Annotated in this window: 51 protein-coding genes (2 of these 51 running past the window's edge); 10 read left to right on the top strand and 41 right to left on the bottom strand. The window is 72.9% G+C overall.

Going from position 1 to position 56,477, the window contains the following annotated elements; genetic code table 11:
• From ABD234_RS05965 to ABD234_RS05910, 12 genes are all read right to left on the bottom strand, one after another.
• Positions 1–74, bottom strand: partial view of a peptidoglycan glycosyltransferase FtsW gene (locus ABD234_RS05965; RefSeq protein ID WP_084148459.1) — the 5' end (the start) only. 1,420 nt of this gene lie to the left of the window's left edge; the window shows 74 of its 1,494 coding nt (coding positions 1–74); its start codon is at positions 72–74; its stop codon lies beyond the left edge, outside the window.
• Between the two features lie 33 nt (positions 75–107).
• Positions 108–1,628 (bottom strand): UDP-N-acetylmuramoyl-L-alanine--D-glutamate ligase, encoded by a 1,521-nt coding sequence (murD, locus tag ABD234_RS05960; protein WP_038372619.1) that lies wholly within the window; start codon positions 1,626–1,628, stop codon positions 108–110.
• A gap of 20 nt (positions 1,629–1,648) precedes the next feature.
• On the bottom strand, positions 1,649–2,752 hold the full coding sequence (mraY, locus tag ABD234_RS05955) for a phospho-N-acetylmuramoyl-pentapeptide-transferase (protein WP_038372517.1): 1,104 nt from the start codon (positions 2,750–2,752) through the stop codon (positions 1,649–1,651).
• Entirely contained in the window at positions 2,749–4,242 is a 1,494-nt protein-coding gene (locus tag ABD234_RS05950; RefSeq protein ID WP_038372516.1) for a UDP-N-acetylmuramoyl-tripeptide--D-alanyl-D-alanine ligase, read from the bottom strand. Before ABD234_RS05950 ends, mraY begins: the two co-directional genes overlap by 4 nt.
• Entirely contained in the window at positions 4,236–5,807 is a 1,572-nt protein-coding gene (locus ABD234_RS05945) for a UDP-N-acetylmuramoyl-L-alanyl-D-glutamate--2,6-diaminopimelate ligase (protein ID WP_051486835.1), read from the bottom strand. Before ABD234_RS05945 ends, ABD234_RS05950 begins: the two co-directional genes overlap by 7 nt.
• Positions 5,808–5,814: 7 nt before the next feature.
• Positions 5,815–7,689, bottom strand: a complete 1,875-nt coding sequence (locus ABD234_RS05940) for a peptidoglycan D,D-transpeptidase FtsI family protein (RefSeq protein ID WP_344354598.1) — start codon at positions 7,687–7,689, stop codon at positions 5,815–5,817.
• A 1-nt stretch (position 7,690) separates the two neighbouring features.
• On the bottom strand, positions 7,691–8,200 hold the full coding sequence (ftsL, locus tag ABD234_RS05935) for a cell division protein FtsL (protein WP_038372515.1): 510 nt from the start codon (positions 8,198–8,200) through the stop codon (positions 7,691–7,693).
• 50 nt (positions 8,201–8,250) lie between these two features.
• On the bottom strand, positions 8,251–9,231 hold the full coding sequence (gene rsmH, locus ABD234_RS05930) for a 16S rRNA (cytosine(1402)-N(4))-methyltransferase RsmH (protein ID WP_038372514.1): 981 nt from the start codon (positions 9,229–9,231) through the stop codon (positions 8,251–8,253).
• Between the two features lie 180 nt (positions 9,232–9,411).
• Positions 9,412–9,843 carry a division/cell wall cluster transcriptional repressor MraZ gene (gene mraZ, locus ABD234_RS05925; RefSeq protein ID WP_038372513.1) on the bottom strand — a complete coding sequence of 144 codons (432 nt, stop codon included), beginning with the start codon at positions 9,841–9,843 and terminating at the stop codon, positions 9,412–9,414.
• A gap of 748 nt (positions 9,844–10,591) precedes the next feature.
• Positions 10,592–10,981, bottom strand: coding sequence for a DUF3040 domain-containing protein (locus tag ABD234_RS05920; RefSeq protein ID WP_038372511.1), 390 nt, complete (start codon positions 10,979–10,981; stop codon positions 10,592–10,594).
• 182 nt (positions 10,982–11,163) lie between these two features.
• Positions 11,164–12,408: a DNA polymerase IV gene (dinB, locus tag ABD234_RS05915; protein WP_232226324.1), complete on the bottom strand. Its 1,245-nt coding sequence runs from the start codon at positions 12,406–12,408 to the stop codon at positions 11,164–11,166.
• 153 nt (positions 12,409–12,561) lie between these two features.
• A complete protein-coding gene (locus ABD234_RS05910; RefSeq protein WP_051486833.1) occupies positions 12,562–13,056 on the bottom strand; it encodes an SAV_6107 family HEPN domain-containing protein in 495 nt (164 codons plus the stop codon).
• 212 nt (positions 13,057–13,268) lie between these two features.
• Here ABD234_RS05910 and ABD234_RS05905 point away from each other — a divergent pair, with 212 nt between their 5' ends.
• Positions 13,269–14,165, top strand: a complete 897-nt coding sequence (locus tag ABD234_RS05905; RefSeq protein WP_051486832.1) for a spermidine synthase — start codon at positions 13,269–13,271, stop codon at positions 14,163–14,165.
• A 117-nt stretch (positions 14,166–14,282) separates the two neighbouring features.
• On the opposite strand, the gene ABD234_RS05900 is transcribed toward ABD234_RS05905, so the two are convergent.
• Positions 14,283–14,486, bottom strand: coding sequence for a cold-shock protein (locus ABD234_RS05900; protein WP_038372508.1), 204 nt, complete (start codon positions 14,484–14,486; stop codon positions 14,283–14,285).
• A gap of 262 nt (positions 14,487–14,748) precedes the next feature.
• Entirely contained in the window at positions 14,749–15,687 is a 939-nt protein-coding gene (locus ABD234_RS05895) for a proteasome assembly chaperone family protein (RefSeq protein ID WP_038372506.1), read from the bottom strand.
• 148 nt (positions 15,688–15,835) lie between these two features.
• On the opposite strand from ABD234_RS05895, the gene ABD234_RS05890 reads away from it, so the two are divergent.
• A complete protein-coding gene (locus ABD234_RS05890; protein WP_038372505.1) occupies positions 15,836–18,073 on the top strand; it encodes a HelD family protein in 2,238 nt (745 codons plus the stop codon).
• Positions 18,074–18,230: 157 nt separating this feature from the next.
• On the opposite strand, the gene nrdR is transcribed toward ABD234_RS05890, so the two are convergent.
• Positions 18,231–18,698, bottom strand: a complete 468-nt coding sequence (gene nrdR / locus ABD234_RS05885) for a transcriptional regulator NrdR (protein WP_038372504.1) — start codon at positions 18,696–18,698, stop codon at positions 18,231–18,233.
• 34 nt (positions 18,699–18,732) lie between these two features.
• Positions 18,733–19,113, bottom strand: coding sequence for a LysM peptidoglycan-binding domain-containing protein (locus tag ABD234_RS05880; RefSeq protein ID WP_038372503.1), 381 nt, complete (start codon positions 19,111–19,113; stop codon positions 18,733–18,735).
• 180 nt (positions 19,114–19,293) lie between these two features.
• Here ABD234_RS05880 and lexA point away from each other — a divergent pair, with 180 nt between their 5' ends.
• On the top strand, positions 19,294–19,980 hold the full coding sequence (lexA, locus tag ABD234_RS05875; RefSeq protein WP_038372501.1) for a transcriptional repressor LexA: 687 nt from the start codon (positions 19,294–19,296) through the stop codon (positions 19,978–19,980).
• Between the two features lie 106 nt (positions 19,981–20,086).
• Here lexA and ABD234_RS05870 read toward each other — a convergent pair whose 3' ends face one another.
• Complete coding sequence (locus tag ABD234_RS05870; RefSeq protein ID WP_038372498.1) at positions 20,087–22,105, bottom strand: ATP-dependent DNA helicase; 2,019 nt, start codon at positions 22,103–22,105, stop codon at positions 20,087–20,089.
• 153 nt (positions 22,106–22,258) lie between these two features.
• Positions 22,259–23,809 carry a GTPase HflX gene (hflX, locus tag ABD234_RS05865; protein ID WP_038372496.1) on the bottom strand — a complete coding sequence of 517 codons (1,551 nt, stop codon included), beginning with the start codon at positions 23,807–23,809 and terminating at the stop codon, positions 22,259–22,261.
• A gap of 126 nt (positions 23,810–23,935) precedes the next feature.
• Here hflX and ABD234_RS05860 point away from each other — a divergent pair, with 126 nt between their 5' ends.
• A complete protein-coding gene (locus ABD234_RS05860) occupies positions 23,936–24,553 on the top strand; it encodes a class I SAM-dependent methyltransferase (protein ID WP_038372494.1) in 618 nt (205 codons plus the stop codon).
• A 65-nt stretch (positions 24,554–24,618) separates the two neighbouring features.
• Here ABD234_RS05860 and dapF read toward each other — a convergent pair whose 3' ends face one another.
• Positions 24,619–25,512, bottom strand: coding sequence for a diaminopimelate epimerase (dapF, locus tag ABD234_RS05855; RefSeq protein WP_084148456.1), 894 nt, complete (start codon positions 25,510–25,512; stop codon positions 24,619–24,621).
• A 9-nt stretch (positions 25,513–25,521) separates the two neighbouring features.
• Positions 25,522–26,478: a tRNA (adenosine(37)-N6)-dimethylallyltransferase MiaA gene (gene miaA, locus ABD234_RS05850; protein ID WP_198025406.1), complete on the bottom strand. Its 957-nt coding sequence runs from the start codon at positions 26,476–26,478 to the stop codon at positions 25,522–25,524.
• A gap of 156 nt (positions 26,479–26,634) precedes the next feature.
• Between miaA and ABD234_RS05845 the strand changes: the two genes are divergently transcribed.
• Complete coding sequence (locus tag ABD234_RS05845) at positions 26,635–27,120, top strand: YbjN domain-containing protein (protein ID WP_051486831.1); 486 nt, start codon at positions 26,635–26,637, stop codon at positions 27,118–27,120.
• Positions 27,121–27,210: 90 nt separating this feature from the next.
• Here ABD234_RS05845 and miaB read toward each other — a convergent pair whose 3' ends face one another.
• Positions 27,211–28,806 carry a tRNA (N6-isopentenyl adenosine(37)-C2)-methylthiotransferase MiaB gene (miaB, locus tag ABD234_RS05840; RefSeq protein WP_038372491.1) on the bottom strand — a complete coding sequence of 532 codons (1,596 nt, stop codon included), beginning with the start codon at positions 28,804–28,806 and terminating at the stop codon, positions 27,211–27,213.
• A gap of 175 nt (positions 28,807–28,981) precedes the next feature.
• Here miaB and ABD234_RS05835 point away from each other — a divergent pair, with 175 nt between their 5' ends.
• From ABD234_RS05835 to ABD234_RS05820, 4 genes are all read left to right on the top strand, one after another.
• On the top strand, positions 28,982–29,764 hold the full coding sequence (locus ABD234_RS05835) for an amino acid ABC transporter ATP-binding protein (RefSeq protein WP_038372490.1): 783 nt from the start codon (positions 28,982–28,984) through the stop codon (positions 29,762–29,764).
• A 40-nt stretch (positions 29,765–29,804) separates the two neighbouring features.
• The gene (locus tag ABD234_RS05830) at positions 29,805–30,683 is read left to right on the top strand and encodes a glutamate ABC transporter substrate-binding protein (RefSeq protein WP_051486830.1); all 879 of its coding nucleotides are present in this window, start codon (positions 29,805–29,807) and stop codon (positions 30,681–30,683) included.
• A gap of 85 nt (positions 30,684–30,768) precedes the next feature.
• Complete coding sequence (locus tag ABD234_RS05825) at positions 30,769–31,416, top strand: amino acid ABC transporter permease (RefSeq protein WP_038372488.1); 648 nt, start codon at positions 30,769–30,771, stop codon at positions 31,414–31,416.
• Positions 31,413–32,282 (top strand): amino acid ABC transporter permease, encoded by an 870-nt coding sequence (locus tag ABD234_RS05820; RefSeq protein ID WP_038372486.1) that lies wholly within the window; start codon positions 31,413–31,415, stop codon positions 32,280–32,282. Before ABD234_RS05825 ends, ABD234_RS05820 begins: the two co-directional genes overlap by 4 nt.
• A gap of 79 nt (positions 32,283–32,361) precedes the next feature.
• On the opposite strand, the gene ABD234_RS05815 is transcribed toward ABD234_RS05820, so the two are convergent.
• From ABD234_RS05815 to ribF, 16 genes are all read right to left on the bottom strand, one after another.
• On the bottom strand, positions 32,362–33,018 hold the full coding sequence (locus ABD234_RS05815; protein ID WP_232226322.1) for a regulatory protein RecX: 657 nt from the start codon (positions 33,016–33,018) through the stop codon (positions 32,362–32,364).
• Positions 33,019–33,142: 124 nt separating this feature from the next.
• Entirely contained in the window at positions 33,143–34,231 is a 1,089-nt protein-coding gene (recA, locus tag ABD234_RS05810; RefSeq protein WP_038372485.1) for a recombinase RecA, read from the bottom strand.
• A 247-nt stretch (positions 34,232–34,478) separates the two neighbouring features.
• Positions 34,479–34,703 carry a DUF3046 domain-containing protein gene (locus ABD234_RS05805; RefSeq protein ID WP_038372484.1) on the bottom strand — a complete coding sequence of 75 codons (225 nt, stop codon included), beginning with the start codon at positions 34,701–34,703 and terminating at the stop codon, positions 34,479–34,481.
• Between the two features lies 1 nt (position 34,704).
• On the bottom strand, positions 34,705–35,010 hold the full coding sequence (locus tag ABD234_RS05800; RefSeq protein ID WP_038372481.1) for a helix-turn-helix domain-containing protein: 306 nt from the start codon (positions 35,008–35,010) through the stop codon (positions 34,705–34,707).
• Positions 35,011–35,400: 390 nt separating this feature from the next.
• Entirely contained in the window at positions 35,401–35,907 is a 507-nt protein-coding gene (locus ABD234_RS05795) for a CinA family protein (protein ID WP_051486829.1), read from the bottom strand.
• Positions 35,904–36,503 (bottom strand): CDP-diacylglycerol--glycerol-3-phosphate 3-phosphatidyltransferase, encoded by a 600-nt coding sequence (gene pgsA / locus ABD234_RS05790; RefSeq protein ID WP_038372479.1) that lies wholly within the window; start codon positions 36,501–36,503, stop codon positions 35,904–35,906. The genes ABD234_RS05795 and pgsA overlap by 4 nt, the downstream gene beginning before the upstream one ends.
• Positions 36,504–36,547: 44 nt before the next feature.
• Positions 36,548–39,337, bottom strand: a complete 2,790-nt coding sequence (locus tag ABD234_RS05785) for an FtsK/SpoIIIE family DNA translocase (protein WP_038372477.1) — start codon at positions 39,335–39,337, stop codon at positions 36,548–36,550.
• A gap of 279 nt (positions 39,338–39,616) precedes the next feature.
• Complete coding sequence (locus ABD234_RS05780; protein WP_051486846.1) at positions 39,617–41,254, bottom strand: ribonuclease J; 1,638 nt, start codon at positions 41,252–41,254, stop codon at positions 39,617–39,619.
• Positions 41,255–41,323: 69 nt separating this feature from the next.
• A complete protein-coding gene (dapA, locus tag ABD234_RS05775; RefSeq protein WP_038372475.1) occupies positions 41,324–42,253 on the bottom strand; it encodes a 4-hydroxy-tetrahydrodipicolinate synthase in 930 nt (309 codons plus the stop codon).
• 123 nt (positions 42,254–42,376) lie between these two features.
• The gene (locus tag ABD234_RS05770; RefSeq protein ID WP_038372473.1) at positions 42,377–43,132 is read right to left on the bottom strand and encodes an HAD family hydrolase; all 756 of its coding nucleotides are present in this window, start codon (positions 43,130–43,132) and stop codon (positions 42,377–42,379) included.
• A gap of 69 nt (positions 43,133–43,201) precedes the next feature.
• On the bottom strand, positions 43,202–43,657 hold the full coding sequence (locus tag ABD234_RS05765) for a hypothetical protein (protein WP_038372471.1): 456 nt from the start codon (positions 43,655–43,657) through the stop codon (positions 43,202–43,204).
• A gap of 7 nt (positions 43,658–43,664) precedes the next feature.
• A complete protein-coding gene (gene dapB / locus ABD234_RS05760; protein WP_038372469.1) occupies positions 43,665–44,423 on the bottom strand; it encodes a 4-hydroxy-tetrahydrodipicolinate reductase in 759 nt (252 codons plus the stop codon).
• Between the two features lie 100 nt (positions 44,424–44,523).
• Positions 44,524–45,852 carry a M16 family metallopeptidase gene (locus ABD234_RS05755; protein ID WP_344354586.1) on the bottom strand — a complete coding sequence of 443 codons (1,329 nt, stop codon included), beginning with the start codon at positions 45,850–45,852 and terminating at the stop codon, positions 44,524–44,526.
• A gap of 271 nt (positions 45,853–46,123) precedes the next feature.
• Complete coding sequence (locus tag ABD234_RS05750) at positions 46,124–48,376, bottom strand: polyribonucleotide nucleotidyltransferase (RefSeq protein WP_344354818.1); 2,253 nt, start codon at positions 48,374–48,376, stop codon at positions 46,124–46,126.
• A 196-nt stretch (positions 48,377–48,572) separates the two neighbouring features.
• Positions 48,573–48,842 carry a 30S ribosomal protein S15 gene (rpsO, locus tag ABD234_RS05745; protein WP_038372468.1) on the bottom strand — a complete coding sequence of 90 codons (270 nt, stop codon included), beginning with the start codon at positions 48,840–48,842 and terminating at the stop codon, positions 48,573–48,575.
• Positions 48,843–49,001: 159 nt separating this feature from the next.
• Entirely contained in the window at positions 49,002–50,084 is a 1,083-nt protein-coding gene (ribF, locus tag ABD234_RS05740) for a bifunctional riboflavin kinase/FMN adenylyltransferase (protein ID WP_344354583.1), read from the bottom strand.
• Between the two features lie 328 nt (positions 50,085–50,412).
• On the opposite strand from ribF, the gene ABD234_RS05735 reads away from it, so the two are divergent.
• The gene (locus ABD234_RS05735; protein WP_038372464.1) at positions 50,413–51,966 is read left to right on the top strand and encodes a L,D-transpeptidase family protein; all 1,554 of its coding nucleotides are present in this window, start codon (positions 50,413–50,415) and stop codon (positions 51,964–51,966) included.
• Positions 51,967–52,074: 108 nt separating this feature from the next.
• Here the strand turns inward: ABD234_RS05735 and truB are convergent, their stop codons facing one another.
• The 4 genes from truB to infB form a co-directional block, all read right to left on the bottom strand.
• Positions 52,075–53,055: a tRNA pseudouridine(55) synthase TruB gene (truB, locus tag ABD234_RS05730; RefSeq protein ID WP_344354581.1), complete on the bottom strand. Its 981-nt coding sequence runs from the start codon at positions 53,053–53,055 to the stop codon at positions 52,075–52,077.
• Entirely contained in the window at positions 53,052–53,576 is a 525-nt protein-coding gene (rbfA, locus tag ABD234_RS05725) for a 30S ribosome-binding factor RbfA (RefSeq protein WP_038372461.1), read from the bottom strand. Before rbfA ends, truB begins: the two co-directional genes overlap by 4 nt.
• Positions 53,569–54,693 carry a TRM11 family SAM-dependent methyltransferase gene (locus ABD234_RS05720; protein ID WP_344354580.1) on the bottom strand — a complete coding sequence of 375 codons (1,125 nt, stop codon included), beginning with the start codon at positions 54,691–54,693 and terminating at the stop codon, positions 53,569–53,571. The genes rbfA and ABD234_RS05720 overlap by 8 nt, the downstream gene beginning before the upstream one ends.
• Before the next feature lie 76 nt (positions 54,694–54,769).
• On the bottom strand, positions 54,770–56,477 hold the 3' portion of the coding sequence (gene infB, locus ABD234_RS05715; RefSeq protein WP_344354579.1) for a translation initiation factor IF-2. 1,247 nt of this gene lie beyond the right edge of the window; the window shows 1,708 of its 2,955 coding nt (coding positions 1,248–2,955); its start codon lies beyond the right edge, outside the window; its stop codon occupies positions 54,770–54,772.

Here is a 56,477-nt window from a genome sequence, read left to right as displayed (position 1 = left end):
ATGTCCCCGAGGGGGCGCTCCTCGTCCGGTCGCACGACCGCGGTGGAGCGCTTGCGGGTCTCCTGGGTCGTCACCGTGCCTCCTTGGCCGCAGCGGTCCGGGCGGACTCAGCCGTCCGCATGGGCGATCTCCCGCGCGGCGGCGGCGAACAGGTCGCCGCGCTCCGCGTAGTTCGCGAACTGGTCCATCGAGGCGGCGGCCGGCGCCAGCAGCACCACGTCCCCGTCCCCCGCGAGCGAGCGGGCGGCGCGGACGACGCGGCGCATGTACTCCGCGCGGCCCTCCGCGTCGCCAGTGTGCCCCGGATCGGGGCGCTCGAGCGGGAGGGCGGGGGCGTGTCGGGCCAGGGCGTCGCGGAAGGGCGCATCGTCCTCGCCGATCAGCACCACGCCGGTCAGACGCCCGGAGACGGCCTCCACCAGGGAGTCGACGTCGGCCCCCTTGGTCAGCCCGCCGGCGATCCAGACGATCCGCTCCGCGGAGACGAGGGAGGCGCGTGCGGCATCGGGGTTGGTGGCCTTGGAGTCGTCCACGTAGACCGTCCCGCCGCCGGTGGCCACGACCTCCGCGCGATGGGCGCCGGCGCGGTAGCTCCGCAGGCCGTCGCGGACGGCCTCCTGGGGGACGCCGTGGGCCCGGGCGAGCGCGGCGGCCGCGAGGGCGTCCAGCACGATGTGCGGCGGCGCGCCCTGCGGCCCCAGATGGGCGAGGTCCGCGAGAGTGCCGAGCTCCGCGGCGCGGGTGCGGCGGTCCTCGATGAAGGCGCGGTCCACGAGCATGCCCTCGACCACGCCGAGCTCCGAGAGGCCGGGGCTGCCCAGGCCGATGCCGACGGCGCGCGCGCCCTCCTGGACATCGGCCTCCTCGACGAGATCTCGGGTCGTCTCGTCCGCGGTCGCGTAGACGCAGGCGGTGCGCACGCCCTCGTAGATGCGGCCCTTCGCGGCCGCGTACGCGGCGAACGACCCGTGCCAGTCCAGGTGGTCCTCGCTGAGGTTCAGCACCACGGCGGATTCGCACTGCAGGTGCTGCGTCCAGTGCAGCTGGAAGCTGGACAGCTCGACGGCGAGGACGTCGAAGCCCTCGGGATCCAGGGCGGCCTCGATCACCGGCAGGCCCACGTTCCCGCAGGCGACCGCGCGCAGGCCGGCGGCCTGCAGGATCGACTCGAGCATGGTGACCGTGGTGGTCTTGCCGTTGGTGCCGGTCACGCCCAGCCAGGCGGGGCCGTCGGCGGGCTGCATGCGGCGGGCCAGCTCGACCTCGCTCCAGATCGGCACGCCGTCGGCCGCGGCCTGCGCCAGCAGGGGCTGGTCGGGGCGCCATCCGGGAGAGGTGACCACGAGGTCCACGGGGTCGCCCGCGGGCAGCGCCCGGGTGTGCTCGGGTCCGAGCAGGGCGCGCAGGCCGAACACCTCGAGGATGCGGGCCTGCTCGCGGGCGCGCTCGGTGTCCGCGGCGTCCACGACGGTGACGCGGGCGCCGCGCTGGAGGGTCTGGTCGGCCACGGCGTAGCCGGAGACGCCGAAGCCGGTGACGAGGATGTGCAGTCCGGACACGTCCATCCCCGGCCAGGGGCGGTCCTCCGCCCTGCGGGGGTCGTTCCCGGCGCGACGGGACGCGGCCATCTCGGGCTCGGGAGAGGCGGTCATGAGCTCAGCCTGGGGAGGGCCTCGAGGTAGAACAGGCCCAGCCCGACCGCGGCGAGCAGGCCCGCGACGATCCAGAAGCGCACGACGATGGTGACCTCGTTCCACCCCAGCAGCTCGAAGTGGTGCTGCAGCGGCGCCATGCGGAACACCCGCTTGCCGGTCGTCTTGAAGCTGACCACCTGGATGATCACGGAGAGGGAGATGGCCACGAACAGCCCGCCGATGATCGCGCCGACGATCTCCGTGCGCGAGACGATGGTCAGGCCCGCGAGGGCGCCGCCGAGGGCGAGGGAGCCGGTGTCGCCCATGAAGATCTTCGCGGGCGAGGTGTTCCACCACAGGAAGCCGACGCAGGCCCCGATGATCGCGGAGCAGACCACGGCGGTGTCCAGCGGGTCGCGGGCCGTGTAGCAGTGGGGGGCGCCGGCGGCCAGGTCCAGTCCCTCCGCGCAGCCCTGGCGCCACTGCCAGAAGGAGATCAGCAGGTAGGCGGCGGCGAACAGGATGGTCGCGCCGCTGGCCAGGCCGTCCAGGCCGTCGGTGAGGTTCACGCCGTTGGACCAGGCGGCCACGAGGAAGTTCGCCCAGATCGCGAACAGGATGAAGCCGACCACGGTGCCGCCGAAGGCGAGGTCGAGCCAGGGGATGTCGCGCACGAAGGAGATCTGCGTGGAGGCGGGCGTGTTCCCGTGGCTGTCGGGGAACAGCAGCGCCAGGACCGCGAAGACGGTCGCCACCAGGAACTGGCCGATGAGCTTGGCCCGGGGGCGCAGGCCCAGGCTGCGCTGCTTGGAGATCTTCAGGTAGTCGTCGAGGAAGCCGACGAAGCCCAGGCCGACCATGAGGAACAGCACCAGCAGCACCGAGACCGACGGCCAGGTCTGGGTGACCGCGTGGGAGATGAGGTACCCCAGCACCGTCGCGAGGATGATCGCGACGCCGCCCATGGTGGGGGTGCCGCGCTTCGTCGAGTGCGAGGTCGGGCCGTCGTCGCGGACGAACTGCCCGTAGCTGCGGCGCACCAGCAGCTTGATGTACTGCGGGGTGCCGAGGATGGAGAGCACGAAGCTTCCGATTCCCGCGATGATGATCGCGATCATGCCGGGGTGTCTCCTTGGTCGGGGCGTTCGCCGGTGGCTCGGGTCGCGCCGTCGGAGGCGACCTGGTGCAGATGGTCCAGCAGGCGCGGGCCGAGGGTCCGCAGGCCCGCGTCACGGGAGGACTTCAGCAGGACCACGTCGCCGTCGCGCACCTCTCGTTCTAGCACAGCCATGGCCTCGTCGAGCGTCGCGACATACTCCGACTCCCCGCCGAAGCTGCCCTCGAGGCAGGCCCCCTGGTGGATGGGTGCGGCGCCCGCGCCGACCACGATCAGGCGGGAGACGTTCAGCCGCACGGCCAGGCGCCCGATCTCGTCGTGCAGACGGATGGAGTCCGCGCCGAGCTCGCGCATCTCGCCGAGCACCGCGATGGTCCGATGGCCGCGGCCGAGATGCGCGAGGGTCTTCAGCGCGAGCCGCATGGAGTCGGGGTTGGCGTTGTACGCGTCGTTGACCACGAGCACTCCCCCGGCGCTGCCCGTCTCCATGCGCTGGCCGGAGAGCGGCTCGGCGGTGCTGAGCACCGCGGCGGCCCCGGCGAGATCGGCCCCGGCCATGAGCGCGGCCGCGGCGGCGGCCAGCGCGTTGAGGATCTGGTGCTCGCCGAGCATGCGCATGCTCACCGGTGCCGTCCCGGCGGGGACGATCGTGCCGTCGGCCCGCTCCAGGTCGCGCTGCAGCTCGAGGGTGAAGGCGGGGCGGGCCAGCTCGTCCAGGCGGATGTCGCGGGCGCGCAGATCGCCCAGGTCCAGTCCCCAGGTGATGACGGGGGCGCTGGTCCGCGAGGCCATCTCGGCCACGCGGGTGTCCTCCGCGGCGAGCACGGCGCGGCCGTGCGGGGGGAGCGCCTCGACGATCTCGCCCTTGGCCCGGGCGATCGCCTCGACCGACCCGAACTCGCCCAGGTGGGCGGTGCCCACGTTGAGCACGAGGGACACGTCCGGCGGGGCGATGCGCGTGAGGTGGGCGATGTGCCCGACCCCGCGCGCCCCCATCTCGAGCACCAGGAAGCGGGTCCGGGAGTCCAGGGAGAGCACGGTCAGCGGCAGGCCCAGCTCGTTGTTCGGGCTCCCGGCGGGGGCGACGGTGGGGCCCAGCGGCTCCAGGAGGCGGCCGATGAGGTCCTTGGTGCCCGTCTTCCCGGCGCTGCCGGTCACGGCGATCACGCGCAGCTCGGGGGCGAGCTCGCGGGCGCGCGCGAGCTGGACGCGGGCGAGCTCGCTCAGCGCCGCCTCGACGTCGTCGACGCGGACGGCGGGGACCGGGACGTCCTCGCTCACCAGGGCCAGCGCGGCGCCTGCCGCGTGCGCGGCCTCCGCGAAGCGGTGCCCGTCCACGTGCTCACCCGCGAAGGCGGCGAACAGGTCGCCGGCCTCGACGGCCCGGGAGTCGATGCGGGCGCGCCCGGTCACGGTCTCGGTACCGGCGGCCCCTCCGATCAGGGTCCCCCCGGTGATGCGGGCGATCTCCGCCGCGTCGGCAGTCAGCATCCCAGCGTCTCCGTCCCGGTCCTCGTGCTCCCGGTCAGGGATGCGCGCAGGACCTCACGATCATCGAACGGATGGACGATACCGCCGATGTCCTGACCGGTCTCCGCCCCCTTGCCCGCGACGAGGATGGTGTCCCCCACATCGGCGATGCCGACGGCCAGGGCGATGCCCTCGGCGCGCCCGGCCACCTCGTGGACCTGGGCCGATGCCGCATCGGGCACGCCGGCGAGCAGCGCGCGACGGATCTCCGCGGGATCCTCGCTGCGCGGGTTGTCGTCCGTGACGACGACCACGTCGGCGAGCCGCGCGGCGACCTCCCCCATCAGGGGGCGCTTGCTGCGGTCGCGGTCCCCGCCCGCACCGATCACGGCGATCACGCGCCCGGAGCCGGCGACGGATCGCAGCGAGACGAGCGCCTGCTCGAGGGCATCCGGCGTATGCGAGAAGTCGACGATCCCGCGCACCGGCGACTCGGCCACGAGCTCCATGCGCCCGGGGACGGTGCCCTCGGCGGCGAGCGCGCGGTGCACGGCCTCGCCGTGCACGCCGATGGTTTCGAGCATCAGCACCACGGCGACGGTGTTGGCGACGTAGTGGCGGCCCGGCAGCGGGGAGCGCAGGGGGACGTCCGGCGACGCGCCGTCCCGCTCGAGCAGGAAGCGGCTGCCGAATCCGTCGGCGCGCAGATCGCGCACCCGGGCATCGGCGGGAACGTCCTCGCGGGTCGTGTAGGTGGTCACCGGGATGCTCGCCTGCGCGGCGAGGCGGCGGCCCCATGCGTCGTCCACGCAGACGATCCCCCGACGGGCGTGCGCGGGGGTGAACAGCTGCGCCTTGGCCTGGAAGTAGGACTCCATGTCGCCGTGGAAGTCCAGGTGGTCCTGGCTGAGGTTGGTGAAGCAGGCGACGTCGAACACCACCCCGTCGGCGCGGTGCAGGACCAGGGCGTGGCTGGAGACCTCCATCGCGCAGGAGCCGACCCCCTGCTCGACCATGCGCGCCAGGATGCCGTGGACCTCGGGGGCCTCGGGGGTGGTCCGGACGGTGGCGACGGCGTGCTCGGTGCCGTCGTCCCCGACGAAGCTCGTGCCGCTGGTGCCGATCACCCCGCTGCTGCGGCCCAGGGCCAGCAGGGTGCGGTGCGCCATGGTGGTCACGGAGGTCTTGCCGTTGGTCCCGGTGACCGCGAGGGTGGCCAGGCGCTCGGCGGGCTCCCCGTACACGGCGGCGGCCGCCTGCGCGGTCGCCGCCCGCGGGTCCTGGATCACCAGCGCCGGGAGACCCGCGTCCGCGCAGCGCTGCGCGCCCTGCGCATCGGTCAGGGCGCAGGCCGCGCCGCGGGAGGCCGCCTGGTCGGCGAAGTCGGCGCCGTGGGCGCGGGCTCCCGGAAGGGCCGCCCAGAGGTCCCCGGGACGCACCGACCGGGAGTCCAGCGTGATCCCGGTGATCGGCGCGCGGGGCGCGGGCCCCTGGAGGCGGGCGCCGATGCGCCCGGCGAGATCGGCCACCGGGAGCGGAGCCGTCTCGCGCGGGCGCGGGGGCTCTGGCGAGGCGTGAGCTGTCATCGACGGGTCACCATTCGTTCTTCAGGGTGCGCGGGGCCACGCCGGTCGGCGCGATGCCCTGGTTCTGCAGGGCATACTCCATCAGCTGGCTGAACGCCGGCGCCGCGGCGCGCGCTCCGGAGATGAAGGTCGGCAGCCCGTAGACGAACACGCCGATGACGAGCTCGGGGTCGTCGGCCGGGGCGAAGCCGATGAAGGACGCGGTGTAGGTGCCGTCGCCCACCTGCGCCGTCCCGGTCTTCCCGGCCACGGCGTAGTTCTTCACGGCGGCGGCGCTCGTCTCGTCGTCCGCCGCGTTGTCCATGAGCTCGACCATCGTGTTCGCGGTCTCGGAGGAGACGACGCGGGTCTGCTCGGGCTGGCCGAGGCTGCGGATGCTGCCGTCGTCCTCGCGCACACCGGAGACCAGGGTCGGCTCGACGCGCACGCCGTCGTTGGCGAAGGTGCCGACCGCGGCGACCATCTGCAGCGCCGTGACGGAGTAGGCCTGGCCGAACGAGGTCGTGTACCGGTCGCGGCCCTTCCAGTCCTCGGCCGGATGGAGGATGCCGGCGGACTCGCCCGGCAGGTCCACGCCGGTCTTCTCGCCCAGCCCGAACTTGCGCAGGTAGTCGTAGCGGGTCTGCGGGTCCAGGGTCTCGGAGATCTGGACCGTGCCCACGTTCGAGCTGTTCTTCAGGACCCCCGCGAGGGTCAGGTGCTGCTCCTCGTGGTAGTGGGAGTCCTTGATGCGGTGGCCGTCGAAGTACTTCTCGTAGGGCACCACGTACTCCGACTCGGGCGTGACCGTGCCCTCCTCGAGGGCGGCCGCCATGGTGAACAGCTTGCCGGTGGAGCCCGGGGCGAAGACGTCGGAGATCGAGTGGTTGCCCAGGTAGTCGTCGGCCCCGGGGGCGTTCGGGTCGTAGGTCGGGTAGTCCGCCAGGGCATAGACCTCCCCGGTGCGCGCGTTGTAGACGACCGCGCTCCCGCTGGTGCCGCCCTTCTCCTGGACCGCCGCGGCGACGATCTGCTGCGCCTTCCACTGCAGGTCGCGGTCGATGGTCAGCACGACGTCCTGGCCGTCCACGGCCGGGGTGGTCTTGGTCTGGCCGGTGGGGATGATCTGCCCGCCCGCGCCGCGCTCGTAGGTGATCGAGCCGTCGGAGCCGCTGAGGTAGTCGTCGTAGGAGTACTCGACGCCGGCGAGGGGGTCCCCCTCGGAGCCGACGAAGCCCAGGATGTTCCCGCCGACGGGGCCCGCCGGATAGATCCGGTCGGAGACCCGGTCCGAGCCGATGCCGGGGATCTTCAGCGAGATCACCGCGTCCCGCACGGCGGGCTCCACGTTCTTGTCGAGGTAGAGGAACCCGCGATCGCCCGTGAGGGTCTTCTCGGTGTCGGCGACCGACCAGCCCAGCAGCGGGGCGAGCTGCTGTGCGGCGGCCTTGACGCCCTTCACCTCGGCGTCCTTGTCCTTCGCGAGGTACTCCACCACCTGCTTCTGGTTCACCCACAGGTCGTAGCGCTCCACGCTGCTGGCGAGGACCTCGCCGTCGCGGTCGGTGATCTCGCCGCGCAGCGCGCCGATGGTCCGCTCCGTGGTGCGCGCCTTGACGGCCTCCTGGGCGCGGGCGCTGGCGTCCAGCCCCTGCACCCAGATGAGGCGCCCCGAGAGCGCCATCACGGCCACCAGCATCATCGCCACGAGGAAGCGGTGGCGCACGGCCGGGGTCCCGACCTTCGCCGTCGGGACCAGACCGGCCCCGCGACGGCCGCGCGGGCGCCGCCCGCGCGGGCCCGCACCGTCCCCGCGGCGCGGGGCGGACCCGGCTCCCGACCCGCGGCCTCGGCCGCTCGAGCTCTTCCTGCGGCGCTCCGGCGTCGTTCCGCGCTGTGCCATCTCAGGCTCCCTCGTTGCCCATTCCGTGGTAGTCCGGGGTCTGGTCGTAGATCCGTGCCGGCGGGACGATCGCCGGGGTCAGCTCCGTGCTCGTCTCGGAGGCGGCAGCTCCCTCCTCGCTGCTGCCCTCCTCGCCCTGGCCGATGACGGTGCCGGTGGCCAGGTCGATGTAGCTGGGCTCGGTGACCGGCACCATGCCCAGCTCCTTGGCCCTCTTCTCGAGCTCCTGCGGCGTGCCCAGCCGCTCGTTCTGCTCGGCGAGGGCCTGCTGCTGCTCCGTCAGGCGCTGCGACTGGTTCTGCAGGCGCGTGATCTGGTAGCTCTGATCGGACATCTGGATGTTCAGGATCAGCACCGCCGCCAGCGCCGTGACGACGATCAGGGTGCACAGGACCGCGAACGGCACCGAGCTGCGCCCCGGATCGGGGCGGGCCACGACCGCGAGGCGCGGGCGCGCCGCGGGGGCGAGGGTGTCGGGGGCGGTGGCGCGGAGGGCGGTGGTGCGTGCCATGTGCGGGCTTCCTGACGGATGGTGCGTGGTCGGTGGCGGCGGAGGGGGCGTCAGATGTCCGGTCGGGACCGGACGACGGCCCGCAGCCGCACCGAGGCGGAGCGGGCATTGCGGGCGATCTCCTCGTCATCGGCGCGCAGCGCGCCGCGGACGAGGTTCTCGAAGCGGGGGCGGTGCTCCTCCAGCTCGACCGGCAGGCCGGGCGGGGCCGTGGAACGGGTTGCCCGGGTCAGGGCCGTCTTCACCAGACGGTCCTCCCCCGAGTGGTACGACTCGACGACCAGCCGGCCGCCGACGGCGAGGGAGGTCAGGGCTCCCTCGAGCGCGCGGGTGAGGATCTCGAGCTCCTCGTTCACGGCGATGCGCAGCGCCTGGAACGTCCGCTTGGCCGGGTGCCCGCCGCCGGCGCGCGTGGCCGCCGGGATGGCCGACTCCAGCAGCGTCACCAGCTCGCCGCTGCGCGTCAGGGGCGCCTGCTCGCGCTGCGCGACGATCCGCTGGGCGATGCGCCGGGCGAACCGCTCGTCGCCGTAGTCCTTCAGGAGCCGGGCGATCTCCTGCTCGGGAAGCTCGCGCAGGAGATCGGCGGCGGTGGGGCCGTCGGAGTCGGTGTCCATCCGCATGTCCAGCGGGGCGTCCTGCGCATAGGAGAAGCCGCGCTCGCGGGTGTCGATCTGGAAGCTGCTGAGCCCGAGGTCCATCATCACGCCGTCCGCGGCGGCGATGCCGAGGTCCGCGAGGACCTCCGGGATCTCGTCGTAGGTGGCGTGGACCAGGGTGATGCGGTCCCCATGGCCGGCGCGGGTGAGGCGCTCCCGGGCGAGCTCGAGGGCCTGGGCATCGCGGTCGATGCCCACCAGGCGCGCCAGCGGCGCGGCGTCCAGCACGGCCAGGGCGTGGCCGGCCATGCCCAGGGTGCCGTCGACGTAGACGGCGCCGTCGTGGGAGAGAGCCGGGGTGAGCAGGTCGACGCAGGTCCGCAGGAGGACGGGAAGGTGGCGGTCGTCCGCGGGCGTGGTCGTCGTGTCCACAGGCTCTCCTCCCGTTGCGTGTCCCGGTGTGCGTGGCCGAGTCGTCCAGATCGTGCGTGCAGGTATGGGTCCCGGAGTTCTGCGGGGCCGTCCGGCGGGATCCCTCCTCGCTCCCGACCCGCCACCGGGGAAGTTGCGTCGGGGCGGGAGCGACGAGGGATCTCACGAGACGGAGTGCCGTCAGAACAGGCCCGGGACCACCTCCTCGGCGGTCTGGGCGAAGCCCTCCTCCTTCTGCTCGAGGTAGGTCTCCCAGGCCGGGAGGGACCAGACCTCGAGACGGTCCAATGCGCCGATCACCGCGGTCTCCCGGTCCAGTCCTGCGTAGGCCCTCAGGTGGCCCGGGATGGTGATGCGGCCCTGCTTGTCCGGGATGACGTCCTCCGCTCCGGACAGCAGCACGCGCAGGTAGTCGCGCGTGCGCTGATCGGTCGTCGGCGCCCGACGGGCCTCGTCCAGCTTCTGGCGGAACTCGGCGATCGGATACACCGCGATGCAGTGCTCCTGACCGCGGGTCATGACCAGACCCGAGGCGAGGTCGTCCCGGAACTTCGCAGGGAAGATCAGTCGGCCCTTCTCGTCGAGCTTGGGCGTGAACGTTCCGAGGAACATCGCGCACCCCCTCGATCCGGGTCGGGAACCACCGTCCTCCCTACGCGCCCCACTTTACCCCACTCCTCCCCACATCCACACCCAGGTTGGCCGCATTCTCCCCGCAATGCGCACATCCACGCAGGTCAACGGCGTGGTGCGGGGTGGAGGAGATTCGCCCGGATCGGGCGCTCCGGCGCGTCGCAGCGGAACGGGCCAGCCGCGCTCCCTCCCTCCGGATTTCTCGGCGCCATCCTGGAAGTGCAGGTCAGAGCGTCGTCCGGGTTCTCGGGGCGCGGGGCGGAAGGGCGGTGGGGGCGCGGTGGAGCGGGGTGGAGGGATCGCGGGGAGGGAAGTGGGGAATCCGGGAGAACCCTGGACGCGCCGAGCCGTTCTTCCCGGTCTCCGGCGTCCCGTCCGCCTCCGCGCCCGCCCGGAGGAGGGCCGCGACCGGAGGTCCCGGAGCGGCGAGGACTGCGGGGCGGGTCCACGAGGGACTGCGGGGCGGGGCCACGAGGGGGCGCGGTGGAGGGGGCGCCCGAAGGATCCGGGCGGCTGCGTCAGGAGGGTGCGCCGGGGTCAGGAAGATGCGCCGGGGTCAGGAGGGCGCGCCGTGGTCGGGAGGGTGCGTCGGGCGGCCCAGCGGGGCGGCCCGGCCGGGCGGCCCAGCGGGGCGGCCCGGACCGATCGCGCTGCGGAGGACGGCACGACGCGGCCCCCGCCGGATCAGGATCCGGCGGGGGCCGCGTCGTGCGTCAGCGCGTGCGGGTCAACCCCGAGGGTCGTCCCCGCCGCGCTTCTCCCAGCGCTCCTCCATGCGACGCATGAAGTCACCGCGATGCCTGTCCGGACCCTGCCCGGTCGCCGGAGCGGCCCCGGGGGCGGAGCCGGGCTCCGCCGGGGGTGCCGTGACGGCGTAGAGGGTGCCGGCGAGCATGAGCAGGAAGCCCAGCACGCCGAGCCAGATGGCCGGCAGGAGCACCGCGAGGACCAGGGCACCGAGCCCCAGCACGGCGCCGACGAGGCCGAGGACCAGACGACGGCGGCTTCGCCGAGGGCGGGTCGAGGCCTGGAAGGTGCGCGCCAGTCGCGGATCGTCCGCGAAAAGCTGACGCTCCATCTCGTCGAGCATCTTCTGCTCGTGTTCCGACAGCGGCATCGCTCCCGCCCCCTTCTGACTGACGACACAGCGTGTTCCGGCTGTGCAACCCGGCGCCGCCTTCGCCGCTCCCGGCGGGCCCGTCCAACAACGATGTCGGCGACGGATATGCCCCTCCAGGATACGGCGCCTTCCTGAGGATTGGGAACTCCGTGCGCAACTCCGTGCGGACAGCGGGCCGATCAGCCCGGACGCTCCCCGCCGGGCCGACCGAGCGGTAGACCTGGCAGCGACCTGGACGGAGCGGGCTCCTCGGCCGCCGTCCCCTTCAGGGCGGACCCGCGCGTCAGGCTCACCCCGCCGAAGCGGTCCAGCGCCCGATCCATCGCCTGCTCGAGGTCCTGCCACCCGGTGGTGCGGCCCGCGAGCTCGAGGGACGAGCCGCCCTCCGCCGGCCGCAGATGCTCCGCCCGCACGCCGGCCAGCCGCAGCCGGGGCAGCGACGCGGCCTCGCGCGTCCACAGGGCGATGACGTGCTCGCGCAGCCGCTCCCCCACCGAGGTCGGCTGGTCCATCGTCGCGGCCCGCGTGATGGTGGTGCCGTCCGGCGACCGCAGCTTCACGCTCACCGTCCGCGCCACGAGCCCCTCGCGGCGCAGGGACCGGGCGACCTCGTCCGCCATCGCGGTCAGACGTCGGCGGATGTCCTCGGGGTCGGTGAGGTCCTCCTCGAAGGTGCGCTCCGTGCCCAGGCTGCGGTCGCGCACCTGACGGCCCAGCCCCGTCCGGTCCTCCCCTGCGGCGATCCGCGAGACCATCGGCGCCTGCGGACCGAGCGCACGGCGCAGGGTCGTCGCCGGGATGTCGCGCAGCTCGCCGACCGTGCGCACGCCCAGCTGCTCCAGGGAGCGGACCGCCTTGGGGCCCACCCCCGAGATCACGGACACCGGCAGCGGGGCGAGGAAGGCCGCCGTCTCCTCCGGGGCGACGATGAGCAGGCCGTCCGGCTTGGCGTGCGCGGAGGCGATCTTGGCCACCGCCCGGGACACGGACCCGCCGACGCTGCTGGGCAGATCGAGCTCCGCGCGGATCCGTTCGCGCAGCAGGGCGCCGATCTGCGCGGGCGTGCCGAACAGGCGCCGGGCGCCGCGCACGTCCAGGAACGCCTCGTCGACGCTGATCTGCTCGACCTGCGGGGTCACCGAGGCGAGGATCGCCATCACCTCCCGGGAGATCCGCCGGTACAGGTCGATCCGCGGCGGCACGACCACCAGGTCCGGGGCGAGGCGGCGGGCGGTGACCATGGGCATGGCCGAGCGGATCCCGCGGGAGCGGGCGGGATAGCTGGCCGCCGCGACGACGCCGCGGTTGCCCGCGCCGCCCACGACGACGGGGCGGCCCCGCAGTCCCGGGTCGTCACGGATCTCGACGGAGGCGAAGAAGGCGTCCATGTCGAGATGGAGGATCGTGCTGTCCTCGACGTCCACGCAGCCCTCCCCTCGATCCGGAGCGTCCATCGTAGTCGGGCCGCACCCGGGAGGCCCCCGCCCCCAGGCGGCGGCACGGGGCGAGGGCGCGGGGCGGCTTGGGCGGCAGCACGATCCGCGCGGATGCCGGGAGGCCGCGCCCACCCCGGGCCCTCACGAGCCCAGGGTCGAGAGGTCCTCCGGCAGGCTGGCCTCGAGGACCTCCTCCCGGACCATCCTGACGCGGCGCGCGGTGAGGTCGCGGTGGCGGGCCAGGAGGACCGGGTCGGGCGTCGCGTCCTCCCGGCGGGAGAGGCGGTCGCGCTCCGCGACGAGCTCGGCCATCTCCTCGGCCCAGGCACGATGCTCGCCGCCGATCCTCGCCAGCGCGGTCCAGGCGTTCAGGGGCAGACGGCGCCGGCGATCCCGGTTGGCGCGCGCGACCACCACCCCGGCCGCACGCAGTGCGGCGCGGTGGACGAGCTCGTACGCGGCGCGGGGGTCGGTCAGCGCGAGGGCCTCGCCCTCGCGCAGCATCGACTCCGCCCGATCGAGGATGTCGAGCTCGGCGTCCAGGAGCTGCAGCGCGCGGGAGGGCCGCCCGGTGGGAGCCCCCTGCCCGTGCCGTGCCGGCGCGGCCTGCCGCGGCGTCGTCGCTCGGTTCGTCATCGGTGCCATCACGTCCTCCCGTCTCCTGCGCTGCTCCGGTCCGTGACCGCCGGGGCCGCGCCCCGTCGGTCCGTCGCCGCGGCCCGGACCCGATGTCCCGGCTCCCGACCGCCTCGATGCCCCTGACGCTACGCAGGGGGACGGACAGACGACGTCCGCTGGGGACCGGGCCGCCGTGGGGAGGAGAAGCCGGCGGACCCTAGAGTGGCTGCATGAGCAAGCGCGACCCGCGGCGCCGCCGCGGCCCGGACCCCTCCTCGAGCCCGTTCCCGGACCTCGGCCCCGTCGGCCGACCGATCCCCATCTCCACGGGCACGGCCCTGCTGGAGACGGAGACGGACGGCTCGGTCGTCCTGTACGTCAACGGGGTCCCCTCCTCGGGGTTGCATCCGGATCCCCAGCATCTCGAGTTCGAGTACATGCGCTGGATGCAGCTGGTCGTGCGGCGCTGGGCGGCGGATCGCCCGGACCGGGAGTCGATGGAGGTCGCCCACCTCGGCGGCGGCGGGTGCTCGCTGCCGCGGGCGCTCGCGGACCAATGGCCGCGATCGCGCCACGTGGTCGTCGAGAAGGACGCGCTCCTGGCCGAGCACGTGCGCACCTGGTTCTCCCTGCCGCGCTCGCCCCGGGTGCGGATCCGGGTGGACGACGCCACCACGGCGCTCACTTCCTGGCGCGATGCCCGCTTCGACCTGGTGATCCGTGACGTGTTCAGCGGAAACGTCACGCCGCTCGTGCTCACCTCACGGGCCGTGGCCGAGCATGCGCGTCGGGTGCTGCGCCCCGGGGGGCTCTATCTCGCCAACAGCGCGGCCCCGCCCGGGACGCGCATCCTCGCCGACGAGGTCGCGACGCTCTCGACGGTCTTCCCCCACGTCGGGATCATCGCCGAGCCGGCCCACCTCAGCGGCAAGCGGCGCGGGAACTGCGTGCTGGTCGCCTCCGGGGAGCCGCTGCCCGCGGACGTGGATCGGGCGCTGCGCTCGGACGCCGTGTCCGTGCGCCTGTCCCCACCCGCGGAGGTCCGCAGCCTCGCCGATCGCGGGCAGGTGGTGGAGGTCCCCCTGCCCGAAGCAGCTCCCGACGGCAGCGCTGCCGACGGGAGCTGACCGGCTCCGCAGCGGACCCGCGAGGGCGGATTTGCGCGGGCGCGGACATGCGTGAGGGCGGGCAGGAGACCCCCGGTCTCCTGCCCGCCCTCCTGTCCGGTCGCGCCGGACGAATGCTCAGAGGGGGCGGACCTGCTCGGCCTGCGGGCCCTTGTCGCCCTGCGCCACCTCGAACTCCACCCGCTGGCCCTCTTCGAGGGAGCGGTATCCATCCATGTCGATCTTGCTGTGGTGCACGAAGACGTCGGCTCCGCCCCCATCGATCTCGATGAAGCCGTAGCCCTTCTCAGCGTTGAACCACTTGACCGCGCCCTGCGCCATATCTTTCACTTTCCTTCTGGTCCGTCGACGATCGCGGTGCGATCCCGAAGTCGCGTGAGCATGTCCCGCTTCAGGAGAAGCGAGCTGAACGCATCAGGCGCGAGACCCGTGCTGCACCCGCGGGCGACATCACCGGAACTGTCCTGCTGGTCGTACTGCACTGCAACGAGACCATTGTCCCACGATCGTGGCTCATTTCACGTCGAGAGAGCGGCTGAGCCATAACGAAGGCGTAACAAACCCGCAGGCAGCGTCGCGGAGGTCAGGACGGGGAGCGGCCGGGGTCCGGATCGTCGTCCTGGCGCGCGAGGAACCGCTCGAAGTGATCGCCGATCTCGTCGGCGGTGGGCAGATCCATGGTGGTGGCGATCCCGTGCACGGAGCCGTCCCCGGCGACCGCGTCGTACTGCTCCTCGAGCGCGGAGACCACCGCGCCGATCTCCTCGTTCCCCTCGAGCGTGCCGGCCAGCGCGGAGGAGGCCGCATCGGTCAGGTCCCCCAGCTCCACGAGCGGGAGCTCGAGACCGGCCGCCTCGCTCACGCGGCGCAGCAGGGCGAGGGCCCCCGCCGGGAAGTCGGTGCGGGTGAGGTAGTGGGGGATCTGGGCCGCGTATCCCATCGCCCGATGGCCGGCCCGCTCCAGCTCCTTCTCGAGCAGAGCGCCGAAGCTCGCCGGGACCAGCACCTCCGTCTCCTCCTGACCCTCGGCATCGGCCGAGGAGAGGGACCCGTCGTTGGCATGCGCGATGAGGGCGATCGGCCGCGTGTGCGGGACGGCCATCGGGTAGGCCTCCATGCTCACGACCTGATCGACCTCGAAGAACTCCACGAGGTCGATGATGGCCTGCGCCAGGCGCTGCCACTGCAGGTCCGGCTCCGGGCCGTCCAGGAACAGGAAGGGACGATCCGACTCGTCGTACATCAGGTACAGCGCCATCTCGGGGATGTCCACGGAGGCGTAGGACCGGCCGTCGAACACGGCCTGCGGGCGCGAGCCGCGATAGTCCACGAGCTCATCGGCCTCGAAGGTCACCAGACGGACATGCCGCAGGGAATCGCGCAGGTACGTCGCGGCGATGCGGCAGGCGTTCCCGGCATCGACCATGCCCGGCAGGGCATGCACCAGCGTCAGCCTGCCGCGCGGCACCGCCGCCACGACATCGGCCGAGGCGTAGGAGTACAGATCCCGCGGGTCGCGCATGTCCACCTCCTCCGCCGGTCGGGGCGTGCGTCGCACGCACCCAGGAGCATCCACCATAATGGATCACCGTGTTCGCGCGCGGGGCGTCCCGGCCCTCGCGCGCGCGGACGCACGACCGCGGCCTGCAGCTCTCAGGGGGACCTCAGCATTGGATGCCACCACCGCACAGATCGCCGCCGAGCAGGCGTACACGGACCAGCTCTACGCCCGCGTCGACGAGCTGATCGAGCAGGTCGAACGGAACCTCGAGCAGACCCAGGGATCCCAGAGCGCCTCGACCCATCAGAACCGCTCCGAGCGCGACGCCTTCATGGCCCTGTACGAGGACCGCCTGTCCCTGCTGCGCTCGGTGAGCCACAACGTCGTCTTCGGCCGGCTGGACACCGACGAGGGCCTGCGCCACTACATCGGCCGCATCAGCCTGTTCACCGCGGAGCGGGACCAGCTCCTGGTGGACTGGCGCGCCCCCGCGGCGGCCGCCTTCTACCAGGCGACCAGCATCGATCGCCTGGACGTGCGGCTGCGCCGCCACCTCATCACCCGCGGCCGGACCGTGGTCGGCCTCGAGGACGACGTCCTGGACCACGAGGTGCTGACCATGGGCGAGGACGTCGTGCTGCAGGGCGAGGGAGCCCTGCTGGCTGCCGTCTCCTCGCAGCGCACCGGTCGCATGGGCGACATCGTCGCCACCATCCAGGGCGAGCAGGATCGCATCATCCGCTCTGCCAACCGGGGCGTGCTGGTCGTCCAGGGCGGCCCCGGCACGGGCAAGACCGCCGTCGCCCTGCACCGTGCGGCCTACCTGCTGTACACGCACCGTCGCCGGCTCGAGCACACGGGCGTGCTGATCATGGCGCCCACGCACGGCTTCCTGCGCTACATCGAACGCGTGCTGCCGAGCCTGGGCGAGTCGGGCGTGGTGATGCTGACCCCGGGCGAGCTGTTCCCCGGCGTGAGCACGACCCTCCACGACACCGCGGAGGTCGCGCAGGTCAAGGGGCATCCGGACATGGCGGCGCTGCTCGCGCGCGCCGTGAAGAACCGCCAGCGGGTCCCGGACGAGGACGTGCCGATCACGATCGACGGCACCCGGTTCTCGCTCACGACCCGGGACATCGCCGAGGCCCGCCGCGAGGCCCGCGCCTCGCACAAGCCGCACAACGCCGCCCGCGCGGTCTTCGTGCGCGCCGCCCTGGACCGCCTGGCCACCGCCTACGAGAAGGCGCTGCGGGCGAGCGGGCAGACAGTGCTGCCCGAGGACCGCCCGCAGATCCTCGCCGACCTGCGCGCCGAGCGGGACGTGCGCGTCGCGCTGAACCTCGCCTGGATGCCCTACACCCCCGAGTCCTTCCTGCGGATCCTGCTGGCCCACCCCGAGCGGCTGCGCGCGGCCGCGCCGCGCAGCCTGCGCCCCGCGATGCTGCAGCACCTGGTGCGCCCCAAGGACTCCCCCTGGACCATCGAGGACGTCCCGCTGCTGGACGAGGTCGCCGAGCTCCTGGGCGAGGACGACTCGGTCTCGCGCGCGGAGGCGGAACGACGCCGCGAGAAGCGCAGCCAGGACGTCAGCTACGCGCGCGAGGTCCTGGAGAACGTGGACACCTCCGGGATGGTCCGTGCGGAGGACCTCGCCGACCAGGTCGCCCGGGTGCGCGACGGCCGCACGCTGGCCGAACGGGCGCGGTCCGAGCGGGACTGGACCTACGGGCACATCGTGGTGGACGAGGCCCAGGAGCATTCGCCGATGATGTGGCGCGCCCTCATGCGCCGCAACCCGACCAAGTCCTTCACGGTCGTCGGGGACGTCGCCCAGACCTCCTCGGCGGCCGGGACCTCCTCCTGGGAGGCGGTGCTGGCCCCCTATGTCGAGGACCGCCTCCAGGTGGAGCACCTCACGGTCAACTACCGCACCCCGCGACGGGTCATGGATGCCGCCCAGCGCATGGCCGAGCGCCACGACCTCCCCGTCACGGCGGTCTCCTCCGTGCGCGAGGGCGAGCTGGATCCCGTGCTGCGCCCTGCGCGGGCGGGGCAGCTCGCCGACGAGGTGGTCCGCGCGGTGCGCGACCAGCTCTCGGCCGATACCGGGCGCATCGCCGTGATCGTCGAGGCCGATCAGGTGAGCGAGCTGGTGGCGGCGCTGCGCGCGCAGGAGGGGCTGCCGCGCGTGGGCTCGGGAAGCGCGGGCGTGGACGACGAGGTGGCGGTGATGTCGCCGCAGGACGCCAAGGGCCTGGAGTTCGACGGCGTCGTCGTGGTCGAGCCGGCGCGGCTCGTCTCGGACGGCGTGCACGGGGCCGGTGATCTGTATGTGGCGATGACCCGCCCGACGCGGCGGCTGGACGTCGTGCATGCGGCACCGCTGCCGGCCGGCCTGGAGGGCTGAGGGCCCCGCCCCCCGGGCGTCCCGGGCCGGGACGAAGGATCGGCGGCCGCGGCTTCCCCTCCGCGACCGCCGATCCGGTCGGCGCCTCGTGAGGCGCCAGCAGACATCTTATGCATGAACCGGACGGGCTCGCGCACGATTCCCGGATCCGGACCCCTCAGACGCCGGATGCACCCCCGGCCGCCTCGGCGCGCAGCCGCGCGATCGCGGCCTCGAAGTCGTCCAGCGATTCGAAGGACTGGTACACGCTCGCGAAGCGCAGGTAGGCCACCAGGTCGAGATCCTGCAGCGGCTGGAGGATCGCGAGGCCCACCTCGTGCGCCTCGATCTCCGCCTGGCCGCGCTGGCGGATCGCGTCCTCGACGCGCTGGGCCAGCACCGCGAGCTGGTCATCGCTGACCGGCCGGCCCTGGCAGGCCTTGCGCACCCCGGAGATCACCTTGGACCTGCTGAAGGGCTCGCTCACCCCGGATCGCTTCACGACCGAGAGGGAGGCGGTCTCCACGGTGGAGAACCGGCGGGAACAGGCGGTGCACTGACGGCGGCGACGGATGGTCGCGCCGTCGTCAGAGGTCCGGGAGTCGACGACGCGCGAGTCAGGATTGCGGCAGAACGGGCAGTGCACCCGTCCAGCCTACCGGCAGCGCGCCGCGCCGCCCTCACTTCTGCGCGGTGACCCCCTGCGGCAGGACGATCTCCTGGCCTGCGGTCAGACGCGGGGTCTCCATCCCATTGAGGCGACGGACCTCCTCGACGAAGGCCTGGGGCTCGACACCCTCGGGCGCATAGGACTCGGCATAGGCCCACAGGGTGTCCCCGGACTCGACCGTCACCACGGGGCCGTGCTCGGTCGCACCGGCGAAGGCCCAGGGGCCGCCGGCGAAGAGGAGCAGCGCGAGGGCGACGAGCACGCCGAGGACGAAGGCGGCCCCGGTGACGAGCACCCGCCCCCGGCGGGTCAGCTCGAGTCGAACACGCGGTCGAGGGGTAGCGTCGACGGCGGCGGCATCCCGGGTGGGAAGGGAAAGGATCGTGGCCATGTCCGAACTCCTGTTCGATCGAATACGTGTACGACTGTAGGCCCCCGCGGCGCGACACGCAAGAACATGTCGAACACATGTTTGGTGACAGCGCCTCCAGCGCCTACTGTTGTTCGTGGGATCACTCCACCAGGAGGGTCCGACATCCGAAGCCGCGGTCGAACGCCAGGAGGCCCCGCCATGTCGCCGAGCAGCACCAGCACCCCGGAGGCGGAGGACGCCTCCGCGACGGCGGGCCTCACCCATCGCCAGCGCCGGATCCTCGAGGAGATCGCCGCCGCGATCGCCGATCACGGCTACCCGCCCACCATGCGGGAGATCGGCGACGCCGTCGGCCTGACCTCGTCCTCCTCCGTCGCGCACCAGCTCGGGGTCCTCGAGCGCAAGGGCTTCCTGCGCCGGGACCCCAAGCGCCCCCGCGCCATGGAGATCGTGCTCCCGGACGAGAGCGGCGAGCCCGAGCTCTCCCCCGGCGAGCCGATGCCGAGCACCGTGGGCGTCCCCGTCCCCCTGGTGGGCCGCATCGCCGCGGGCGTGCCGATCACCGCCCAGGAGCAGGTCGAGGACGTCTTCACCCTCCCTCAGCAGCTCGTCGGGGACGGGGACCTCTTCCTGCTCCAGGTCGTCGGGGAGTCGATGATCGACGCCGCGATCTGCGACGGGGACTGGGTCGTGGTGCGCAGCCAGCCCGTCGCCCAGAAGGGCGAGATCGTCGCGGCCATGATCGACGGCGAGGCGACCGTGAAGACCTTCGCCCAGCGCGACGGCCACGTCTGGCTGATGCCGCACAACCCGTCGTTCGCGCCGATCCTCGGCGACTCCGCCGAGATCCTCGGCAAGGTCGTGGCGGTGCTGCGAGCGGTCTGAGACGCGTCTGCGCGCCGCACCCGCCGGGGGGCCGACCCTCCGGGGCCGGCCGCGAAGATCAGCCGACCGCGGGGTCAGCCGGCTGCGGGGTCAGTCGGACACGGGGTCAGCCGGACGCGGCGAGGCGACCGAGGGCCTGGAGCGCGACCTGCGGGTCCCGGGTCTGCCACAGCGGCGGCATCGCCTGCACCAGGAACGAGCCATAGCGCTTGGTCATCAGGCGCGGATCCAGCACCGCGACCATCCCCCGGTCCTCCGCCGTCCGGATCAGCCGGCCGGCGCCCTGGGCCATGAGCAGGGCGGCGTGCTGCGCCGAGATCGACATGAAGGCGTTCCCGCCGCGCTCGGAGATCCGCTCCTGCCGCGCCGCCACCAGGGGCTCGTCCGGCCGCGGGAACGGGATCCGGTCGATGGTGACCAGGCGGCAGGCACGACCGGGCACGTCCACGCCCTGCCACAAGGTGATGGTGCCGAACAGGCTCGTCGCATCGTCGGCGGCGAAGGCGCGCACGAGGTTGGACATGGAGTCCTCGCCCTGCACCCCCACGGGAAGGTCCGTGCGGGCCCGCACGTGCTCGGCGGCGAGCTCCGCCCCGCGGCGCGAGGAGAACAGGCACAGCGCACCGCCGCGGGAGGCCTCGATGAGCTCGGTCAGGTGATCGAGCATGTCCAGGGACGGGCCCTCCCGACCGGGCTGCGGCAGGTGCGAGGCGATGTAGAGGATGCCCTGGCGCGGGTAGTCGAAGGGGCTGCCCACATCGAGGCCGGCCCAATGGCTCGCGTTCCGGGCGCCGCCGCGCCGATCCGGGTCCTGGCGGTCCGCAGCACGCAGGCCCACCGCGCCGGCAGGCTGCTCGAAACGCCCGCCGAGGGCCAGGGTGGCCGAGGTCAGCACCGCGGTGCGCTCCTCGAGGATCGCTCCGCGCAGCGCCGTGGCCACGGACATGGGGGCGATGGTGAGGCTGGTGCGCCCCGTCGCATCGGACCGGGAGATGGCCACGACATCGTCCTCGTCCGGGGTCACGGCACGTTCGCAGACGTCGATGATCTCCTGCAGGATCGACCGGACGGCCTTGCGGGCGCCCGCGGTCCCCGCGAGCGACTCGTCCCCGGCCTCCTTGGCATCCGCATGCGCCCCGCGCGCCTCGGTGCGCAGCGTGGTCAGCGCATCGGACATGCGCGCGGGAAGGTCGCCGATGACGCGGCCGTCGGGCATCTCCTCCAGGGCCGCGCGCAGCTCCTCCCCGGCGTCGTCGAGGGCGGTGGCGGCCACCCCCAGCGACCTCAGCTCGCGGACGGCGCCGCGCACCATGCCCGGGGAGAGGTGCTCGGTGATGGCGCTGGTGACGCGGGAGGCGAGATCGTGGGCCTCGTCGAGCACGACCACATCGTGCTCGGGGATGATCCCGTGGCGGTCGAACGCGTCCACGGCCAGCAGGGCATGGTTGGTCACGATCACATCGACCTCGCGGGCGACCTCGCGGCTGCGCTCGGCGAAGCACGACTGCACCAGCGGGCAGGTCTGCCCCAGGCACTGGTTGCCGGTGACCGAGACCTGCCGCCAGGCGCGGTCGGAGACGGGCGCCTCGAGGGAGTCGCGGTCCCCCGTGTCGGTCTCCTCCGCCCAGCTGCGCAGGCGCTTGACCTGATCGCCCAGCCGCTCGCCGCGCTCTCCCCCGCGGGCGGCGGACTCCGCGAACAGTGCCCCGGGCTCGAGATCGCTGGGGTACCCGCCCTCCATCTTGTGCTTGCACAGATAGTTGCTGCGGCCCTTGAGCAGCGCGAAGGTGGGCCGCCGCGGCAGATGATCGGCCAGCGCCTCGACGATCCGCGGCAGGTCCTTGCGGATGATCTGGCTCTGCAGGGCGATGGTGGCGGTGGAGACGACCACGGGCCGCTCCCCGGTGACCGCGTGATGCAGCGCGGGCACGAGGTAGGCCAGCGACTTCCCGGTGCCGGTCCCGGCCTGGACCAGGAGGTGCCGCCGCTCGCGCATCGCCACGTCGACGGCCTCTGCCATCCGCGCCTGACCTGGGCGTTCGCTGCCGCCGATGGCGTCGATCGCCCGGGCCATGAGGGTCTTCACGTCGATGGCGACATCGGTCTCGTCCGGGGCGGTGGGCATTGCTCAAGCCTAGCTCCGTCCGGGCCCGCGCCCGGGGATGAGAGAGCCGTGCGGAGCGTCGCCGTGGACACATCCGGGAGCGCTGCGGCGGCACGACGACCGCGCGGCGGGCCCGGGATCCCGGGCCCGCCGCGCGGGGATGGTCGCGGGCTCTCAGGCCACGTGCACGGCCTGCGCCTGCAGCTCCGCGGCGAGCGCCGCATCGACCCGGGCATGCAGGCGGGTCCCCTCGCTGCGGTGCTCCTCGTCCAGGACCTCCCCGCTGGAGTGGGCCCGGGAGATGAGATCGCCGCGGGTGTACGGCACGAGCAGGTCCACCTCGACCTCCGGGCGAGGGAGGCGGTCGGCGATGAGCTGGCGCAGCTCCTCGATCCCCTCCCCGCTGCGGGCGGAGACGACGATGCAGTCCTCGACCTGGCTGCGCAGCCGCGCGATGGTCTCGGGCTCGGCGATGTCGGCCTTGTTCAGGACGATCACCTCCGGCACGTCGAATCCGTCGATGTCGGCCAGCACGTCCCGCACCGCCCGGATCTGCCCCTCGGGATCGGGGTGCGAGGCGTCGACCACGTGCAGCAGGAGATCGGCGTCCCCGACCTCCTCGAGCGTCGAGCGGAACGCCTCGACCAGCTCCGTCGGGAGGTGTCGCACGAAGCCGACCGTGTCGGCGAAGGTGAACTCGCGGCCGTCCGGGGTCTGGGACCGGCGCACCGTGGGGTCCAGGGTCGCGAACAGCGCGTTCTCGACGAGGACCCCGGCTCCGGTGAGCCGGTTCAGCAGGGAGGACTTCCCCGCGTTGGTGTACCCGGCGATGGCGACGGCGGGCACCTCGCGGCGCTTGCGGTCGGCCCGCTTGGCCTCGCGGCCGGGAGCCATCTCCTTGATCTCCCGGCGCAGCTTGGACATCCGGGTGCGGATGCGGCGACGGTCCAGCTCGATCTTCGTCTCGCCGGGTCCGCGCGAGCCCATGCCCGCGCCGCCGGCGGCCACGCGGCCACCGGCCTGGCGGGACATCGAGTCGCCCCAGCCGCGCAGTCGCGGCAGGAGGTACTCGAGCTGGGCCAGCTCGACCTGCGCCTTGCCCTCGCGGGACTTGGCGTGCTGGGCGAAGATGTCCAGGATCAGCGCCGTGCGGTCGACGACCTTGACCTTGACGATGTCCTCGAGGGCGCGGCGCTGGCTGGGGGCCAGCTCGCCGTCGGCGATCACCGTGTCGGCGCCGGTCTCGGCGACGACCTCGGCCAGCTCCTGCGCCTTGCCCTTGCCGAGGAAGGTCGCCGGGTCCGGGTGGGCCCGACGCTGCATGACGCCGTCGAGGACCTCGGAGCCGGCGGTCTCGGCGAGCGCCGCGAGCTCCCGCAGGGAGTTCTCGGCGTCCTCCACGTTGCCGGTGGTGAACAGGCCGGCCAGGACCACGCGCTCCAGGCGCAGCTGGCGGTACTCGACCTCGGTGACGTCCTCGATGTCGGTGCGCAGCCCGGCGACGCGGCGCAGGGCCTGGCGGTCGGCGAGGTCGAACTGGTCGCCGTCGGACGTCGAGCTGTAGGTCACCGAGGAGACGGAGGCGTCCCCGCGGGCGAGGATCCGCTCGGTCAGAGGGTCGCGGGAGCGCTCCGTGGATCGGCTCCCACCGCCCGTCTGCTCAGCGGGGGCGTCGGCGGTGACGTCCTCGGTGCGATCGGGATCAGGATGGAAGGCGATGGGCACTGATCGGTCCTGCTCTCTGTCGGGGGTGCTGGTGATCCAGTTTCCCACCCTCGGCGCCCGGGGTCGAGGGATTTATCGCCCCGGCCACGCCGCAGGCGGGCGGCGCGGTCCCCGTATCCTGCGGGGGTGAGCGAGCACTACTTCTCCCCCACCAGCGGCACCGACGACTCCCGCCACCCGCTGCGGGTGCGCCTGGCCGGCGCCGAGCGGGACCTCGTCTCGGCGCGGGGCGTGTTCAGCGGCGCCGGCCTGGACAAGGCCACCGCCGTGCTGCTGGACCGTCTGGACGTGCTGCCGGCGGTCCCGGAGGGCGCCCGGATCGTCGACGTGGGCTGCGGATGGGGCCCGATCGCGCTGAGCGCCGCGCTGCTGCACCCGGCCTCCGAGGTGTGGGCGGTGGACGTCTCCGAGCGCGCCCGCGAGCTCACGGCCGAGAACGCGCGGAGGCTGGGCCTGTCGACGGTGCGCGTGGTCTCCCCCGAGGAGGTCCCCGCGCAGCTGACGGCCGAGGTGATCTGGTCCAACCCGCCGATCCGCATCGGCAAGGAGGCGCTGCACGAGCTCCTGATGGACTGGTCGGCCCGGCTCACCCCCGAGGGATGGATGGCGCTCGTGGTCGGCAGGAACCTGGGTGCGGACCCGCTGGCGGCCTGGCTCGCCGGGCAGCTGCCCTCGCGCCCGGTGCGCAAGGCGGCCAGCGCCAAGGGCTTCCGGATCCTCGAGGTCGGCCCCGAACACGGCTGAGCCGTCCCGGCGGACCCGGGAGCACCCGGCTCGGGAGCACCCGGCGGTCGGTCCGGGCCGGCGGCTCAAGCCAGCAGAGTCACCTCGGCGATGAGCTCCGCCGGGCCGCTGAGGGTGGTCTGCCCGTCCTCGGTCCAGCCGACGGTGAGCGTCCCGCCGGGCACGTCCATCCGCCAGGGGGCGCCGCCCTCCTCCCCGACGGATCGGGCCGCCACGACCGCCGCGGCGACCGTGCCGGTCCCGCAGCTCAGCGTCTCGCCGACGCCGCGCTCGTGCACCCGCAGCGCGGCGTGCCGCGGGCCGCGGAGGCTGACCAGCTCGATGTTCACCCCGGACTCGGGGAAGGGCGCGAGCTCGGGACGGCGCTCGAGGTCGATGCCGTCGAGGTCGATCTCCGCGGGGAGGATCGCGACGGCATGGGGGTTGCCCATGTCGACGTCGGTGGTGGGCAGGCGGCGGCCGGCCAGCTCGAGGGTGCGGGGCGTGTCCCCGATCCGGGCCGGGCCCATGCCCACGCGGACCTGCCAGGCGCCCGGCCCCTCCGCCCCGGGACGCTCGAGGATCTCGACGGTGCGCACGCCGGAGCGCGTCCAGATCGGGAAGATGCCCTCCGGGGCGCGCCCGGCCCGGTCCAGGTACGCCGCGAACACCCGCACCCCGTTGCCGCACATCTCGGCGATCGAGCCGTCGGCGTTGCGGTAGTCCATGAACCACTCGGGAGCATCGGCCGGGGCGTCGACCCCGGCGGAGCAGGTGCGGACCACGCGGATCACCCCGTCGCCGCCCAGCCCGCCGCGGCGATCCGCCAGGCCCCTCACGTGCTGCGCATCCAGCGAGAGCTCGCCGTCGGGGTCGTCGACCAGGACGAAGTCGTTGAAGGTGCCATGCCCCTTGGTCACGCGCAGGCCCGCCTGCGAGCGGAGGGAGGCGGGGAGGGCGTGCGCGCGCGGAGTGGTCATGCTCCGACCCTAGTCCGACTCGGCGGCGGGCGCCGTGACCTGCGCCTCCCACCCCTCGGCGAGGCGGGACAGGGCGGCGGCGGTGGTCTCCTCGAGATCGTCGGAGGCCTCGATCCAGTGAACGCGGGCATCGCGGCGGAACCAGGTGTCCTGCTTGCGCACCAGGCGCCGGGTGCCCGCCGCCGTCGCCTCGATCGCCTGCGCGCAGGACATGGTGCCGTCGAGGACGGCGAGCGCCTGCTCGTAGCCGATGGCGCGGCGGGCGGTGACCGACCGGTCCAGGCCCTGCGCCCGCAGCGCCGCCGTCTCCGCGAGCAGTCCCGCCGCGACCATCCGGTCCACCCGGCGGGCGATCCGCGCGTGCAGCTGATCGCGCGGGCGGCTGAGGCCGATCTGCACGGTGGCCGGGTCGTGGAGCACCGGCCGCGGGAGGAAGGCGCGGAAGGGGCGACCGGTCAGGCGGCCCACCTCGAGAGCGCGGACGATGCGCCGTGCGTCCTGCACGCCGATGCCGGCGGCCGCCTCGGGGTCGCGCTCGGCGAGCTCGCGGTGCAGGGCCGGGGCGCCGATCCGGCGGGCCCGGTCCTCGAGCTCGGCGCGCACGGCCGGATCGGTGGGAGGGAACTCGATGTCGTCCAGCAGCGCGCGGACGTACAGGCCCGAGCCGCCGACGACGATCGGGGTCCGCCCGCGGCGCCGGATCCCGGCGACCGCGGCGCGGGCATCGCGCTGGTAGGCGCTGACGCTGGCCTCCTCGGTCACGTCCAGCACGTCCAGGAGGTGGTGGGGCACGCCGCGACGCTCGGCCGCGGTGATCTTCGCGGTGCCGATGTCCATGCCGCGGTACAGCTGGAGGGCATCGGCGTTGACGACCTCGCCGTCCAGCTCCTCGGCCAGCCGCACGGCGAGGTCGGACTTCCCGGTCGCGGTCGCGCCGACGACGGCGACGAGGGGCGCGGGGTGCATGGTCCGCACTGTACTGGTCTCCCCTGCACGCGGGCATGTCGTCGGGGCATCGGAGCGTGACCGGCGCCCCGTCCGTCCGGGCCGGGAACGGGGTAGGGTGTGGGCCGATCCGTCCGATCCGGTTCGCTGAGCCCCTTCGTCCCCCTGAGGTCCGATGTGACTGCCGTACATGGCGCCCCGCACCCCTCCGCCGGAGCCGGCGAGCTCCCCGCGATCACGCTCGAGCGCGTCGAGCAGAGCCTGACGCGTCTGGGGTACTCCTTCGTCCGGGACGAGGAGCACCCCGAGGTGCTCCGGGCGCGGTTCGACGACTACCGCTTCCACATCCTGCTGGCCGGGGCGCATCGCAGCGTGCTGCAGACCCGTGGGCGCTGGAACCACTCCGTGGACATCTCCCGCAAGGTCGAGATGATCAAGCTCTGCAACGAGTGGAACATGAACCGGGTGTGGCCCAAGGCCTACGTGCGCCGCGAATCGGAGTCGGTGCTGGCCCTGTACGGCGAGGTCAACACCGACTACCTGTGCGGCGCGGCCGATGCCCAGATCGATCGGGCGATCGAGTGCGGGCTCTCCACGGTGATCTCCTTCTTCCGCGAGATCGAGGCGCGCCTGGGCTCGGACCTCGGCCCCGCCTCGGACTGAGGCACCAGCCGCCCACGGCGGGACCGGCCACGACGAAGGGCGCGCACCTCCCGGGGTGCGCGCCCTTCCTCGTGGCCGGTCGGCTCCGCCTCAGCGCGACCGCAGGGTGGGCAGGCCGAGGGTCACCGGGCCGGCGGGGGCGCTGCCGGTGCCGCAGGAGGATCCGGTGCCGCAGCCGCCGTCCAGGCCCGCGGAACCCGCCTCCCAGGCATCGCCGCTGCGGGTGCGGCGCAGGGAGTAGGCCGTCTCCGGCAGCGCGTGCCACGCCGTCCCGGGCAGGGACAGGGCGCTGTCGGCCAGCAGGTAGTGCGGTGCCCCGCGGGTGACGGTCGCGGTGACGAGATCGCCCGGACGCGGGCGCTGCGCGGCGGGCAGATCGGCCGGCAGGGACAGGTGCACCAGGCGGTTGTCCCGGGCCCGTCCGGAGATGCGGCGGGTCAGGTCGTCCCGGTCCCCCTCGCCCTCGGCGACGAGGACCTCGACGACGGAGCCCTCCCGCGCCTGGTTCTCCTCGTGGGCGATCCGATCCTGCAGGGCGATCAGCCGCTCGTAGCGCTCCTGGACGACCTCCTTGGGGATCTGGTCCTCCATGGTCGCGGCCGGCGTGCCGGGCCGGATCGAGTACTGGAAGGTGAAGGCGCTCGCGAACCGGGAAGCCTCGACCACCTCGAGGGTGCGCTGGAAGTCGTCCTCCGTCTCGCCGGGGAAGCCGACGATGATGTCGGTGGTGATCGCGGCGTCGGGGATCTGCGCCCGCACGCGGTCGAGGATGCTGAGGAACTTCGTGGAGCGGTAGGAGCGCTTCATCGCCTTCAGCACCGCATCGGAGCCGGACTGCAGGGGCATGTGCAGCTGCGGCATCACCGCGGGCGTCTGGGCCATCGCGTCGATCACGTCGTCCGTGAACATCGCCGGGTGCGGGGAGGTGAAGCGGATCCGCTCGAGGCCCTCGATCTCCCCGCAGGCGCGCAGCAGCTTGGCGAAGGCGCCCCGGTCGCCGAACTCCACGCCGTAGGAGTTCACGTTCTGGCCCAGCAGGGTGACCTCGAGGGCACCGGCCTCGACCACCTGGCGGACCTCGGCGAGGATGTCGCCGGGCCGGCGGTCCTTCTCCTTCCCGCGCAGCGCGGGCACGATGCAGAAGGTGCAGGTGTTGTTGCAGCCGACGCTGATGGACACCCAGGCCGCGTACGAGCTCTCGCGCTTGGTGGGCAGGGTGGAGGGGAAGACCTCGAGGGACTCGAGGATCTCGACCTGCGCCTCGGCGTTGTGCCGGGCCCGCTCCAGCAGCACCGGGAGGGAGCCGATGTTGTGGGTGCCGAAGACGACGTCGACCCAGGGGGCCTTCTCCACGATGCCGGCGCGGTCCTTCTGCGCGAGGCAGCCGCCCACGGCGATCTGCATGTCCGGGTTGGCCCTCTTGGCCGGACGCAGCGCGCCGAGGTTGCCGTAGAGCTTGTTGTCCGCGTTCTCGCGCACGGCGCAGGTGTTGAACACGACGATGTCCACCTCGCCGCGCTGGGCATCGGCCTCCGGGGGCGCGGCGACGTAGCCGGCGCCCTCGAGCAGTCCGGTCAGGCGCTCGGAGTCGTGCACGTTCATCTGGCAGCCGAAGGTGCGCACCTGGTAGGTGCCGCGGGGACCGGCCACATCGGGGGCGGGGATCGGGGCGGTGATCGTCGACATGATGGCTCCAGGGTACGGCGGCGGGCCCCCTCCCGGCATGCCGCCGCGGGCACGCCCGGAAGGGATCACAGCCGCCGCCGGGGACGGTTCCGGCAGATGGCCGCGAAGGTCACCGTGCCGTAACAGCGCGGCAGGTCGGCGCGCATCGCGGCCCGTCATGGCATAGGTTTGGGGGATGACCCAGATCACACAACCGGCGCCCGAGGGGTCGGCGGCGACGGCACCTGCCCTGCTGTCGCTGCACGGCGTGCAGAAGCACTTCGGGGATCTCCACGTGCTGCGGGACATCGAGCTCGAGGTCACGGCCGGGGAGGTCGTGGTCGTGCTGGGGCCCTCCGGCTCCGGCAAGTCGACGCTGTGCCGCACCATCAACCGCCTGGAGACGATCGACGAGGGCGAGATCCGCATCGACGGCGAGCTGCTGCCGACCTCCGGCCCCGGCCTCGCCCGGCTGCGATCCGAGGTGGGGATGGTCTTCCAGTCCTTCAACCTCTTCGCCCACAAGTCCGTGCTGGACAACGTGACCGTCGCCCCGATCAAGGTGAAGAAGGTGCCGCGGGCCCAGGCCGAGCGCGAGGGCAGGGAGCTGCTGGAGCGGGTGGGCGTCGCCGATCAGGCGGACAAGCTTCCCGCGCAGCTCTCCGGCGGGCAGCAGCAGCGCGTCGCGATCGCCCGCTCCCTGGCGATGAAGCCCAAGGTGATGCTCTTCGACGAGCCCACCTCCGCCCTGGACCCCGAGATGATCAACGAGGTCATCACCGTGATGACGGACCTCGCGAAGTCCGGCATGACCATGGTCGTGGTCACCCACGAGATGGGCTTCGCCCGCCGCACCGCCGACCGCGTGGTCTTCATGGATGCCGGGCGCATCGTCGAGATCCAGCCTCCCGAGCAGTTCTTCACCGCCCCGCGCAGCGAGCGGGCCCAGGATTTCCTCTCCAAGATCCTCGACCACTGAACATCACCGCGGGCACGCCCGCCCTTCGAAGGAGAACACCATGGACCTGACACGACGCATCCTGCTCGGCGGCGGCGCCGCAGCCGCCGCCTCCCTCGCCCTGGCCGCCTGCGGCGGCGGCTCCGAGGACCCGCCCGTCGAGGAGGTCGACCCGTCGGCGTTCCCCGAGGGCTCGACCATGGCCCGCCTCGCCGAGGCGGGCGCCATCACCATCGGCACGAAGTTCGACCAGCCCCTGTTCGGCCAGGCCGGCCCCGACGGCGACCCGGTCGGCTTCGACGTCGAGATCGGCAAGATCATCGCCGGCAAGCTCGGCATCGCCCCGGAGAACATCGAGTGGCTCGAGACGGTCTCGGCCAACCGCGAGCCCTTCATCGAGGGCGGCCAGGTCGACCTCGTCGTCGCGACCTACACCATCAACGACACCCGCAAGGAGGTCGTCGACTTCGCGGGGCCGTACTACATCGCCGGCCAGGCGCTCATGGTCGCGGCGGACAACGACACCATCACCGGCGAGGACTCGATCGCCGGGACGAAGGTCTGCTCCGTGGAGGGCTCCACGCCCGCGGAGTACATCGCCACCAACCACCCCGACGCGGAGCTGGTCACCTTCGACACGTACTCCAAGTGCGTGGTGGAGCTGAACAACGGCCAGATCGACGCGGTCACCACCGACAACGTCATCCTCGCCGGCTTCGTCGCCGCCGACAAGGAGAACCTCAAGATGGCGGGGGACGGCGCGACCTTCACCGAGGAGCCGTACGGGATCGGGCTGAAGAAGGGCGACGACGACTTCCGCAGCTTCATCAACGACGTGCTCGAGGAGTCGTACGCGGACGGCACCTGGGCGGCTGCCTGGGAGAGCACCGCCGGCACCGTGCTGCCCACGCCGGAGCCCCCGGCCGTGGACCGCTACTGATCCGACTCCCCCTCCTCCCCTTCCCACCTGCGGCAGGGGCCCGGCGCACGCCCGGCCCGGCCCCTGCCCGATCAGGAGCTCGTGAATGGACCATCTGTTCGAGCAGCGCTCGGCGATCTGGGACGCGTTCCTCACGACGCTGTCCCTCGCCGGGATCTCCGGCCTCCTCGCCCTCGTGCTGGGCACCGTGCTCGCCGGGATGCGCGTGAGCCCGTTCCTGCCCCTGCGCATCATCGCGACGGGGTACACGGAGTTCCTGCGCAACACCCCGCTGACGATCGTGTTCTTCTTCTACGTCTTCGTCACCCCGTCGATGGGGTTCTCCTTCAGCTACAAGGTCGCCGCCGTGATCGCCCTGACCTGCTACACGGCGGCGTTCGTCGCCGAGGCCGTGCGCTCGGGCATCAACTCCGTCGCCCCCGGGCAGGCGGAGGCGGCGCGCTCGCTGGGCATGTCCTTCGGGCAGAACCTGGGCCTGGTGGTCCTCCCCCAGGCCTTCCGCACCGCCATCCCGCCGCTGATCAGCGTGTTCATCGCCCTGGTGAAGAACACCTCGGTCGCCGGCGCCTTCAGCGTGCTCGAGCTGTTCGCGCTGTCCAAGCGCCTGACCAACGCGTACTCGGCCGATGTCATCACGATCCTCATCGGGATCGCCCTGTGCTACCTGGTCATCTGCATCCCGCTGGGGCGCGTGGCGGCCGCTCTGGAACGGAAGGCGGTGTTCGGCCGATGAGCACCGGACCGATCCTGTACGACGTCGCCGGGCCCGAGGAGAAGCGCCGGGAGCGGCTGATCTCCTGGGTGCTGGGCGTGGTGGTCCTCCTCGGCGCGGGCGCGCTGATCTGGCGGCTGGCGGCCAACGGCGTCTTCGACGACCGCTGGCGGATACTCATCGAGGCGCCCCCGAACTTCGCGGGCTACGAGGTCCAGCACATCTGGATGGCGATCTTCCGGGGCCTGGGCAGCACGCTGCTGGCCGCGGTCATCTCCCTGCCGCTGGCACTGCTGCTGGCCGTGGCACTGGTGTCCCTGCGCACCTCGCCCTTCGCGGTGGTGCGGGGCGCCGTCGCCGTGGCGGTCGAGGTGTTCCGCGCCCTGCCCGTGGTGCTGGTGATGTTGTTCGGCGTCCTCGTGCTGCCGGGGGCGAGCCCGCTCATGGCCGTCGTGTTCGGCCTGGTCCTCTACAACGGGGCCGTGTTCGCGGAGATCCTCCGCGCCGGCATCGCCGCGCTGCCGAAGGGGCAGACGGAAGCGGCGCAGTCGCTGGGGATGGGATCGTTCCTCACCTACCGCGACATCCAGCTCCCGCAGGCGGTGCGCATGATGCTGCCCTCGCTCATCGCGCAGGGCGTGGTGCTGGTGAAGGACTCGTCGCTGGGCTACATCGTCGGCTATGCGGAGCTGCTGCGACAGGTCTCCCGGGTCACGGACGCCCTCACCAACGCCGCCTACCTGCTGCCGCTGCTGGCCGTGGGCGCGGCGGTGTACATCGCGCTGAACATCGCGCTCTCGCGCCTGGCGGTGTGGGTGCAGCGTCGCAGCGCGCGCACCCGCCGCACCGTGGCCGCCACGCCGCTGGCCCCGATCGTCGAGGACTGATCCCGGCGGCGCGGGCTGGTCCCGGGGGCGCGGGCTGGTCCCCGCAGCGCGACCCGCGCACCGGTGCGCCGGGCGCGGGTCACAGCTCGCGGGCGCGCATCTCGCTGGAGATCACCCGGACGGCCAGCGACCCGTCGTAGCCCCGCCGGCGCAGGTAGGCGTCCAGGCGTCGGGCGATCTGGCCGCGCCGCTGCGGATCGGAGGCGGGGCCGTGTGCTTCTCGCCGCAGCCGCTCGCGGACGAGCTCCCGGCAGCGTTCCTCCTCGGCCAGGGACGGGTCCTCCTCGAGAGGTCCGCTGCCGGTGAGGGCGGCGAAGGCCTCGTCCTGGTCGGCCGTGGAGACGCCGCGCTGCTGGAGCTCCTCGCGCAGGGCCCGGTCGCTGAGCCCCTTGCGCGCACGCCGCTGCGCGATCCACTCCCGGGCGAACTCCGCGTCGTCGATCAGCCCGGCGCGACGGGTGCGCGCCATCACCTCGTGCGCGAGATCCGCAGGGACCTCGCGCTCGTCGAGCCGGGCGCGCAGCTCCCCCTCGCTGCGCCGGCGCCCGGCCAGCAGGCGCATGAGGTAGCGGCATTCCGAGACGATGCGCTTCTCGCGCTCGCGCGCGGCCGGGTCGACCTCGCGGCGCGGTGCGTCGAGGATCGCCTGGGTGCGCCGCGCGAGCTCCGCACGCACCGCCGAGTCCCCGTCCATGGCGCCGCCCCCGGCGGCGATGCTCTGCCGGTCCTGGGTCACGGGTGCGTCCTGTTCGGTCGGGGGTGATGAGGGCGCGCGGGCCGGACCCTGCGGGAGGCAGGATCCGGCCCGCGCCGGGGTCCGGCAGGCCGGGCGGGCGATCGCGCCGCCCGGCCGCGGAACCTCAGATGGTCGCCGGGACGTCCTCGTCGATGAGCTCGTCCTCGACGAGGTCGTCGGCCTCGGCCGCCGCGGCGTCCTCCGCCGCGTACTGCCCCACGCCGAGGGTGCGCAGGATCTTGTGCTCGACCTCGACGGCCAGATCCGGGTTGTCCTTGAGGAACTGGCGGGCGTTCTCCTTGCCCTGGCCCAGCTGGTCCCCCTCATAGGTGAACCAGGCCCCGGACTTGCGCACGATCCCGTGCTCGACGCCCAGGTCGATCAGGCCGCCCTCGCGGGAGATGCCCTCGCCGTAGAGGATGTCGAACTCCGCCTGCTTGAAGGGCGGCGCCATCTTGTTCTTCACGACCTTGACGCGGGTGCGGTTGCCGACGGAGTCGGTGCCCGTCTTCAGCGTCTCGATACGACGGATGTCCATGCGCACCGAGGCGTAGAACTTCAGCGCCTTGCCGCCCGTGGTGGTCTCCGGGCTGCCGAAGAACACGCCGATCTTCTCGCGCAGCTGGTTGATGAAGATCGCCGTGGTGCCCGTCGAGGAGAGGGCTCCGGCGAGCTTGCGCAGCGCCTGCGACATGAGGCGGGCCTGCAGGCCGACGTGGGAGTCGCCCATCTCGCCCTCGATCTCCGCCTTGGGCACGAGCGCCGCCACGGAGTCGATGACGATGACGTCCAGCGCCCCCGAGCGCACCAGCATGTCGGTGATCTCGAGCGCCTGCTCCCCCGTGTCCGGCTGGGAGACGAGCAGGGCGTCGGTGTCGACGCCGAGCTTCTTGGCGTAGTCGGGATCCAGGGCGTGCTCGGCGTCGATGAAGGCCGCGATGCCCCCGTTGCGCTGGGCGCTCGCCACGGCGTGCAGGGCGACGGTCGTCTTGCCGCTGGACTCCGGGCCGTAGATCTCGACGATGCGCCCGCGGGGCAGGCCGCCGATGCCGAGCGCCGCGTCCAGGGCGACGGAGCCGGTGGGGATCACCTCGATCGGAGGACGGGTGTCGTCCCCCAGGCGCATGATCGACCCCTTGCCGAACTGGCGGTCGATCTGGGCGAGCGCGGCGTCGAGGGTCGACGCGCGCTCCTTCGGTGCGGACTTAGCCATGATCGGATTCCTTCCACGGGGCCGGCTCGCCGGCGGTTTCGAACGTATGCGGCCACAGTAGGTCGGCGTTCCGACAGTCGAGCCGCAGCCTGCCCCCGCTGTGGAGAACCCCGTGCTGGGGAGGAGCAGCGGAGGCTGCATCGGTCCGGGCCCGCCGGTCGTCTGCGACCCACAGTACCCGAACACCTGTTCGAGATGCGACCTCTGCCCTCCGACACGCCGGGCGTGTCGGATCCTGCGGAGGCCGTCAGCGGCGGCGGGCCTCCTGCGGGACCTCCCAGCGGTCGCGCTCCGGGACGTCCATCGCGTCGCACAGCGCGGTCCAGACCGCGCGCACCGGGACGCCCTGCTCGAGGGCGCTCTCGGCGGTCAGACCGCCGACCTCCTCGAGCACGACGTCCCGGCGGTAGGTCACCGCGAGCACGCGGCCGAACACGTGGTCGGCCAGCTCGTCGAACTCGCTGCGCCGCACCTCAGCGGGCGCCCACGAGGCTGGGGGCGTGCCCGGCGAGGTCGTCCGGGACGGTGTCCGGGACGGCCACGCCCTCGGCGATCGCGATGCGCTCGGAGACCTCGCGCAGCACGAAGGACAGCGGAAGGCCCAGCGCGCCGGTCACGGAGGTCAGCAGCTCGCTGGAGGCCTCCTTCTGGCCGCGCTCGATCTCGCTGAGGTAGCCCAGGGAGACCCGGGCGTCCGAGGAGACCTGGCGCAGCGTACGGCCCTGGGCACGACGGGCGTCGCGCAGGACGTCTCCGAGCTCCTGTCGGAAGAGGACCACGGGGCGGCCTCCTTTCCTGGCGTCGTGCGGCGCGCTCGGCGCCGCGTGGTCGTCGGCTCGTGCGATCTTCGTCGTCGGCAGGGACCGCAGGGGTCGACGGCCCGGAGCAGCGATCCCCCGGCCGGAAGCCGGGCGGGTGGACCGAGGACTGGTCATGGTGGTCATCGTGCTCATCACACCAGCTCCAACGCGAAGCGCCTCACGAGTGTTCCCGATCCTAGTGCTCCGCCGTGGGAGAACACTGTGCCCGTTCACACAGAGCCTCCCGCGGGCGGTGCCGTGCCTGGTCGCAGCCCCGGCATCGCGTGCCGGGACCGTCCGGTCCCCCGGGGCCCCGGAGGTGACCCGGGCGACCTTCCGGCGCGGCCGGAGGGCGCGGCGCCGGCGGTCTCAGGCCGTGGCGGGGACCTTGGGCAGGGCGCGGGCGAGAGCGTCCAGGGCGGCGGCGACGGCCTGCGCGCGGACCTCCGTCCGGTCGCCGTCCAGCTGCAGCACGAGCGCCCGGGTCCCGCCCCCGCGGCGCGCCACGGCGATGTGGACCGTGCCGGCCGGCACGCCGCGGCCGTCGGGGCCCGGCCCGGCCACCCCGGTGGTGGAGACCGCCACATCGGCCGCATAGGCGTCCAGCGCGCCCTCGGCCATCTGGCGCGCCGTGGCCTCGTTGACGGCCCCGTCGCGCTCGAGCATGGCGGCGTCGACCCCGAGCACCCGGGACTTGGCGGTGTACGAGTAGCAGGCGGCGCCGCCGGCCAGGCAGCGGCTCGCGCCGGGGACGTCCACCAGACGCGAGACGAGCGCGCCTCCGGTGAGCGACTCGGCGGTGGCGATCATGAGCCCTGCGGCGGAGGCCCGGGCGATGACCAGGTCAGGTCCTGCCGGGAGGTCCTGATCGCTCATGCTCCCGCGCCCCGGGCCAGCGCCTCCCGGCGCAGGCGCAGGCCGTCCTTGAGGTTCACGGCTCCCGACCAGACGGTGAGGACCACGGCCAGCAGCACGAGGGCCAGACCGATCCACCGCGCCGGGCCCCACCACAGCTCGAAGGGCAGCAGGCAGAAGGTGATGGCGATGGTCTGCACCATCGTCTTGGCCTTGCCGGCCATGTTCGCCGGCAGCGCCCCGTACTTCAGGATCGTGAAGCGCATGATCGTGATCCCGAACTCGCGCACCAGGATCAGCACGGTCATCCACCAGGGCACGTAGTCCCACACCGACAGCATGACCAGCGCGGCGCCGGTCATGGCCTTGTCGGCGATGGGGTCGACGATCTTCCCGAAGTCGGTGATCAGGCCTCGGCTGCGGGCCAGATGCCCGTCCAGGAAATCGGTGATCATCGCGACCACGAACACGGCGGTGATCAGAAGTCGACCGCCGACCGTGTCGGGGTACAGGATCGCGAGCACGACGAGCACCGGCACCATCGCGCAGCGGACCATCGTGAGGATGTTCGCGATGTTCCACAGGGGCACCGGGGGCGCCTGGTCGTTCGTGGTCATCTGTGCTCCTTCGTCCCGGGGCGGCCGGGTCCCGGACCGGGCGCTCAGCGCCCGGTCAGCTGCCAGGCGTCGTCGCCGTCGTCGGAGTCCCCGTCGACGTCGTCGTAGTAGTCGGGGGCGACGTCGCCGGTGTCGTGCGCCAGCGGATCCTCCCCGTAGCGGTCGGAATCGGCGGCGGCGTCGGGCGCCTCCGGCGCTGCGGCGGGGGCCGGCGCGGCAGGCGCCGCGGACGGCTCGTCGCCGCCGGTGATGCGCGCGATGGCACCGGCGAGGTCGTCGGGATGCACGAGCACGTCGCGCGCCTTCGACCCCTCGGAGGGGCCGACGATCTCCCGCGACTCGAGCAGGTCCATCAGACGACCGGCCTTGGCGAAGCCCACGCGCAGCTTGCGCTGGAGCATGGAGGTCGATCCGAACTGGGTGGTGACCACGAGCTCGGCCGCCTGCAGCAGCACGTCGAGGTCGTCCCCGATGTCGTCGTCGATCTGCTTCTTGGCCGCGGTGACGGTGACGTCCTCGCGGTAGGTCGGCTTCATCTGCGTCTTGACGTGGTCGACGACCTTGTGGATCTCCGACTCGTTGACCCAGGCGACCTGGACGCGCATCGGCTTGGACTTGCCCATGGGATGGAACAGGGCGTCGCCCTGGCCGATGAGCTTCTCCGCGCCGGGGGTGTCCAGGATGACGCGGGAGTCCTGCAGCGACGAGGTCGCGAAGGCGAGGCGGCTGGGGACGTTGGCCTTGATGATGCCGGTGACGACGTCCACCGAGGGCCGCTGCGTGGCCAGGATCAGGTGGATGCCGGCGGCGCGCGCGAGCTGGGTGATGCGCTGGATGGAGGCCTCGACGTCCCGGGGGGCGACCATCATGAGGTCGGCGAGCTCGTCGACGACGACCAGCAGGTACGGATAGGGCGCCAGGCGCCGTTCGCTGCCCGCCGGGACGGTGACCTCCCCGGCGCGGACGGCCTTGTTGAAGTCGTCGATGTGCTTGAACCCGAACGTGGCCAGGTCGTCGTAGCGCGCGTCCATCTCCTTGACGACCCATTCGAGGGCCTCCGCGGCCTTCTTGGGGTTGGTGATGATCGGCGTGATGAGGTGCGGGATGCCCTCGTAGATGGTCAGCTCGACGCGCTTGGGGTCCACCAGCACCATCCGCACGTCCTCGGGGGTCGCGCGCATGAGGATCGAGGTGATCATCGCGTTGACGAGGCTCGACTTGCCGGATCCGGTGGCGCCGGCGACCAGCAGGTGGGGCATCTTGGCGAGGTTCGCGACGACGTAGCCGCCCTCGACGTCCTTGCCCACGCCCATCACCATGGGGTGCTCGTTGCGGGTGGCGACCGGGGCGCGCAGCACGTCGCCCAGGGCCACCGTCTCGCGATCGGCGTTGGGGATCTCGATGCCGATGGCCTTCTTGCCCGGGATGGGCGAGAGGATGCGGACATCGGAGCTGGCCACGGCGTAGGAGATGTTCTTGTCCAGGGCCGTGACCTTCTCGACCTTGGTGCCGGGGGCGAGCTCGACCTCGTACCGGGTGACCGTCGGCCCGCGGGAGAACCCGACGACCTCGGCGTTGACGTTGAACTGCTCGAAGACCTCGGCCAGCGCCGCGACCACGCGCTCGTTGGCCTCGGAGCGGGTCTTGTGCGGCGGCCCCTCGAGCAGGTACGAGGACTCCGGGAGGGTGTAGACGATGTCGCCGGACAGCTCGAGCTGCTCGCCGGCGCGCGGCAGGTCGCCCATCGGCGGCGGGACCAGCTCGGCCTTCTCCTCGACCTCCGGCTCCGCGGCGCGGACCGGGCGGGTCGGAGCGGGCGCGGCAGCGGCCGCCGCAGGCGAGGCGGCACGCTCGGCCGCAGGCAGCGGCGCGGTCGCCGGCGGGAAGGACTTGGCGCGCTGGTTCTCGTCGGCGACCACGTCGAAGACCTCGGTCGCGGGATCGTCCTCCGCGGCCGGCGCGGCGGGACGGGTGCGCGGGGCGGGGCGCTTGCGCCCGGCGCCGGCGCGGGCCCCGGCGGCGGCCTTCTCGTCCAGGATCCCCTGGTCGAAGGCGGCATCGCCGGCGTAGCCGAACTCGTCGTGGTCCCGGGCGGCGTCGGCGGCCTCCTGGGCCTCCTTCTCGCGCCGCGACCGGCGGCGCGAGCGCGGCGCCTTCTGCACGGTGGTCTCGGCCTCGTGGACGGCCGGGTCGGGGCGACGCGGGCGCAGGCCGAAGCTCTCCCGCTCGGCGTCCTCGTCCTCGCTCCGGCCCACCAGCAGGTCGTACACCCCGCGCAGGCGCTGAGGGATCGACTCCACCGGGGTCGCGGTCAGCACCAGCGCGCCGAACACGATGACCACGGAGTACACGACGATGACGGCGACGGGCGGGACCAGCGCCGCCAGCGGCGCCGCCCCCAGGTAGCCGAGCACTCCCCCGCCGCGGGCGAGGGCGTCGATGCCGTCGGCCGGGGCGGGCATCTTCGCGCTCACCGAGGCGATCGCGGAGATCGCGGTGACCAGGATGGCGATGCCCAGGAACACGCGCGTGTTGGCCCGCACCAGGTCCGGTCGGCGGAACATGCGCAGCGCCCAGCCGGCCAGCAGCAGCGGCAGGGCGACCGAGGCGATGCCGAAGGTGCCGGCGGCCACCACGTGCACGACGTCGAAGAAGGCGCCGGGCACCTGCCACCACTCCCGGACGGCGATCAGGCCGGCCAGCAGCAGGAGGAACAGGGCGTACCCGTCGCGGCGCTGCTCGTGCTCGACCTCCCAGCGGGCCACGCCGATCGCGCGGACGAACCCGCCGATGCCGCGGGCGATGCCGAGGTACCCGGAGCGCACTGCGCGCACCGGGAGCGGGAGCGTCGACGGATCGTGGACCCCGCCGCCGGAACCGCGAGCGGAACGGGCGGAGGAGGTCCGGGACGAGCCCTTCGACGCACGTGCGGGGGAAGACGTACGTGTCGCCATGGTCCCCAATCTACCGCGCGGCGCCGCGCGGGGCCCGGAGCGAATCGCTCCGGGGGCCCGCGGACCCGCCGCGCCGGCCGGGGCCCGCCGGCCCCGCATCCCGGCCCGGCCGCCGCGCGCCGGGGCGATGCGGAGGCGCGCCGGGGCGGGGCGGAGGTGTCAGGACTCGATGACCACGGGGATGATCATCGGCCGCCGGCGCAGGCGCTGGGAGACGTAGCGGCCCACCACCCGGCGCATGACCTGCTGCAGCTGATAGGTGTCGCGGCGGTTGGACTGGTCGGCGACCGCCTGCTCGAGGGCCTTGACGATGTCGGGCTTGATGCGCTCGAAGACCTGGTCGTCCTCGGCGACGCCGCGGGCGTGGATCTCCGGACCGGCGATGAGCGCGCCGGTCTCGGAGTTCACGACGGCGAACAGGGAGATGAATCCCTCGTCGCCGAGGATGCGGCGATCCTTGAGATCGGCCTCGGAGATCTCGCCGACGCTCGAGCCGTCCACGTAGACGTAGCCGTTGGGGATCTCGCCGACGACGGTGGCCTTCCCGTCGCGGAGGTCCACCACGTGGCCGTCGCGCGCGAGGATCACGTTCTCGTGGGGCACGCCGGTGGCCTCGGCGATGCGGCCGTTGGCGATGAGGTGGCGGACCTCGCCGTGCACCGGCATCACGTTCTTCGGGCGCACGATGTTGTAGCAGTACAGCAGCTCCCCCGCGCTGGCGTGGCCGGAGGTGTGGACCTTGGCGTTGCCCTTGTGGACGACCTCGGCGCCGAGGGCGAGCAGGCCGTTGATCACCCGGAAGACGGAGTTCTCGTTGCCGGGGATCAGGGAGGAGGCCAGGATGACGATGTCGCCCTCCCCCACCTCGACGCGATGGTCGCGGTTGGCGATGCGGCCCAGCGCCGCCATCGGCTCGCCCTGGGATCCGGTGCACATGAGCACGACCCGGTCATCGGGCAGGTCGTCGATCTTGCGGACGTCCACGAGGATGTTCGGCGGGACCCGCAGGTATCCCATCTCCGCGGCGATGCCCATGTTGCGCACCATCGACCGGCCCACGAAGGCGACCCGGCGCCCGTGGCGCTCGGCGGCGTCGAGCACCTGCTGGACGCGATGGACATGGCTCGAGAACGAGGCGACGACGATCTTCTGCTGGGCGCGCGCGAAGATCGCGTCCATCACGGGCCCGATCTCGCGCTCGGCGACGGTGAAGCCGGGGACCTCGGCGTTGGTGGAGTCGACCATGAACAGGTCCACGCCCTTCTCGCCGAGCCTCGCGAAGGCGCGCAGATCGGTGATGCGGCCGTCCAGCGGCAGCTGGTCCATCTTGAAGTCGCCCGTGTGCAGGATGGTGCCGGCGGGGGTGGACACGTGCACGGCCAGCGCGTCGGGGATCGAGTGGTTGACCGCGACGAACTCGAGGTCGAAGGGACCCAGCTGCTCGCTCTGCCCCTCGGCGACGGCGAGGGTGTACGGCGTGATGCGGTGCTCCTTGAGCTTCGCCTCGATGAAGGCGAGCGTGAGCTGGCTGCCGACCAGCGGGATGTCCGGCTTCAGGCGCAGCAGGTAGGGGACGGCGCCGATGTGGTCCTCGTGTCCGTGGGTGAGGACGATCGCGGAGATGTCGTCGAGGCGGTCGGTGATGTGGTCGAAGTCCGGCAGGATCAGGTCGACTCCGGGCTGGGTCTCCTCGGGGAAGAGCACTCCGCAGTCGATCACGAGCAGCCGCCCGGCGTACTCGATCACCGCCATGTTGCGGCCCACGTCCCCCAGCCCGCCCAGGGGGATCACCCGCATGGTGTCCTGGCGCAGCTTCGGGGGCTGGTTCCGTCGCTCGGTGAAAGCGGTGCTCACAGGGTGTTCTCCTCAGGGCTGGCGGGTCAGCGGCGGGATGCCGTCCGCCGCGCCGAGCGTGGCGGCGAGGTCGGCGACCTCTTCGGGGTTCGGGGCGACCAGCGGCAGGCGCACGGCGGCGTGCGGGAGCACGCCCTGCAGCATCAGCGCGGTCTTGGCGGCGGTGACGCCGGGGATGCGGTCCATGAGGGCCTCGACCAGCGGGGCCAGGCGCGCGCTGATCGCACGGGCGTGCGCGAGGTCGCCCGCGTCCACGGCCTGCACCAGGTCCGCCTCGAGGCGCGGGGCGGCATGTCCCACCACGGAGACGACGCCCGCGGCGCCGAGGGCGAGCCAGGCGAGGTTCAGCGCGTCCTCGCCGGAGTAGTAGGCCAGGCCCGAGCGCGCCATCACGACGGTGGCCTGGTGCAGGTCCCCCTTGGCGTCCTTGACCGCGACGATCCGCTCGTGCTCGGCGAGGGTCAGCAGGGTGTCCGTCGACAGCCCCACGCCGGCGCGGCCGGGGATGTCGTACAGCATCACCGGCAGGTCGGTGGCATCGGCCACCGCGCGGGTGTGGGCGACGATGCCCTCCTGGGAGGGCTTGGAGTAGTACGGGGTGACGACCATGACGCCGTCGATCTCGAGCTCGGCGCTGGCCCGGGCCAGCTCGACGCTGTGGCGGGTGTCGTTCGAGCCGACGCCCGCGACCAGGGTCGCCCGATCGCCGACCGCCTCGCGCACGGCGCGCACGAGCTCCAGCTTCTCGGCGTCGGAGACGGTCGGGGACTCCCCCGTCGTGCCCCCGAGCACCAGCAGGTCGTTGCCGTGCTCGACGAGATGCGCGGCGGTGCGCTGCGCGGCGTCGAGGTCGAGGCCGGAGGCATCGGGAGTCAGGGGCGTGACCATGGCGGTCCCGACCGCACCGAAGGGGCGCGCGGGAATGGCGTCGTCACTGCTCATGTGTCCTCCTTGGCAGGCTCTGCCGGTGTGTCGCTGATTGCCCCCAAGGGTAGTGCAGGTGCGGGCCCCGGCTCCGCAGGATCACCGGCGCGGAGCTGTCGGCGATCCCACGCGGAGGACGGGTCAGGCGCGGCGGCGGCGGATCCGCAGCGCGGAGCCCTCGACGGCGACCCTCACGTCGTCCAGGTCGCGGACCACGGCGTCGGCCAGCGGCGCGAGCGCCGCGGCCGGGGACGTGGTCGTCACCGCCAGCGAGGACGATCCGGCGGCGCGGGCGGAGCGCAGACCGCCCAGGGAGTCCTCGACCACGAGGGCCCGGCCCGGATCGACGCCCAGGCGGCTCGCCCCGAGCAGGTACGGCTCCGGGTCCGGCTTCCCGCGCGAGACCTGGTCCGCCGTGACCATCTGCGCCGGGACGGGCAGGCCGGTCACGGCCCATCGGGCCTCGAACAGGGGGCGGGCGCAGGAGGTGACGATCGTCCAGGTGCTGCGGCCGAGCTCTGCCGCCGCGGCGTCGAGCTCCTCGAGCACGCGGCGGGTCCCCGGCAGCACCCGGATCTCGGAGACGTCGGCCATCTCGAGGTCCAGCACCCGGCGGTAGGCGGCCTCCCGCTCGGCGGGCCCCAGGTCGGGGAACACCTCGGCCAGGACCTGCATGCCGGGGACGCCGTGGAGGGAGTGGTCGAAGGTGCGCGCACTGCCCAGCTCCGCGAACAGCGCGTTCCACGACCGCTCGACGGCCGGGCCGGAGTCGATCAGCGTCCCGTCCATGTCCAGCAGGAGCACGTCGGCGGCGAGGTCGAGCTCGGCATCGGCGGCGGTCGCGGGAACCGGCGCGGGAACGGTGGACGGCGCCGGGCCGGCGGAGGTCTGAGCCATGCCCCTACGCTCTCACACCGGCGTCCTCGGGCGGATCCGCCGGAGGCCCCGAGCCGGCGGGCGCGGGCCTCAGCGGCCGCGGTCGAGGGCGATGGCGCGGCGCACCGCGGCGCGGGCCTGCTTGCGGTCCCGCAGGCCCTCGTAGGCGAGCGCGAGGCGGAACCAGGCCCGCCAGTCCTCCTCGCCGTTCTGCAGGGCGCTGCGCGCCTTCTCGAACTCCTCGCGCCCATCGGCCGCGCCGTCCGCACCGCAGTCGGGTGCGGCCTCGGCGTGGTCGGGTCCCGGCTCTGCGGGCGTCGGCGACGACTCCCGGTACCGCCGGTTCAGCCGCGCGGCGGCCATGCCGAACAGCAGCTCGCGCCAGATCACCCACAGCGTCAGGACCAGCAGGATCATCACGCCTGCGGCGAGGCCCCAGCCGATGAGCCCGCCGGCGCGGGAGAATCCCCAGGCCAGCCACAGCAGTCCCCAGCAGTAGGCGGCGGAGATCGCCACCAGGACGCCGACGAAGATCCGATGGAGCATCCGTGCCTCAGCCCAGGTCCATGTAGCCGTCCAGACCGACGGTCAGGCCGGGATGACGGGAGACCTCGCGGATGCCCAGCAGCACGCCGGGCATGAAGCTGACGCGGTCGAAGGAGTCGTGGCGCAGGGTGAACTGCTCCCCCGTCCCGCCGAACAGGACCTCCTCGTGGGCGACCAGGCCGCGCAGGCGCACCGCGTGCACATGGATGCCGTCCACGACCGCCCCGCGGGCCCCGTCCGGATCCTGCTCGGTGGCATCGGGCACGGGCCCCAGGCCCGCCGCGGCGCGGCCGCGGGCGATCGCCCCGGCGGTGTGGCGCGCCGTGCCGGAGGGGGCGTCCACCTTGGCGGGGTGGTGCAGCTCGACGATCTCGGCGCTCTCGTAGTACCGGGCCGCGATCTCCGCGAAGCGCATGGCCAGCACCGCGCCGATGGCGAAGTTCGGGGCGATCAGCACGCCGAGCCCCGGGGCGCCCGCGAGGGCGGAGCGGACCTCGCCCAGGGACTGCTCGTCCCAGCCGGTGGTCCCCACCACGGCGTGCATGCCGTGCTCGATCGCCCACAGGACGTTGCCCTTGGCCGCCGACGGGACGGTGAGGTCGACGACGACCTGCGCCCCGGCCTCGGCGACGGCCTCGAGGTCGTCGCCGCGGCCGATGCTCGCGACGAGCTCGAGATCGGCGGCGTCCTCGACGGCGCGGCAGGCCTCGCGGCCCATGCGGCCGGCGGCTCCGAGCACGGCGACGGGGAGGGGGGTGCTGGTCATCGGCGGTCCTTCCGGTGACGGCCGCGGCGGCGGCCGGGAGGGGGCGAGGAGTGCGGTTCGGGGGTGGGAGCCGGCGCCGCCGGTCTCCCGCACGAGGCTCTCAGGCGGCGGGGCCGATGTCCACGCGGGTGGTGAAGGATCCGGCGAGCCGCTCCGCGAGCTCCCGGACATCGTGCTCGGTCACGGCGGCGATGCGGGAGATCGTCTCATCGACGCTCGCGTAGCGGCCGTGGATCAGCTCGGTGCTGCTTAGGCGGCCCATGCGGCTGGTGGTGTCCTCCAGGCCCAGGGCGAGGGAGCCGGTGATCTGGCCGAGGGCGCGGCGCATCTCCTCCGGGGTGGGGCCGGTGCGCCCGAGCTCGGCGAGCTCCTCGCGCAGCAGGGCCACGACCTCCTCGGTGCGGGACGGACGGCAGGCCGCGTACAGGCCGAACAGGCCCGCCTCCCGGTAGCCGCCGCTGAACGAGTACACGCTGTAGGCCAGCCCGCGCTCCTCGCGGATGTGCTGGAACAGCCGCGAGGACATGCCGCCCCCGAGGATCGACATGAGCACGTTCATCGTGTGGCGCGCGGGATCGGTGGCGCTCAGCCCCGGCCCGCCGAGGTACACGTGCACCTGCTCGGTGTCGCGGACCAGGCGGTGCGGGGCGAGGTCCAGCACCTGCGCGGTCCCGTCGCGCTCCGGCAGGTCCGCGGGCGCGGGGCGCGGGGCGGGCGCGGCGGAATCCGGCAGCTCCCACCCGCCGGCGGCGAGGCGCTCGAGCACCAGGTCCCGCAGCCCGTCGTGGTCGACGTCGCCGACGGCGGTCACCACCAGGGTGTCGGGGCGGTAGTGCTGGCGGTAGTGGTCGCGGACGTCTGCGCCGCCGAGGGCGCTGACGGTCTCCGCCGTCCCGCCGACGGGCCGGCCCAGCGCGGTGCCGGGGCCGATGACCTGCTCGAGGAAGGTCTCGTAGCCGATGTCCCCCGGATCGTCGGCGGCCATGGCGAGCTCCTCGAGGATGACCTCGCGCTCCGTCTCGAGGGCCTCGTCGGCCAGACGGCTGGAGGTGATCATGTCGGTGAGCACGTCCACAGCCATCGGCACGTCGGTGCTGCGCACCCGGCCGTAGTAGAAGGTGTGCTCCTTCGCGGTGACGGCGTTGGACTCCCCGCCGACCTCGTCGAAGGCGGCGGCGATGTCCATGGCGCTGCGCCGGTCCGTGCCCTTGAACAGCAGATGCTCGAGCACATGCGTGGAGCCGGCGTGCTGCGGGGACTCGTCGCGCGAGCCCACGGGGAGCCAGAAGCCGACGCTCGCGCTGCGCACCGAGCGATCCGTCTGCGTCAGCAGACGCACGCCGCCGGGCAGGAGGCTCCGTCGGATCCCCGCCTCCGCATCGAGCACGAGATCGGAGCCGGGCGTGTCCAGGGGCAGGTCGAGAGGCATCATCCGATGATCCCACGCGGACGGCGCTCGGGGCGCGCGCATCAGGCCCAGTGTGATCGACGCGGCGGTCGGGCCGCCCGATCGCCTCTCCCCCTCGGGCTCGGCCCTCCGGCCTCCCGCTCCCGGACCTCCCGGCGCTCAGGGGCCCGCGCCCTATGACGACGGATGCCGTCGCGCGAACCGGGGTTCACGCGACGGCATCGGTCATCTCGCGGGACGGCTCTCGTCATCTCGCGTCGGGCCTCCGCGGCATCCGCGGGGGCCGGCGGGGTCACTCGGCGGCAGCGGTCTCCGGCTGCGCCTCGGCCTCGGGCTTGTCGTCCTCGACGACGGCGAGGCTGATCTTGCCGCGGGCGTCGATCTCGCGGATCTCGACCTCGACCTTGGTGCCGACGGACACGACGTCCTCCACGTTCTCCACGCGGCGGCCGTCGTTCATCTTGCGCAGCTGGGTGACGTGCAGCAGCCCGTCCTTGCCCGGGGTGAGGGAGACGAAGGCGCCGAAGTCGACCACGCGCACGACGGTGCCGAGGTAGCGCTCGCCGACCTCGGGCACCTGCGGGTTCGCGATGGCGTTGACCGCGCTGCGGGCCGCCTCCGCGGACGGGCCGTCGGTGGCGCCGATGTAGACGGTGCCGTCGTCCTCGATGGAGATGTCCGCGCCGGTGTCGTCCTGGATCTGGTTGATCATCTGGCCCTTGGGGCCGATGACCGCGCCGATCTTGTCGACGGGGATGGTGACCGCCAGGACGCGCGGGGCGTTCGGGCTCATCTCGTCAGGGACGTCGATCGCCTCGCCGAGCACGTCCAGGATCGCCAGGCGCGCCTCGCGGGCCTGCGACAGGGCGCCGGCGAGCACGGAGGCGGGGATGCCGTCGAGCTTCGTGTCCAGCTGGATCGCGGTGACGAACTCGCTGGTGCCGGCGACCTTGAAGTCCATGTCGCCGAAGGCGTCCTCCGCACCGAGGATGTCGGTGAGGGCCGCGTAGCGGGTCTCCCCGTCCACGGTGTCGGAGATCAGGCCCATGGCGATGCCGGCGACGGGGGCCCGCAGGGGCACACCGGCGTTCAGCAGCGACAGGGTCGAGGCGCAGACGGAGCCCATGGAGGTCGAGCCGTTGGAGCCGAGCGCCTCGGACACCTGGCGGATCGCGTAGGGGAACTCCTCGCGGCCCGGCAGCACCGGGGTGATGGCGCGCTCGGCGAGCATGCCGTGGCCGATCTCGCGACGCTTCGGGGAGCCGACCCGACCGGTCTCGCCGGTCGAGAAGGGCGGGAAGTTGTAGTGGTGCACGTAGCGCTTGTGCGTCACCGGGGACAGCGAGTCGATCTGCTGCTCCATCTTGAGCATGTTCAGCGTGGTGACGCCCAGGATCTGGGTCTCGCCGCGCTCGAACAGCGCCGAGCCGTGCACGCGCGGGATGACCTCGACCTCGGCGGAGAGCTGGCGGATGTCGCGCAGCCCGCGGCCGTCGATGCGGACGCCCTCGGTGAGCACGCGGTTGCGCACGACCTTCTTGGTCAGGGCCCGGAACGCGCCGGTGATCTCCTTCTCGCGCCCCTCGAGCTTCTCGGAGAGCTCGGCGGTGACGGCGGCGAGGAGCTCCTCGGTGGCGGTCTCGCGCTCCTGCTTCCCGGCGATCGCCATGACGCCGGCCAGGCGCTCGGTGGCGGCCTCGGCGACGATCTCGTAGGCGTCGTCCTGGTAGTCCAGGAACAGCGGGAACTCGCGCACCGGCTTCGCGGCGGCCGCGGCGAGCTCCTTCTGCGCCTCGCAGAGCGCGCGGATGAAGATCTTCGAGGCCTCGAGGCCCTCGGCGACGACGTCCTCGGTGGGGGCGATGGCGCCCTGCTCCTTGATGAGCGACCAGGAGTTGTCGGTGGCCTCGGCCTCGACCATCATGATCGCCACGTCGGAGCCGCCCTCGGCGTCCTCGACGATGCGACCGGCGACCACCATCGAGAAGACGGCCTCGTCCAGCTGGGCGAAGGTCGGGAACGCGACCCACTGGCCGCCCGAGGCGGTCGGGATCAGCGCGATGCGCACGCCGCCGATCGGGCCGGAGAACGGCAGGCCCGAGATCTGGGTGGAGGCGGAGGCGCCGTTGATGCCGACGACGTCGTAGGCGTCCTCGGGGGCGCAGGCCATGACGGTCAGGACGACCTGGACCTCGTTGCGCAGGCCCTTGACGAAGGCCGGGCGCAGCGGGCGGTCGGTGAGACGGCAGGCGAGGATCGCGTCGGTGCCGGGACGGCCCTCGCGACGGAAGAACGAGCCGGGGATGCGGCCCGCGGCGTACATGCGCTCCTCGACGTCGACGGTGAGCGGGAAGAAGTCGAACTGGTCCTTGGGACGGTTCGAGACGGCGGTCGCCGACAGCACCATCGTGTCGTCGTCGAGGTAGACGGCGACGGCGCCGGCGGCCTGCTGGGCGAGACGGCCGGTCTCGAAGCGGACCTCGCGGCGGCCGAAGGAACCGTTGTCGATGACAGCGGTGGTTGCGGTGATCTCAGGGCCTTCCATGGCCATGGGCTGCTCCTCTGGAGGGGATGGGTGCCCCTGCCGGTGCGGCCATCGTCAGAGGCGCGCGGACGCTCCGCTGTCGCGGGTTCCGCAGGTCTCTGCCGAGGACCGAACCTGGTCCGGGGGCGGGGTGTCTGGATTCAGGGGGTGGGAACCGAGCCGCCGCCCGCCCCGGAGGGCGAGCGGCGGCTGGAGGTCATCGGCGGATGCCGAGTCGCTGGATCAGCGAACGGTACCGCTCGATCTCGACGTTCTGCAGGTACTGCAGAAGCCGCTTGCGCTGGCCGACCAGCAGCATCAGACCCCGTCGGCTGTGGTGGTCGTGCTTGTGGGTCTTGAGGTGCTCGGTCAGGTAGGTGATGCGGTGCGTCAGGAGCGCGATCTGGACCTCGGGCGAGCCCGTGTCGCCCTCGCTCGTGCCGTACTCCTTGATGATCTCCTGCTTGGTGGCAGTATCGAAAGCCATGCTCTCTCCCTCGGTCGTTGCGCGGCGCGCCGGGGCCTGTTCTCCCGGGCTCTCTGAGCGGGGCACCCCTCGCTGCGCTGCGGACCGAACGACGGCCGAGCAGGGCGACGAGGTGGATGCGCGCCCCTCCGCGGCCGAATTCACGGCGCCAGAATCGTATCAGGGACGCGGGCCGTCCAGGCCGGGGAGCGACGCGAGGGTGCGGCGGGTCACGTCCTTGTCCCGCTCCATCTGCTCGACGAGCGCCTCCACGGTCTCGAAGGTGACCGTCGGGCGCTGCCGTGCGACGAACTCGAGGACGACCAGGTCCCCGTAGAGATCGAGGTCGTGGTCGCCGTGGACGTACGCCTCGACCATGCGCGGGGCGATGCCGTCCTCGCTGGGGAAGGTGGGGTTGGTGCCGATGGAGATGGTCGCCGCGGCGCGCGACAGGGGCGGCGTGCCCCGGTGCTCGGGCGCCTGCTCGATCACGGAGAGCAGCCCGGTGTAGACGCCGTCGGCGGGGACCAGCCCCCGCGGCACCGGCCCGAGGTTCGCGGTCGGGAAGCCCAGCTCGCGGCCGCGCTTGAAGCCGTGGTGGACCACGTCGGCGACCGTGTGGAAGCGACCCAGCATCGAAGCCGCGGTGCCGACGTCCCCGTCCAGCAGCGCGGTGCGGATCTCGGAGGAGGAGACCCGGTCGCGGCGGACCTGCGCGCCGCCGATCTCCGCGATGCCGTCCGGTCCGACCTGCTCGGGCGACGTCCCGGTGAGCTCCTCGTGGCCCTGGTCCTCGACCAGCACCACGTCGAAGCCGTAGCGATCGGCCAGCTCGCGCATGGTGGTCAGGTCGCCCTCGTTGGCCCGGCCGAAGCGGGAGTCGGCCCCCATGACCACGCAGCGCATGCCGAGCCCCTCGACCAGGAAGATCCGCACGAAGTCGTCGGCGGAGTGCTGGGCGAACTCCCCCGTGAAGGCGAGGTCCAGGACGCCGGCGATCCCCGTCCCCAGCAGGAGGCGGTCGCGGTCCTCGTGGGCCGTGATCAGCGGGGTGCTGGCCGGATCCCCCATCACGTGGCGGGGATGGGGCCAGAAGGTGAGGGCCACGGGGCGCAGGCCGCGCTGCTCGGCGGCGGCGCGCAGCCGCTCCAGCACGGCCCGATGGCCCAGGTGGACCCCGTCGAAGTTGCCGATGGTGACGGCGGTCGCGCCGAGGTCGGCGGGCACCTCCTCGAGGGAGTGCCAGAGGGGGGCGCGTGTCACGGGATGGTTCCTGTCCTTGCGGCGGGTGGGGCCCGGCGACGTCGGGAGGGGTCGCGGCCGCGATCCCGCGCGGTCGCGGGTGCGTCGGCGTCGCGCCCGGCACGGGCCGGCCGCAGACCACTGTAGCGCCGCGCCGCGCCCGCGCCGCCCACGGCGCCGCAGGCGTGGCGGCGGACACGTGCCGCGCCTGTGGCCATGGCCACGTGGCGGGCGGGGGACCGTCCGGTATCGTGGTCGGGAAAGGCGGTTGAGGGGAAGTACCCCCGATGCCCCCGCACGCGCGCCCGCGTGCGGACGGAGGGAATGCCGCCAGGAAGCGAACGTATCCATGTCGAACGTGACCGACGCCGCGGCGCTCGGCGGCCCGACAGGGCCCGTCGCGCGATCCGGACGACGCCGCCTCGTGCTCATCGTGGTGGCGATCCTGGCCGTCATCGCCGTCGTCCTGACCGGCGGCGCCTTCGCCTACGCCAAGCAGTACGCCGGCAAGGCGCTGCCCGGGACCACGGTGCTGGGACAGGACGTCTCGGGCCAGACCGCGGAGCAGATCGCCGCGGCCATCGCCGAGCGCGCCGAGGGCGTCACGGTGACCGTGACCGCCGACGGCACCGACCACGAGGCCACCCTGGCCGATCTCGGCGTCAGCGTCGACGCCCCGGCGACCGCGCAGAGCGCCGTCGACCACGACGGCACCATCCCCGAGGTCCTCTCCTCGACCTGGTCGGGCGAGCGGTCCGTCGAGCCGGTGGTCTCCGTGGACCGGGCCGCCGTCGCCGCCTACGCGACCTCCCTCGTCCCCGCCGACCGCACCGTCCCGGTGGACGCGCAGGTCGTCTACGACGAGGACGAGGAGGCCTGGAAGGTCGTCGAGGGCACGCCCGGCCAGGGCGTCGAGCCCTCCGAGCTGGTCTCCGCCGTGACCGAGAACGCCCCGGCCCTGCAGGACTTCTCCGTCGAGCAGACCATCGAGGAGATCGCCCCCGCGGTCACCACCGAGGAGGCCCAGGCCGTCGTCGACGAGATCGACGCGATCCTCGAGCAGCCGATGTCGATCGCCGGTCCCGACGGCGAGACCCACGAGGTCTCCCCCGAGCGCCGCAGCGAGTGGATCTCGGTGGTCCCCACCGAGGCCGCCGACGGCCTCCAGATCGCCGTGGACGAGGACGCCGTGCGCGACTGGGTGTCCTCCCGCGCCGAGAAGGACAGCGTCGAGGCGAAGGACGGCATCGAGCAGGTCGACGCCTCCGGCAAGGTCGTCAAGGTCGTCGCCGAGAAGGAGGACGGCCTGAAGGTCACCAACACCGACGCCGTCTCCGACGAGCTGATCGCCTCGCTGCAGGGCAGGACCCCGCTCGAGGCCGCTTTCGAGACCTCGACCACCCCCGCCGAGGTCACGCAGGTGAAGGCGCCGACGGCTCCGACGGATGAGGCCACCGCCCCCGCCGAGGGCTCCACGGCGACGCCCGGTGCGGAGCCGACCGAGAAGGCCACGCCGTCCGGCGAGAAGTGGATCGACGCGGATCTGAGCAACAAGACGGTCACCGCCTACGTCGGGGACACCCCGGTGTGGGGCCCGCGCTCGATGGTCGACGGGAAGAAGGACTACGAGACGGTCACCGGCTCGTACGAGATCTACCTCCGCTACGAGAACCAGGACATGACCAACGCGTCCCGGTACGGCGAGGACGACCCGCGCTACTACTACACCGAGGACGTCCCGTGGGTGCAGTACTTCCACAACGGGTACGCCTTCCACGGCGCGCCGTGGCGCTCGTCCTTCGGCTACTCCGGCTCGCACGGCTGCATCAACATGCCGGTCTCCGATGCGAAGTGGCTGTACGACTGGGCGTCCGAGGGCACCCGCGTGGAGGTCCACTACTGATCGCCCCGCCGGCGCACGCCGGTCGCCGAAGGGCCCCGATGATCCGCGGATCATCGGGCCCCTTCGCGTTCGTGCGGTGCGCCGGGCGGGAGACCGGGCCGCGTCGGCTCAGGTGCGGGCCTCGGGAGGCACCACCAGGACGGGGCGCAGCAGCCCGTCCCCGGGCTCCTCGCGGACGACCGCGGCGAGGTGCCCCGCCGGGTCGAGGGCGGCCCGGGGGCTCTCCCCCGCCGACCCTGCGGCGGCATCCGCCGCAGCGGGGGCGGAATCCGGCGCAGCGGGGGCGGCATCCGGCGCGGCGGGGCGCAGGGCGCGGACCTGCTTCCCATGGCCCAGGTCCCGAGCCGCGGCCTCGTCGACAGGCACTGTGGGCATCACCCGGGAGGCCGCCGCGCCGAGGCCCAGCAGCGGCAGGTCGACGTCGTCGCCCTCGCCGCGCGCCGGGACGTGCACGGACTCGCCGACGCGGAAGGGGCCGACCTCCTCGCGGCGCAGCGCCGTGAGGTGCCCGCCGACGCCGAGGGCCGTCCCGAGGTCGCGGGCGAGCGCGCGCACGTACGTGCCCGAGCTGCAGGTGACGACCGCGTCGAGGTCGAGGAAGCCGCCCTCGCGCCGGGACGCGGTCACCGCGAAGCGGGAGATCGTCACCGGACGAGCGGCGAGCTGGACGTCCTCCCCCGCCCGGGCACGGGCATAGGCCCGCTTCCCGTCGACCTTGATGGCGCTCACCGTCGAGGGCACCTGGAGGATGTCCCCGCGCAGCGGTGCGAGCGCCGCCTCGACCTGTGCGAGGGAGATCCCGGAGGCGTCACGCGCCGGACCGATCGGCTCGCCCTCGCGGTCGTCGGTGGTGGTGGCGGCGCCCAGGCGGATCGTCGCCGTGTAGGTCTTGGGCAGCCCCACCAGATGGGTGAGCAGCCGTGTCCCCTGACCGATCCCCAGGATCAGCAGGCCGGTGGCCATCGGGTCCAGGGTGCCGGCGTGCCCGACCTTCTTCGTCCCCAGCAGCCAGCGGACGCGGGCGACCACGTCGTGGCTGGTGCGGTCGGGGGCCTTGTCGACCAGGAGGACGCCGTGGGGCGCACTCACGCGCGCGGCTCCTCGGCGTCGCCCTCGCGATCCTCGGAGTCGTGCTCGTCCTCGTCCAGGTCGTCGTCCTCGAGGTCGTCGTCCTCGAGATCGGGGTCGTCCTCGCGCGGCTGGCGGTAGGGATCCGCCTCCCCCGCGTACTGGGCGCCCTCCTTGAGGCCGGAGAGCTCCGCGTCGCGATGACGGGCCTCGACCAGGAGGTCGTCGATGGTCCGGGCGTTCTCGGGGATCGCATCGGCGATGAACTCGAGCGAGGGGGTCAGGCGCACGGTCGTCTGGCGGCCGACCTCGCTGCGCAGCATGCCGGTCGCGCTGCGCAGGGCGGCGGCCGTGCCCTCGCGCTCCTCCTCGGTGCCGTACACGGTGTAGAAGACGGAGGCGTGCTGGAGGTCGCCGGTCACGCGCACGTCGGTGATCGTCACGAAGCCCAGGCGCGGGTCCTTGACCCGGGTGTCCAGGGCGGTCGCCACGATCACCTTGATGCGATCGGCGAGCTTTCGGGCGCGGGGGTTCTCATGCATGGGAGGTCCTTTCCTCGGGGGCGCCGAGCGCACGCAGCGCCTCGGCACGGGGGTGATCGCTGCGTACGGCCAGCAGCACATCACGGTCGATGGCCTGGTCCACGCGGTGGCGGAAGGCGCCGTCGGCGCTGACCACGTCCAGGCCGGCCTCGGCGAGCACGGCGCGCGCCTCGGCGTACGGCGCGGTGCGACGGTTCACGGCCAGCGCCATGCCGGCGCCGGCACGCATGAGCCGGCGCCACACCGGGGCGGCGTCGGCGAGCACCTCGAGCGGGGAGCGGCGCACCGCGCCCCGGTGATGCGCGCCGTGCTGGACGCCGTAGGGGAGATCGGCGACCACGGCGTCCACGCGCCCGTCGGGCAGCACGTGGCCGAGGTCGAGGGTGTCGCAGCCGAGCACGGTGATGCTCTGGCCGCCGGCGCGCAGGGACTGCTTGTCCGGCGCCAGCTGCGCGTCGAACCGGCTGCCGATGGTCCGGCCGTGCACGGTGAGCCGGCGGGCATCGGAGGAGTGCCGGTAGCGGCGACCGCGCGCCCAGGTGAGCAGGAACGTGCGGTACGCGTCGGTGTCCTTGCGGTCCAGCTCCGCGCCGATCGGGCTCAGGCCCAGGCGCAGGGCACGGTTCAGGGTGGTGCCGCGACCGCACATGGGGTCCAACAGCGTCAGGCTGCCCTCCAGCAGGCGATCGCGATGCTCGCTGAGCGCCGCGGCCGTATTGATCAGCAGCGCGGTGAACTGCTCGTTGGTCTTGCCCGGATACTTCAGGGTGGTCTCGAGATCGCTGGGATGGCGCAGCACCGGCGCCAGCGGAACCGGTCGCAGGAGCGGCGTCGGGTCCTGGTCCGCGGGCTCGCCCGCGGCCTCCGGCGGCTCGGCAGGCTCGTACAGCGCCATGACGCCGGACAGGGTCGAGACGACGGGGACGAGCTCCCGGACGGGCGCATCGGCCGTGATCTCCAGGTGGTCGAGCCCGGCGAGGGTGCGCTCGCGCACCCGGATGCCCGCGAAACGGGTCCGCAGGACCCAGTGCGCCTCCTGGACGCACAGAGGCCCTGCGGACTCGGTGTAGACGCGGTTGGCCGAGGGGGCGCGCAGGGCGAGCAGTCTCGTGCTCACGCGGCTCTCCCTCTCTGCCCCGCCGGTGCCTGCGACCCGTGACGGGCGGCCCCGGAGGACCGCCCGTCACGACCGGTCACTTCGCGCCGGCCTGGCGCGGCTTCTCGCGCATCTCGTAGGTGGTGATGACGTCCTCGAGCTGCAGGTCGTTGAAGGAGCCGAGGTTGATACCGCACTCGAATCCCTCGCGGACCTCGGTGACGTCGTCCTTGAAGCGACGCAGCCCCGCGATCTCGAGGTTCTCCGTGATCACCACGCCGTTGCGGGTGATCCTGGCCTTCGCCCCACGACGGATCTCCCCGCTGCGGACGATGGAGCCGGCGATGTTGCCGAACTTGGAGGACCGGAAGATGTCGCGGATCTCCGCGGAGCCCGTCTCGACCTCCTCGTACTCCGGCTTGAGCATGCCCTGCAGAGCCTGCTCGACCTCCTCGATGGCACGGTAGATCACGCTGTAGTACTTGATCTCCACGCCCTCGCGGTCGGCGTACTCCGCGTTCTGGCCCTCCGCGCGCACGTTGAAGCCGATGATCACGGCGTCCGAGGCGACGGCGAGGTTGATGTTGTTCATCGTGATCGCGCCGACGCCGCGGTCGATGATGCGCAGCTGCACATCCTCGCCGACGTCGATGCCCAGCAGCGACTCCTCGAGCGCCTCGACGGAGCCCGCCGCATCGCCCTTGAGGATGAGGTTGAGGGTCTCGACCTTGCCCTCGGCCATGGCCTTGTTGATGTCCTCGAGGCTGATGCGCTTGCGGGACTTCGACAGGGCGGCCGCACGCTTGGCGGCCTCGCGCTTCTCGGCGATCTGGCGGGCGGTGCGGTCGTCCGGGGCGACCAGGAGGGAATCGCCGGCCCCGGGGACCGAGGTCAGACCCAGCACCTGGACGGGACGGGACGGGCCCGCCTCGTCGATCGCATCGCCGTTCTCGTCGAGCATGGCGCGCACGCGGCCGTAGCCGGAGCCGCAGACGATCGAGTCCCCGACCTTCAGCGTGCCCTGCTGGACCAGCACCGTGGCGACCGGGCCGCGACCGCGGTCCAGGTTCGCCTCGATGGAGACGCCGCGGGCGTCCTTGTCCGGGTTCGCCCGCAGGTCGAGCGCGGCGTCCGCGGTGAGCAGGACGGCCTCGAGCAGCGCGTCGATGTTCAGGTTCGCCAGGGCGGAGACCTCGACGAACATGGTGTCGCCGCCGTACTCCTCGGCGATCAGGTTGTACTCGGTCAGCTGCTGGCGGATCTTGTCCGGGTTCGCGCCGTCCTTGTCGATCTTGTTGATCGCAACCACGATCGGGACGTTCGCCGCCTGGGCGTGGTTGAGCGCCTCGATGGTCTGCGGCATGACGCCGTCATCGGCCGCGACCACGAGGATCGCGATGTCGGTGACCTGGGCGCCACGGGCACGCATGGCCGTGAAGGCCTCGTGGCCCGGCGTGTCGATGATGGTGATCGCGCGGTCGGCGCCCTCGTGCTCCACCGACACCTGGTAGGCGCCGATGTGCTGGGTGATGCCCCCGGCCTCGCCGGCGGCCACCTTCGAGCTGCGGATCGTGTCGAGCAGGCGGGTCTTGCCGTGGTCGACGTGACCCATGACGGTGACGACCGGCGGCCGCGGGAGGCGGTCCTCGTCGTCCTCGTCCTCGAGCTCGGCATCGAGGTCGATGTCGAACTGCTCGAGCAGCTCGCGCTCCTCGTCCTCCGGGGAGACGATCTCGATCTTGTAGCCGAGCTCGGTGCCGAGCAGCTGGAAGGTGTCCTCGTCCAGGGACTGGGTGGCCGTGGCC

Origin of the sequence: Brachybacterium phenoliresistens (assembly GCF_039530785.1) — a bacterium.
In the GTDB taxonomy this organism is placed as follows: Bacteria; Actinomycetota; Actinomycetes; order Actinomycetales; family Dermabacteraceae; genus Brachybacterium; species Brachybacterium phenoliresistens.
The sequence above is the reverse complement of the archived record's forward strand: the minus strand, read 5'-3'. Positions and strand labels throughout refer to the sequence as shown.

Excerpts from the sequence above, each read along its gene's own strand:
- ABD234_RS05825 (WP_038372488.1), top strand. The coding sequence starts at position 30,769 with ATGGACCATCTGTTCGAGCAGCGCTCGGCGATCTGGGACGCGTTCCTC.
- ABD234_RS05750 (WP_344354818.1), bottom strand. The coding sequence starts at position 48,376 with ATGGAAGGCCCTGAGATCACCGCAACCACCGCTGTCATCGACAACGGT.
- recA (WP_038372485.1), bottom strand. The coding sequence starts at position 34,231 with ATGGCTAAGTCCGCACCGAAGGAGCGCGCGTCGACCCTCGACGCCGCG.
- ABD234_RS05765 (WP_038372471.1), bottom strand. The coding sequence starts at position 43,657 with ATGCTCCATCGGATCTTCGTCGGCGTCCTGGTGGCGATCTCCGCCGCC.
- ABD234_RS05755 (WP_344354586.1), bottom strand. The coding sequence starts at position 45,852 with ATGCCTCTCGACCTGCCCCTGGACACGCCCGGCTCCGATCTCGTGCTC.
- dapF (WP_084148456.1), bottom strand. The coding sequence starts at position 25,512 with ATGACCACTCCGCGCGCGCACGCCCTCCCCGCCTCCCTCCGCTCGCAG.
- ABD234_RS05880 (WP_038372503.1), bottom strand. The coding sequence starts at position 19,113 with ATGGCCACGATCCTTTCCCTTCCCACCCGGGATGCCGCCGCCGTCGAC.
- ABD234_RS05895 (WP_038372506.1), bottom strand. The coding sequence starts at position 15,687 with ATGCGCGACCCGCGGGATCTGTACTCCTACGCCTCGGCCGATGTCGTG.
- lexA (WP_038372501.1), top strand. The coding sequence starts at position 19,294 with ATGTCGCCGAGCAGCACCAGCACCCCGGAGGCGGAGGACGCCTCCGCG.
- miaB (WP_038372491.1), bottom strand. The coding sequence starts at position 28,806 with ATGTCGACGATCACCGCCCCGATCCCCGCCCCCGATGTGGCCGGTCCC.
- rbfA (WP_038372461.1), bottom strand. The coding sequence starts at position 53,576 with ATGCATGAGAACCCCCGCGCCCGAAAGCTCGCCGATCGCATCAAGGTG.
- ABD234_RS05780 (WP_051486846.1), bottom strand. The coding sequence starts at position 41,254 with ATGCGGGTGATCCCCCTGGGCGGGCTGGGGGACGTGGGCCGCAACATG.
- ABD234_RS05945 (WP_051486835.1), bottom strand. The coding sequence starts at position 5,807 with ATGACAGCTCACGCCTCGCCAGAGCCCCCGCGCCCGCGCGAGACGGCT.
- ABD234_RS05940 (WP_344354598.1), bottom strand. The coding sequence starts at position 7,689 with ATGGCACAGCGCGGAACGACGCCGGAGCGCCGCAGGAAGAGCTCGAGC.
- ABD234_RS05910 (WP_051486833.1), bottom strand. The coding sequence starts at position 13,056 with ATGACGAACCGAGCGACGACGCCGCGGCAGGCCGCGCCGGCACGGCAC.
- ABD234_RS05950 (WP_038372516.1), bottom strand. The coding sequence starts at position 4,242 with ATGCTGACTGCCGACGCGGCGGAGATCGCCCGCATCACCGGGGGGACC.
- ABD234_RS05920 (WP_038372511.1), bottom strand. The coding sequence starts at position 10,981 with ATGCCGCTGTCGGAACACGAGCAGAAGATGCTCGACGAGATGGAGCGT.
- ABD234_RS05795 (WP_051486829.1), bottom strand. The coding sequence starts at position 35,907 with ATGAGCGATCAGGACCTCCCGGCAGGACCTGACCTGGTCATCGCCCGG.
- ABD234_RS05900 (WP_038372508.1), bottom strand. The coding sequence starts at position 14,486 with ATGGCGCAGGGCGCGGTCAAGTGGTTCAACGCTGAGAAGGGCTACGGC.
- mraZ (WP_038372513.1), bottom strand. The coding sequence starts at position 9,843 with ATGTTCCTCGGAACGTTCACGCCCAAGCTCGACGAGAAGGGCCGACTG.
- ABD234_RS05835 (WP_038372490.1), top strand. The coding sequence starts at position 28,982 with ATGACCCAGATCACACAACCGGCGCCCGAGGGGTCGGCGGCGACGGCA.
- ftsL (WP_038372515.1), bottom strand. The coding sequence starts at position 8,200 with ATGGCACGCACCACCGCCCTCCGCGCCACCGCCCCCGACACCCTCGCC.
- dapB (WP_038372469.1), bottom strand. The coding sequence starts at position 44,423 with ATGACCAGCACCCCCCTCCCCGTCGCCGTGCTCGGAGCCGCCGGCCGC.
- ABD234_RS05735 (WP_038372464.1), top strand. The coding sequence starts at position 50,413 with ATGTCGAACGTGACCGACGCCGCGGCGCTCGGCGGCCCGACAGGGCCC.
- ABD234_RS05905 (WP_051486832.1), top strand. The coding sequence starts at position 13,269 with ATGAGCAAGCGCGACCCGCGGCGCCGCCGCGGCCCGGACCCCTCCTCG.
- ABD234_RS05870 (WP_038372498.1), bottom strand. The coding sequence starts at position 22,105 with ATGCCCACCGCCCCGGACGAGACCGATGTCGCCATCGACGTGAAGACC.
- dapA (WP_038372475.1), bottom strand. The coding sequence starts at position 42,253 with ATGAGCAGTGACGACGCCATTCCCGCGCGCCCCTTCGGTGCGGTCGGG.
- ABD234_RS05770 (WP_038372473.1), bottom strand. The coding sequence starts at position 43,132 with ATGGCTCAGACCTCCGCCGGCCCGGCGCCGTCCACCGTTCCCGCGCCG.
- pgsA (WP_038372479.1), bottom strand. The coding sequence starts at position 36,503 with ATGACCACGAACGACCAGGCGCCCCCGGTGCCCCTGTGGAACATCGCG.
- ABD234_RS05830 (WP_051486830.1), top strand. The coding sequence starts at position 29,805 with ATGGACCTGACACGACGCATCCTGCTCGGCGGCGGCGCCGCAGCCGCC.
- mraY (WP_038372517.1), bottom strand. The coding sequence starts at position 2,752 with ATGATCGCGATCATCATCGCGGGAATCGGAAGCTTCGTGCTCTCCATC.
- rpsO (WP_038372468.1), bottom strand. The coding sequence starts at position 48,842 with ATGGCTTTCGATACTGCCACCAAGCAGGAGATCATCAAGGAGTACGGC.
- murD (WP_038372619.1), bottom strand. The coding sequence starts at position 1,628 with ATGGCCGCGTCCCGTCGCGCCGGGAACGACCCCCGCAGGGCGGAGGAC.
- miaA (WP_198025406.1), bottom strand. The coding sequence starts at position 26,478 with ATGCACCCCGCGCCCCTCGTCGCCGTCGTCGGCGCGACCGCGACCGGG.
- ABD234_RS05820 (WP_038372486.1), top strand. The coding sequence starts at position 31,413 with ATGAGCACCGGACCGATCCTGTACGACGTCGCCGGGCCCGAGGAGAAG.